Below are 57,671 nucleotides of genomic sequence, written 5' to 3' on the forward strand. Positions count from 1 at the left end.
TGAAAATGAAGAAATAGCAGTCTCTAAAGGCTCTTATCCAACTGCATTTCTTCCGAAACCATACTTGGAAAAATCGGACTTTTATTATGAAATTGACTCTTTCCTACATCTAAACGTGCCAGAAAGGTAGGAATTTACTTTTTATGGCTGGATTTGGCTGCACTTTTTGCAGCAAGATCCCTCAAAAGCCACTGAGGATGCATATGAACTGCACTAAAGCAGTTCATGTATCACGGGTGTCTTCCAGCACAATTGCGATCAGCTAGAAATGCGGAGAGCAGCATTTTCTTCTATTCTCATTATGTTTGTATTATGCCCGTTTCATTTTTTCTTCTACCTTTTCTTCTAATTATGAATGTGATACATCACATTTATGTATTTAAATCCTTTGAAACAAAAATAAAAATAAATATTCAAAAATAAACAAAGATATGTTACGATGAATCCATCAAGAACAAACACATACTCATGGGATGTAAAAAGGAGAGACTTTGAGCTACGCTCAAAGATCCCTATATTAGGAGGATACTAATGATTGCGAATTTGTGGGAAGCGGAAAAAGCGAATGCAGTATCGAAAGGCGTAGAGGAATTGGTGTACCGTTCCAATTTATTAGGGACAGATCGCGCAGTTGCCAACTGGGGCGGCGGTAACACATCGTACAAAACAATCGAGAAGGATTTCCGCGGTCGTGATGTAGAAGTGATGTGGGTAAAGGGCAGCGGTTCTGACCTTGCTACTATGAAAGCAAAGAATTTCACAGGTCTTCGCATGGAAGACATTCGTCCGTTGTTCGAGAGAGATGAAATGTCCGACGAAGAAATGGTTGCTTACCTTGTGAATTGTATGATCGACAGCAAACATCCGCGTGCTTCCATTGAGACGCTTTTACATGCATTTTTGCCTTTCAAAAACGTTGACCACACGCATCCTGATGCGATTATCGGTCTATGCTGTGCACACAATGGTCGTGAGTTGGCGAAAGAAATTTACGGCGACCGTTTCGTGTGGGTACCTTATGTGCGTCCTGGCTTTACACTTTCCAAAATGATCGCGGAAGGCGTAAGAAACAATCCAAAGGCTGAGCTCGTGTTGATGGAGAAGCATGGTTTGGTTACTTGGGGCGAAACGTCGGAAGAAAGCTACCTCAAAACTTTGGCTATCATTCAAGAAGCAGAAAGCTTCATTGAAGCTCGTGTGAACGAGAGCAGCCTTTATGGCGGAGCGAAGTACGAGTCCCTTTCTGAATCCGAGCAAAAAGATATTTTGGCACAAGTCCTGCCTATCGTTCGTGGAGCAGTGAGCAATGAGAAGAAAATGATCCTGACCACTGACAGCGCGGATGATGTTCTGAAGTTCGTTAACAGTAAAGATGCTGCTGTGCTATCCCAAGTTGGAGCGGCTTGCCCGGATCACTTGGTTCATACGAAAATGAAGCCTCTTTACATTGATTGGAATCCAAACTCCCGTGATGTGGCCTCGTTAATTGAAGCTTTAAACGCTGGAATCGCGGCTTACAAAGAAGAGTACAAGGCTTATTTTGACCGCAACAAAAATGAAGGCGACGTCATGAACGAAGCGGCACCTCGCGTTATCCTGATCCCAGGTATCGGGATGATCAACACAGGTAAAAGCTGGTCCAATGCACAAGTAAGCGGAGCTCTCTATCACCGTGCGATTGCCGTAATGAGAGGCGCAACAGCTCTCGGAACGTTCGTTTCTTTAAGCGAAAATGAATCTTTTAATGTCGAGTACTGGCCTCTTGAACTTTATAAATTAACTTTGGCTCCGGCTGAAGCGGAGTTTTCCCGTAAAATTGCTTTCATCACAGGCGGCGCAGGCGGAATCGGAAGCGTAACGGCTCGTCAATTTTTAAAAGAAGGCGCGCACGTCGTTCTAGCTGACCTGAATCTTGAAGGCGCACAAAAATTAGCAGACGAATTGAACGGGCAGTATGGCGAAAACAGAGCCATTGCCGTTAAAATGGATGTAACGAAAGAAGAGGAAGTGGAAGCCGCTTACCGCGACTCGATTCTCAGCTATGGCGGTATCGATATTATTGTGAATAACGCAGGTCTTGCGACTTCTAGTCCTTTTGACGAAACATCACTTAAAGAGTGGAACCTAAACATGAACGTGCTCAGCACGGGTTATTTCCTCGTAGCTAGAGAAGCTTTTAAAATTATGAAAAAACAAAGCATCGGCGGCAGCATGGTATTCGTCGGCTCCAAAAACTCGGTATTCGCAGGCAAAAATGCCTCCGCCTACTCGACAGCCAAAGCGGCTGAAATTCACTTAGCACGCTGTATTGCCGCTGAGGGCGGGGAATTCGGCATTCGTGTAAACTCGGTATTGCCAGATGCGATTCTTCAAGGCTCCGCGATTTGGAATTCCGGTTGGCGCAATGAACGGGCTGCAGCTTACGGTATTGAACCGGATCAGTTGGAAGAGCATTACCGCAAAAGAACGACGCTGCTTGTCAACATTTTCCCGAAAGACGTTGCGGAGGCTATCGTATACTTCGCTTCTTCCAAAGCAGATAAAACGACAGGTTGTATGATCACAGTTGACGGCGGCGTTCCGGCTGCCTTCACTCGCTAATTACTTCCACAACCAAAAGGAGATATAATCCGATGAGCGATAAAGCATACGCCTTGTTCGAAGAGCTGCAAGCAAATAGAGGCATTGATCTAGCAGCCGTTAAAGCTAAGCTAAAAGCCCTTAAAGTAGAAACCCCATCATGGGGCTACGGAGATTCAGGAACTCGCTTCAAAGTTTATAAGCAAAATGGCGTTCCGCGTAATCCCTTCGAGAAATTCGAAGACGCTGCGCAGGTCCATAAACTGACGGGTGTTTGCCCGTCGGTTGCTATCCATATTCCATGGGACAAGGTGGACGATTACGCAAAGCTTAAGCAGCATGCAGCTAATCTCGGTGTTTCTATTGGAGCTGTAAACCCTAACCTTTTTCAAGAGGATGATTACATCTTTGGTAGTGTGACGAATTCGAACGAAGCCATCCGCCGCAAAGCGACGGATCATTTGCTGGAGTGTGTGGACATCGCTAAGACAGTAGGTTCTGATGTGCTGAGCCTATGGTTCGCAGATGGTTCCAACTATCCAGGACAAGTCGACATTCGAGCTCGTAAAACATGGATGTATGAAGCGCTTAAAGAAATGTACGGAGCCATGACGCCAAGCATGCGTATGCTGATTGAATACAAGTTCTATGAGCCTGCGTTTTATCACACAGATCTAGCAGACTGGGGGATGGCATTCAATTTGGCGAACAAATTGGGGCCTCAAGCTGAAGTGCTAGTTGATACAGGGCATCACCCGCAAGGAACGAACATTGAACATATCGTGACTTACTTGTTAGATGAAAATAAACTGGGCGGCTTCCACTTCAACTCCCGCAAATACGGGGATGATGATCTGATCGTTGGTTCGGTCAATCCGTATGAGTTGTTCCTTATTTTCTACCAAATCATTGATGCAGCGAACGATAAAAATCCACAAATCCGTCAGGCTGCTGACAATATTGCCTACATGATCGATCAAAGCCACAATATCGAGCGTAAAATCCCTGCAATGCTGCGTTCCGTGCTTAACGTTCAAACACAGTATGCCAAAGCTTTGCTGATCAATCTCGATGAAGTTAGAGATGCTCAAGAGCGTCAAGACGTTCTAGGCGCAGAAGACGCTGTGCGTAAGGCATTCGAATTCGATGTTACTCCGCTTCTTCAAGCAGTACGGGAAGAGATCGGTGTACCGGTAGATCCGATGAAAGCTTACCTAGAAAGCGGCTACGACGAAAGCATTAATGCTCGTGGCAAAGGCGGTGCCAGCTGGTGAGTAAGCCCTCCTGCGTACTGGCCTTTGATTTGGGAGCAAGCAGCGGCAGAGCGATCGTCGGACGACTTGATTCCGAAGCGGGCATCGTTACGATCGAGGAAATTCACCGCTTCTCGAATGATCCGGTGAAGGTGGGCAACCACCTTCATTGGGACATTTTGAGATTGTTTCATGAATTGAAACAAGGTATTTTACAGATGAAGCATCTGGGTTATACGGATATCGAGAGCTTGGCCATAGATTCATGGGCGGTTGATTTCGGGCTGCTTGCAGCAAATGGTGAGCTTCTCGGTAATCCCTACCACTATCGGGACCATCAAACGGACGGCATCATGGATAAGGTCATTGATCTTGTTGGCCGTGAAAAGCTGTATGCCAAAACAGGTCTTCAGTTCCTTCAATTTAATTCGATTTTTCAACTATATGCGTTAAAAGAAAGAAATCCAGAGCTTCTGCAGCGTGCAGATACATTCTTGATGATTCCTGACTTGCTCCGATACTTCTTAACGGGAGAAAAACATAGCGAGTACACCAATTCCACAACGACACAGCTTTTGAATGCGACAACGCAAACATGGGATACGGAGCTTTTAGAGCAGCTTGGTCTTCCAGGTGAGCTATTACTGAAACCGGTTTCGTCAGGGACTAGAGTCGGTGCCTTAACCAAAGAGATTTGTGATGAACTTGATGTTCCTTCGATTCCTGTCATTGCCGTAGGCGAGCATGATACAGCCTCTGCTGTTGTCGCGGTTCCCGCTTTAGAAGAAGATTTTGCTTTCTTAAGCTGCGGTACTTGGTCACTGCTCGGGACGGAGACGTTGGCGCCCGTGCTTACGGAACAGGCATTAGCTTGGAATTTCACCAATGAAGGCGGCGTTTATAGTACGAACCGATTGCTGAAGAACATCATGGGCTTATGGTTAATTCAGGAATGCAAGCGTACATGGGACAAGGAAGGCAAGAATATCAGCTTTGCTGAGCTAGTCAAGCTTGCCGAGCAGGTGAAGCCATTCCAATGCTTCATCGATCCGGATGATGACATGTTCTTGAATCCTGAGCATATGCCAAAGCAAATTCAGCAATACTGCCGGGAGACGGAACAGGTTGTACCGCAAACGGAAGGCGAAATTGTTCGTTGTATGTTGGAAAGCCTGGCTTTGAAGTATCGGTTTGTTTTAGAAAGAACAGAACTGCTATCGGGGAAGAAGTATCAAGGTCTTCACATCGTTGGTGGCGGCATTCAGAACGAGCTGCTTTGTCAATTCACGTCAAATGCTATACAGCGCGAGGTTTGGGCCGGTCCTGTTGAGGGTAGTGCCTTAGGTAACCTTGTAGTACAATGGATATCACTAGGGTATATCGCGAATTTGCGCGAAGCCAGGAAGCTGATTCGGAATTCGTTCCCGGTCAAAACGTACCTCCCTCAGGATGGAGCGGGTTGGCAGGTAGCGTATGCAACATTTTGTCAGGTGGCATCCCGATCGACGGTGAAATGAGGGAAGTACGATGCTGGTAGCGGAAAGATGGCAGAGAATCGTTCAGTTGGTGAATGAAAGAGGAAGTATTAGAGTGACTGAGCTAAGTGAGCTGTGTCAAGTGACGGAAGAAACGATACGACGTGATCTGGATCGGCTAGAAAGCGAAGGAAAGCTGATGCGCAGCCATGGCGGCGCTGTAAGTGTGAAGGAAGCGCAGTCGGAAGTCCCTTTTATGGAAAGGGAAACGGCGCAGTCGGATTTCAAGAACAGCATCGCGAGGGAAGCGGTATCGCATATTCGGGAGCATGATCGGATCATTTTAGATGCAAGTACAACGGCTTGGTATATGGCCAAAATAATTCCTGATATGCCGCTAACGATCATCACGAACTCGATGAAGGTTGCGCTTGAGGTGAGCAGTAAGGAGAAAATTCAGGTCATATCTACAGGTGGACTCCTTTCGCAAAAATCGTTGTCCTATGTAGGACCACTAGCGGAAAGATCCTTGGATATGTATCACGTTCATAAGCTGTTCCTGTCATGCAAAGGGGTTCATATCCAGCGTGGAATTAGCGAATCCAACGAGTTGCAAGCGCTCATTAAACGCAAAATGATAAGTATTGCTGATGAAACATACTTGCTAGCTGACCATAGTAAATTCGGCATGCAATCTTTGACGCAAGTAGCCGGCTGGCCTGAGATCAAGCACTTGATCACGGACGGTCAAACAAACAAGGATGACGTTGATCAGATTCGCGATAAAGGTGTATACGTTCTCCAATTAGATAAAGGTTAAAAAAGATGTTCCTCCCATCACCAGTATGTTCTCTCTCGTACTGAGGATGGTTTTTTGTATAACCAAATACCTCTGAGAGGGAACGATTAAGGAAGGGAGTTAGCTGCAATCATGAAAGTATCCTTATTCATTACGTGCTTGAGCGACCTTGTTTACCCCAAGGTTGGTGAGTCTATGGTTCATTTACTTGCAAAATACGGAGTCAAGCTAGACTTCCCTGCGACTCAGACATGCTGCGGTCAACCTGCCTTCAATAGCGGCTATTGGGATGAGGCGCGAGGTTCCGCATTGACACTGCTTCAAGCGTTTGAAGACAGTGATTTTGTGATATCACCTTCGGGTTCATGCACAAGTATGATTCATCATTATTATCCGAAGCTGTTTGAAAATGATCCTATCAATCTAGCAAGGGCTAACCGATTAGTAGAAAAAACATATGAATTCACGCAGTTCCTCGTGCAAGTATTAGGTGTGACTGATTTGGGGGCTGTGTTCCCGTACAAAGTGACCTATCATCCGTCCTGCCACGGCAGTCGACTATTAGGCGTCAAAGAAGAACCGATGCAATTGATGCAAAATATCCGTGATTTGGAGCTTGTTCCCCTTCCTCATGCGGAGGATTGCTGTGGATTTGGCGGGACTTTTGCGGTGAAAATGTGCGATATTTCAGGTGCTATGGTATCTGAGAAATCGGATCATGTGCTGGAAACGGAAGCAGAAGTACTTGTTGGACTGGATATGGGATGTTTAATGAATATTGCAGGCAATTTATCCTACCGTGGAAAACCCGTGAAGGTCATGCATCTAGCGGAATTACTGGCCGAAGGAGTGAAGCTGGCGCATGAGCGATCATAAAGCTAGTGGGACCGTCAAGGAAAGATCCAAAGTCGCGCTGAACAATGACTTTCTTCGCAATGCGGTTAAGTTCACGACCGAACGGCTCAAAAACGGTAAACTGGGCGCCTCCGAAGAGCTTGGGAACTGGGAAGAGTGGCGTGAGCGAGGCAGGCAAATTAGGCTGCATACGATTGCACACTTGGACTACTATCTTGGCAAATTCGTTGAAAATGCGAGAGCGCAGGGCGTTCATGTTCACTTTGCAGCCGATGCAGCTGACGCTGTTCGTTTGACGATGCAAATCGCCGAGCACAAGAAGGCTAGAAGTGTTGTAAAGTCAAAGTCGATGGTTTCCGAAGAATTGCATATCAACCATGCGCTTGAACAAATCGGTGTCGAGGCGATTGAAACGGACCTTGGCGAATATATTATTCAGCTGGCAGGCGAGACGCCTTCGCATATTATTATTCCGGCGATCCACAAAAATCGCTATCAGATCGCCGATCTGCTTTCCGAGGATGCAGGTGAGAAGCTTGAGCCGGACACGGGTATATTGGCTGGCTATGTTAGAAGGAAGCTGCGCGAGAAGTTCCTTGAAGCCGACATTGGGATGACGGGCTGTAATTTTGCTATTGCAGAGACAGGGTCTATCGTTCTTTTTGAAAATGAGGGCAATGCGCGGATGGTTAGTACCATCCCTAAGACACAAATCACATTCATGGGTATGGAGCGAATCATTCCTACTTTGGACGATCTCGAAGTGATGGCGACTTTGCTGCCGCGTTCGGCTACTGGACAGAAACTTACGGTGTATATGTCTGTGATTTCTGGACCGCAACGGGAGCAGGACGGCGATGGACCGGAAGAAATGCACGTCATTATTTTGGATAATGGACGTTCCTTGCAGCTTGGAGATCCGCAATTCCAGGAATTGCTGAACTGCATTCGCTGTGGTGCATGCTTGAACGCCTGCCCGGTTTACCGTCACATCGGTGGTCATGCTTATGGCGGGGTGTACAGTGGCCCAATTGGTGCCGTGCTTACACCTGCACTTAACAAGAACGTCGACCAATGGGACGACATCGCGAGTGCTTCGAGCCTGTGCGGTGCCTGCTATGAGGCTTGTCCGGTGAAGATTCCGCTGCATGATATGCTCATTTATCTTCGTCAACGCAAAGTAGAGCGCGGGTCGACGGATTTTGTTGAGAAGACCGGCATGCAAGGCTTTAATTTCTTGATGTCCGACGCGAAGCGGGTTAAAGCGTTAATCAAAATCGGTCGCATTGGGCAGAAATTGTTAGTTCGCGATGGTCATATTAAAGCGAAGATAGGTCCGTTAAAAGGTTGGAATTCGTATCGTTATGCGCCAAGTATAGCGAAGAGGACATTCCGCGAATCGTGGAAAGACATTGAGCAGGGATTAGAAGGTACATTCCCTGAACTAGATTCTGTGATGAAAGCTCGCATGGAAAAGCTTGTGGCTGATCGCAAAGACGGCGGAGGAGGACATCATCATGGCTAAATCAGATGCAGCATTTCACCAAAAGCTTCACCAAGAAGCCCTTAAGGATCAAGAGGCCTTCTTTGCTAATATTTCGAATCGACTTGGCAGAGCTAAGCCATTGCAAACAGCTCCTTCGCATAGCACGAAGGGGGCTCCTGAATTCTGGGAGCAGGTGAATCTCCCGCTAGAACAGCGCATTCAGTTGTTCATGACGAATTGGCAGAAAGCTGGAGGCCATACGAAGCGTCTTGCTAGCATGGCTGAAGCAGAGGAGTTCATTGCTAACTTCATCGCAGAGACACAGGCCAAACACTTGATCATTCAGGATCAACCGGAGCTAGAGCCCCTTCGTGCTGCGCTTGCTGGCACGGAAACGGACATCACGGTGTGGAACGCAGAAGGTGCTGACCCTGCTGCCAAAGACGAGCTTGTCGCTAAAGCAGCAGGAGCGGACATTGGCATCGTAGCCGTAGAACACGCTGTCGCATATACAGGTTCATTAGTGGTAACTTCAGATGCGGCTAGAGGCAGAAGTGTCAGCTTGCTGCCAACCACGTTCATTGCGATTATCCCGGTGGATCGTATAAAAACAAAGCTGGGCGAAGTTTTGCGCCCATTCGATGAACTTTCGGCCGAAGATAGACCGGCAGGTATTCATTTCATCTCGGGTCCAAGCCGCTCAGCCGACATCGAGAATGATTTGACCATTGGTGTTCATGGACCCGGTATCGTATATGCACTTATTGTTGAGTAAACAAAGAGCTGTGAGGGAGTAAATTCCCTAGCGGCTCTTTTTTATTTATGTAAGTGAGGGAAGTGTTTGAAGTAGTGGGAGTGTTGGAATTGCTGGAAATAGAGAACAAAATGGTAGGGAAGTTGTACTCCGTACAACAATTTCCTTGATATCTTCTAAGAAAGTTCAGGATGTTGTATTTTGTGCAACAATATAGCCTTTTTTCCTCCAATAGAGCTAGTTTCTCGTGAAATTGTTGTATGATTTGCAATATTCGCGAGGATAACGTGGATTAGCTTGCTAAATGTTGTACTAAATACAACTCCACACGGATGGAGCTATCGAATACAACAAATATTAAAATAAGTATTGACTACCGCGTCAAGCGGCGGTGCTACAACGTGTGCCCTCGCGTCTGCTTGAGAATTATCTCGGCGTAACTTGCTTTGCATCAACAATGAAAAACATGCTCGTCCATGGACGGCGTAAGCCGAGACAACTTACTGCTTAAAATGTTGTCAACATTGTTCATGACGAAAAGGGATTTTGATTTGATTGAATATGTAAGCGCTTTTGCATTACGATAGTAACATGAAACAGACAAAGGGAGGTTATCCTAATGAGTGCAACTGCTGCACAAAAGCAAGCATCCTCCGGAGGATTCCGGGTGAAAGTTCAAAGTTTCGGTCGTTTTTTGAGCGGCATGGTGATGCCTAATATTGGCGCATTTATCGCTTGGGGATTAATTACGGCTTTATTTATTCCGACAGGTTGGATTCCAAATGAATATTTGGCTAAGCTCGTCGGTCCCATGATTACTTATCTACTCCCTATTTTAATTGGTTATACGGGAGGTACGATGATACACGGAACACGCGGCGGCGTCATCGGCGCTGTAACCACGATGGGGGTTGTCGTCGGAACGGATATTCCCATGTTTCTCGGGGCTATGATCGTAGGTCCGTTCGCCGCGTGGGTGCTCAAGAAGTTCGATAAATCGATTGAAGGAAAAGTGAAATCCGGCTTCGAAATGCTCGTCAACAATTTCTCTTCAGGCATTATCGGCGCTATACTTGCCGTTCTTGCTTACACAGTAGTTGGTCCTGCGGTTCAGGTCGTGAGTAAAGCTCTTGCTTCCGGAGTTCAAGCACTGGTGAATGCCGGTCTGCTCCCGCTTGCGAACGTTTTGATTGAACCAGGTAAAATATTGTTCTTGAACAATGCGATTAATCACGGAGTGCTAAGTCCGATTGCTTTGGATCAAGCCTCCAAAACAGGCAAGTCGATCTTGTTCATGCTGGAGTCCAATCCGGGTCCAGGACTTGGTATCCTGCTAGCGTATTGGATAGTAGGACGCGGTGCAGCGAAGCTTTCAGCCCCTGGTTCAGCTATTATTCACTTCTTTGGCGGTATTCATGAAATCTACTTCCCGTACATTCTCATGAATCCGCGTCTGATCCTGGCTGTTATCGCAGGTGGCGTAACAGGAACGTTCACGTTCTCCCTGTTCAATGCAGGTCTAGTTGCTCCGCCATCACCAGGAAGCATTTTCGCTTACATTGCCATGGCTCCTAAGGGTGGAATGCTGCCGATTTTCAGCGGGGTTATCACATCTACGATTGTCTCTTTTGCAGTCGGTGCATTGCTGTTGAAAACAACGAAACAAACCGAGAATGAAGAAGATTTGGAGCAGGCTACTGCGAAAATGAAAGAAATGAAACAAGCTCCCGCCGCTGCGGCAGCTGAAAAAGTTAGTGCCTCAACGTTGACGCCAGCTTCCGAGGTGCAAAAAATTGTGTTCTCCTGTGATGCAGGCATGGGTTCAAGTGCGATGGGAGCTTCCATTTTAAGAAAGAAAATGAAAGAAGCTGCTATCGATGTCATCGTGGTCAACACAGCAATTAGTGAGATTCCGCCTGATGCAGATATCGTAATCACCCATAAATCATTAACCGATCGAGCACGTAATAAGGCTCCGGAGGCTGAACACATTTCCATCGAAAATTTCATGAAAAGTCCAGAATACGATGAACTTGTCAAACGATTAAGTTAATATACCTTACTAACGCTGGCTAATTGCCGGCGTTATCTCCATTTTGTTCGTGAGGAGAAATATCATGAGCCTGTCAAACAGGAATCGTCAAATTCTAGAGCTGTTAATGAATCGAACGGATGATATTACAGCAGGAGAAATCGCTGCCGAAATCAATGTAAGCACAAGAACGGTTCATCGGGAGCTGTCCGAGTTGGAGACGATTTTGGCAGCTTATGGATTAACTTTGCAAAAAAAATCGGGGAAAGGGATTCAATTACAAGCAGAACCTGAAAAACTTGAGGCGTTCCGGCGCTTGTTATATGGGATGATGGACATTGAATTTTCTGCCGACGATCGCAAAATCATGATTCTTTGCACCTTGCTGCAAGAAGAGGAGCCTGTCAAGCTATTCAGTTTGGCTCATGATTTGGGCGTAACGGTTCCCACCATCACTCACGATCTCGATGAGCTGGATAGATGGATACAGAAGTTTGACCTAATCCTTGTACGTAAACGAGGGTATGGCGTTGGTTTGAGCGGTTCCGAGGCGAATAAACGCAGGATGATGGTAAAGCTCGCCAAAAACGGTCTCGATGAAGCTGATCTATTTGGGAAAAATGTGAACTCGCATTCGCCAGTTACCCAAAGACTGTTGGAGCTCATTGGGAAAGAAAACTTTACGAAGGTGGAAGCAGCACTTTGGCTTGCTGAAGATGAAGGTTTAAATGAACTATCGGAGCAGGATTACACCAATCTGCTCATTCATATTTCGATAACTATCGCTAGAATTCAGCAGGGTAGACAAATCGAGCTGAATCAAGAACCGTACTCGCTTCGCCAAAATAAGCTGCTTGCACATACAATTGAACACCTATCTAAGGTAATTCCAATTGAATTAACAACACCAGAAATTTTCTATATAGCCGAATTACTGGAGCCCAATACACTGCAACATCCGAATCAACTGCTTCCTATGGAAGAATTAAGTTATATGGAAATTGTATGGAAGCTCATCCGGAACATGGAGAGCAGTATCTCGGTCCGTTTCAGCGATGATCGTTCATTACGAGAGGGGCTGCTGAGCCATTTGGAGTCAGCTTTGAAGCGGCTTCAAGCAGGAGCGACCATTCGTAATCCGCTTTTATCGCAAATCAAGAAAGATTATGAGACACTATTTGATGCTATACGGAGAGCTGTAGATAAAACAATAACCGAAATTGCCGTGCCAGATGAAGAAATTGGCTTTCTAGTCATGCATTTCGGAGCTTCTATCGAGAGGCAAAAGCAATTCAGGCGTAATGTAAAAGCGATTCTCGTATGTACAAGTGGGATCGGGACTTCCAAAATGTTAGCCGTAAGACTTACGAAGGAACTTCCGCAAATTGATATTATCGGTCATGCATCTTGGTTTGAAGCAGCGCGCATCCCCCAAAAGGAATACGATTTGATAATTTCTACGGTAGACTTGCCTTTGGAGGAAGATCAGTACTTGAAGCTAAGCCCGTTGTTAACGAAGGAAGAAGCCGAGCGACTCAGGCTATTTATTCAAAATGTAACGCTGCAAAAAGAAGCTGGAGAACGTGGTGAAGCGCCTCAAGAGGCTGATTCAACGAACAGATTGCATCGTATTCAACACTATGTAAACGAAATCGTAAGCATCATCGACCCATTCACGGTGTATTACATCGAGCAAAGCTTTCACAGTTTGAGAGAAACTCTGGAGGTCATTTGTGGATATGTTAGACGCTCAGGGGTGATCGATGAAGTGGAGCCAATTGTCAACCTATTGCTTGAAAGAGAACGATTAAGCAGTCAAGTTATCCCAGACACGGGCCTGGCCCTTTTTCACATTCGAAGCGAGCAGGTTAGGGAGCCATCTTTCACATTGTTTCGATTAAAGGAAGACTTGCTGTTAGACCAAGGTATGGGGTCAGGCGTAAAGCAGCTGCTGCTCATGCTTGGTCCGAAGGAGCTTTCCAAAGAAAGCCTAGAAGTGCTCAGTGAAATAAGTTCTTTTCTATTGATTCCAGAAATGATTGAACTGTTGAAATCGGGGACCCAGTCTGAGATCAAGCAATTTTTATCCCAGGAACTTGCAGCCTTTTTAGAAAATAAAAAATAAATCGGAGATAGGGAGAGACAAACATGACTATTTTATCAACGAATAAAATTAAACTAAACGCTACGCCAAAGGATAAATTCGAGGCTATTCGTATGGCAGGTCAACTATTAGTAGAAGCGGGTCATGTGTCAGCTGCTTACATCGATAAAATGCTGGAACGAGAACAAACTTTATCCACTTATATGGGAAATGGTCTGGCTATCCCGCATGGTACGCAGGATTCCAAATCATTGATTTTATCGACAGGATTGTCGATCGTGCAAATTCCGGAGGGTGTGGATTTCGGTGAAGGAGAAAAAGCCAACTTAGTCATTGGTATTGCAGCCGCGGGCAATGATCATCTGGATATTTTAACGAATGTCGCGATGATTTGTTCCGAAGATGAGAACATGGAGATGATCATGAGTGCGGCGACACCAGAAGAAATGGTGAAAATTTTCGAAAGCGGTATGGAGTCATGAAGGCTGTCCATTTTGGTGCTGGGAATATCGGCAGGGGGTTTATTGGTTTAATTTTGTCCCAAGCTGGTTATGAGGTGATCTTCTCCGATGTGAATGATAGCTTGGTTGAGCTATTGCAGGAGAGGAAGTCCTATAAAGTACGTTTGGCTAACGAGGACCAAGAAACATTCACGGTTTCAAATGTTACAGCAATTAATGGCAAGAACTTAGAAGATGTAGCTAGAGCCGTTGCTGAAGCCGATCTGGTTACCACGGCAGTGGGCGTAAACATTCTGAAACATATTGCGGCTGGCATCGCCAAAGGGATTGAAATGCGGATCGAACGCGGCGCGGTGCCACTTCACATCATTGCCTGTGAGAATGCAATTGGTGGAAGTACGCAGCTGAAAGAACATGTATACGTTCATCTAAGTGAAGATCTGCGAGCTAAAGTAGATGGAAGTATCGCATTTCCTGATGCTGCTGTCGATCGGATTGTTCCCATCCAACATAATGAAGACCCGCTGCAAGTCACGGTTGAGCCCTTCTACGAATGGGTCGTTGACGAGTCGCAAATGCTCGAGGGCTTCCCCCGTATTGAGGGTATCCATTATGTGAAGCATTTGGAGCCGTATATTGAGCGAAAGCTGTTTACGGTCAATACAGGGCACTGCAGCGCTGCGTATCTTGGATATTTACATGGCTTTACGACGATTCAAGATGCGATAGCGAACTCGCAAATCGCCTCGCTAGTGCGTCATGTAATGCATGAGACAGGTGCTTTGCTTATCAAAAAGCACGGCTTCGATCTTGCTCAGCATGAGCAGTATATCGATAAAATAGTGAACAGATTCATCAACCCCCATTTGATCGACGAGGTTACTCGGGTAGGCAGATCGCCGATTCGTAAGTTATCCAGTAATGATCGTCTTGTTCGTCCCGCATTGCAGGCCTATGAGCTCGGGATGAAACCGACTTATTTAGCAATGGCAATGGCAGCTGCCTTCTTATTTAAGGATCAGGAAGATCCTGAAGCTACCCAGATTCAAGCTGATTTGCTAAAGCTCGGAGCAGCCCAAACGATTACGAAGTATACGTCCATTGGTGAAGATCACCTGATCCATGAAATGATAAAAACGCAATATGAACAATTACAACAATCAGATCTATCTTGAGAAAGGGGAGTTCCCAATTGGCTAAAATGATGACAAAACGATTAACTGGCATTGCTGCTTCCCCCGGCATTGCGATAGCGAAAGCTTTTCGGTTGAACAATGATCATTACGTACCTGCCCGTGAGAAGGTGGCAGACGCTCTTATAGAAGTAGAACGTTTCCGTAAAGCTGTTGAAGAAGCGAGACTAGAGTTAGAAGAGATTAAAGATTTGACTGAACAGCGCATGGGTGCAGCGAAAGCTGAAATTTTCGAAGCACATTTGATGCTTTTGGAAGATCCCGATTATATCGATGCTATTATCGAGGGCATTGAAGACGAAATCTTGAATGCTGAATTTAAGCTGCATGAAGTTGCGAGCAGCTTCATCGAAGTGCTTAGCTCTATGGATAACGAGCTGCTCCGGGAACGCGCTAGTGACGTGCGTGACGTCACCGGACGGATCATGAGCCGGCTTCGCGGTGTCTCCTATGCGGCGATTGCGGCCATCAACGAGCCGTGCATTTTGATAGCGGAAGATTTGACGCCATCCGATACCGCACAGTTAAATCTCGATTATGTGCTTGGTTTTGTAACAGAGATCGGCAGCCGTACTTCTCATTCCGCGATCATGGCTCGCTCGCTTGAGGTGCCAGCTATTGTTGGAGCAGGAGCAGCCGCAGCGGAAATCAAAACAGGCACAATGATTATTATGGATGCCGTAGAGGGCACCGTACTCATCGCTCCAAACGATGAAGAGATGGAGACCTATAAAGCTCGTAAAGCAGCATACGATCAGCGAAGAATCGAACTGCAGAAGCTGTTGGATCAGCCTACGATCTCAGCAGACGGGCGCCGCGTAGAATTGGCTGCCAACATTGGCAGTGTGGAAGATTTGCAAAAGGTTTTAGCTAACGGGGCGGAAGGTATTGGTTTGTTTAGGACGGAATTCCTTTATATGGGGCGCAGCTCTCTGCCTAGTGAAGAAGAACAATTCCAGGTCTATAAGCATGTGTTGGAGCGAATGGACAATAAGCCTGTCGTCATACGAACACTCGATATAGGGGGAGATAAAGAACTGCCATATATGAAGCTCCCTGTTGAAAGCAATCCATTCTTAGGCTTGCGCGCGGTGCGTTTATGTCTGAGCAAGCAGGATCTGTTTCGTACACAGCTAAGGGCGCTTCTGAGAGCAAGCAATTATGGACAATTGAAAATCATGTTCCCAATGATTGCCGTTGTAGATGAGCTGCTGGCTGCCAAACAATTGCTTCAAGAAGAGAAAGAGAAGCTAGTTCAAGAAGGCATTGCCGTGTCCTCTAATATAGAGGTCGGTATTATGATTGAAGTGCCTGCGGCAGCGCTAGCTGCGGATTTCTTGGCGAAAGAGGCCGATTTCTTCAGTATTGGAACGAATGATCTTATCCAATATACAATGGCAGCTGATCGGATGAATGAAACCGTTTCTTACTTATACCAACCTTGCCATCCAGCCATTTTACGCTTAATTCAAATGGTAATACAGGCAGCTGCAAAAGAAGGGAAATGGGTTGGCATGTGTGGAGAAATGGCCGGTGACGAAACGGCCATACCGATTCTTCTCGGCATGGGACTCCATGAGTTCAGCATGAGTGCCAGCTCGATTTTGCCAGCGAGAGCTTTAATTAAACAAACCTCACATAGGAAGTGGGCGGGCTACACGGAGCAGATTTTATCCATGAGCAGTCAGGCCCTAATTAAACAATTCGTAGAACAGAAAACAAGGAGTGACTTGAAATGATATCCCAAACCTTTACTGTCCTAAATCCATCCGGCTTTCACGCCCGTCCGACGAAAGTATTCGTTCAAAAGGTTGGCACTTTCCCATGCAAAGTGAATGTGATCAAAGGCGATAAGAAGGTCAACGGCAAAAGCTCGCTTAGCATGCTCACGCTTGGCATTCAACAGAATGACGAAGTCACTTTGGAAGTGGACGGCGAGCAAGAGGAGCAAGCGATCAAAGAGCTAGGGGAGCTGCTGACTCACATCTTCGAAGAATAAGCGAATGACAACCCAGTCCAATTCAATTGAAAAAGCCAGCAGGTTAGTGCCGATAATCATGGCACATACTTGCTGGCTTGTTTCATTAGTTACGAACGTACCATTCACCAGATACCCAATCGGTTGTTTTCCAACGCAGCACATCAGGGGTGGCGAGATGAGCAATTTCTTTGAGGAACTCAAGCTGCTCAAGCTCAGTCATAGGCTTGAAGCTTTTAGCAAAGGCCAGATTTTGTTCCAGCTGCGCCATGGATTCCATGCCGACAATCGCCGTAGATATTGGCAGCGAGAACGTATATTGGAGCGCTTTCTCGTACCAGGGAGCCAGCTTACCGAGCGCCATAACCTTCATGCCAATGACAGCGACACCTTTCTCGTTCGCTTTAGGTAAAAACTCATGAGCGAAGCTGTAAATGAGATGATCCGCTGCAGATAAAGCTACAAGAGCGCTGTCAAAAGGGAACCGTTCAATCGCTTCCAGCTGAACTCTAGGGTTCGTGTGACCGCTGATCGAGATATGCTTGATGATCCCTTGTTCCTTGGCCTCAAGAAGCGCTTCTAGCGCTCCGCCTTTGGCGAAGCACTTATCGAGCTCCTCCATTGTCATGATATTATGCAATCGCCATTCTTCAACGTGATCCGTTTGCAGACGCTTCAGACTTGCTTCCAGCAGCTTCAGGGAACCGTCTCTTGTTCGATCATGCGTTTTGGTAGCAATCCATACGTCATTCCTTCGTCCATCGCGTGCTAATGCTTTACCAAGTCGTTCCTCGGATTGCCCATCCGAGTAGCTTGGTGCTGTATCGAAATAGGTGATCCCTTCGTCAATCGCACGATTGACAATTTGAATCGCTTCCTCTTCCGTACATTGGTGTTCGTCGACAATGCGCTGAGCACCAAAGCTCAGGACAGGAAATGGCTGGCCGGTCGAACCAAACGAACGTTTCTCCACATGATTCACTCCTCGTATGTAAGATGGCGACTTTCATTCTTTCCTATCGTTTCCAAAAGGGATACCTGGTCATACCAAATTGTATTATGAAACATGTTTCCTTCCTACTGATATCGGTTCAAGCAGGAATTAGTTCTCCTCAAGTATAAAATAAGTAAGAGAAGGACGCTAGCATTCGTCAAATTGTTAGCATATTCACAAAAAAAACATGACTTTAGTCCTAGTTTTCGACAAAAAATGATGTATAATAATAAATAAACTTATTATATGTACATATATAACTTTCTTGTTGAATTATTGGAGGGTCAATGACATTTGAACGCTTAAAGCCTTATGACAGCCCAGGATTTCATCTTTGGCAGGTTACGAATCTATGGCAAAAAAATCTTCGTCATGCCCTGCATGATTTGGATCTTACGCATGTTCAATTTATTTTGCTAGCCACCACAGAGTGGTTAAATTCTCAGTCCCCTTTAGGGGATGTGACACAGGTTCAAATTGCCATGCATGCGCACATTGATCCCATGATGGCCTCACAAGTACTTCGTAGCTTAGAAAAGAAAGGGTTCCTCATTCGCAAGGAACATCCCACGGACACTAGAGCCAAGTCAATCTCTTTAACTCCAGCTGGAGAGAGTTTGATATCCAAGGCCTTAGACATTGTCGAGCAAGCCGATCACCGTTTTTTTTCTAAACTGGGGGAAGAACAGGAAACGCTGGCAAGCTTGTTGAGATCCTTAGGGAGCTTGACAACTCACGAAAATTAGATCATAGGGAGAGGTGCCTTGAATATGGAGAAGTCATCACTAATCGGAATCGTTTTAGCTTTTATATCCATTGGTGTGGGTATGGTATTGAAAGGGGCAAGCCTGGTAGCACTGTTGAATCCAGCAGCTGCCTTAATTATTTTCGGCGGTACAGCATCGGCCTTATTTATCGCTTTTTCAATGGATGAAATAAAGAAGATTCCGACCTTATTGAAAATTATTTTTACCGAACAGAAATTAATGCCTAAAAAAGAGCTGATTGAGACATTCATCGACTGGGTGTCCATTACACGCCGTGAAGGCTTACTTTCCTTGGAGAAGCAAGCGGAAGAGCTGTCAGACCCTTTTATGAAAAGCGGCATGCGCCTGATTATTGATGGGAATGACGCAGATTTTGTACGTGACGTATTGCTCGAAGATATTGCTGAAATGGAATCAAGACATAAGAAATTTGCAGGTATTTTTACGCAAGCTGGTACATATGCACCGACACTTGGCGTACTTGGCGCGGTTGTTGGACTCATCGCAGCTCTTGGTAATTTGAGTGAAGTAGAGAAACTGGGTCATCTGATTTCAGCGGCATTCGTTGCAACGATGTTCGGGATTTTCCTTGGTTACGTTATTTTTCACCCATTCGCAAATAAGCTAAAGCAAAAGTCTAAGAAAGAAGTTGAAATTAAGCTAATGATCGTAGAAGGGTTGCTCTCTATTCAATCCGGTGTATCTGCCAATTCCGTGAAGCAAAAAATGATGATCTTCGTTGCCAATAATGAACGTGCGTCGTATGACGAAGATTCGAAGGAGGCCGCTACACAGTGAGTAAAAAGAAGAAGCATGAGGATCATGAAGAACATATTGATGAAACCTGGCTCATTCCCTATGCGGATTTGCTTACCTTGCTTCTAGCCCTCTTTATCATTCTGTTTGCATCCAGTCAGTTGGATTCTAAGAAATACGACTCGATTATGCGGTCCTTGAATAATGCCTTTACCGGAGGGGAAGCGCCCTTCGCCATGTCAAATTTGATTCCGATTGATGATGCGGCGAATTCTACGAAAAATAATTACAAGAACCAGAATCCGCCAACGAAAGAAGAAAGTAAAACCGACAGCCAGCTGGCTGCTAAGCTGCAGAAGGAAGAGAAGGATCTCAAAGAATTAAAGCAAAGCATGGATGCTTACATTAAAGAAAACAACATGAGTGAGCAGCTAACCACGAAGCTGGATAATGAGAAGCTGACCATTACGATTAGTGACCGTGCACTGTTCGATTCAGGGTCGGCTATAATTAAACAGGAATCACAAAAGCTGGCTGTTTCGATGTCTAATCTGCTGGGTAGTTATCCAGGATATGAGGTTCAAGTCGCAGGTCATACGGATAATATCCCGATTCACCGGGCTGACTTTGAAACGAACTGGGATCTAAGCGCCAAGCGTGCGGTCAATTTTATGAAAATACTTCTGAATAACAGTAAAATTGAGCCTGCTTCCTACTCTTCAGTCGGATTCGGTGAATACCGGCCGATTTCAGAAAATGATACAACGGAAGGTAGAGCCAAGAACCGCCGAGTTGAAGTGAGCATCTTGCGCAACATTAAAGCGACGGATGAGATTGCGAAATAAGAGTAATTATCAATGAAGACTAATTAGGCTAAGAGTCGCTAGACTCTGGCCTTTTTTTGTTCAAAAACACATTTGATATCGAGAAGTACGGATTAATTTAACAGCGAAATGGGGATAGTAAAATGGAATTTGTATTGATGAGGAGAGGTTTACATGGAGCCAACAGAACATACATATGAGCATACGTATATCCCGTTAACTACATTATCCAGCGGTGAAGGCAAGGAGATAGCCATTGATATATATGGTTACTGCATTCAGATCGTGAATATTTGTTTCATTGGCAATCCAACAAGCAAGGATAAAGAATGGTTTTTAGTTGACGCTGGTATGCCGCAATCGGCAGATGAGATCATTCGTGTCGCTGAGGAGCGTTTTGGAGCACATAAGAAGCCTACGGCGATCATTTTGACGCATGGACATTTCGACCATGTCGGGGCCATTGAGAGTCTTTTGGAATACTGGGATGTTCCGGTATATGCGCATGAGTTGGAAATCCCTTATTTGACGGGAAAATCCAATTATCCAAAAGGGGATTCTACGGTAAATGGCGGGCTTGTTAGCGAGCTATCGCCACTATTTCCAAACCACGGTATTAACATAGGTAATCATGTACATCCTTTGCCCGCTAAGGGTATCGTTCCTGGACTGACAGGATGGCAATGGATTCATACGCCGGGACACACACCAGGACACATTTCTCTTTTTCGCGCCAAAGATGGTTCATTAATAGCAGGAGATGCCTTCGTTACCGTTAAGCAAGAGTCGCTTTACAAGGTGTTCACGCAAGAACAAGAAATAAGCGGACCGCCAAAGTATTTCACGACAGACTGGCAAGCAGCTGGCGATTCGGTTAGAAAGCTTCGAGATTTACATCCATCTTTAGCGCTAACGGGACATGGAAAACCGATGAACGGTGAAGAACTCAGTCGCGAATTAGGTCGTCTGGCGGAGGATTTCGAGAAGATAGCGATTCCGGAGGAAGGTCGGTTTGTGCATTAGGCTGCATGAATGTATGTCTTCAAAAGTATGGGGCTATCCCAAAAGCCGTGAAAATGGCTGAGGGAAGCCCCACATTATTTTTTATCTGTGTAAATGTAATATTAGGCTTGATATAGGGTATGGGGGTATGGTATATTCAAAATGTGAGGAGGTAATGTTAATGGAACAACATGATAAACAAGAATTACATGAGGACAGCTGCCATTCGGGCAGTGCTCGAAAAAGTCATCATTCTGATAAAACAAAAAACAATTTGATTTCTAGGCTCAATCGCATCGAAGGCCAAATTCGCGGTGTGAAAGGTCTTATTGAGAAGGATACGTATTGTGACGATGTGTTAAATCAAATCGCCGCGGTTCAATCAGCTTTAAACGGTGTTGGGAAACTGCTTCTCGAGCATCATCTAAACAGCTGTGTGATCGAACGCATTCAAGAAGGCGATAATGAGGTTATCAAAGAACTCATGATTACCATGAATAAATTAATGAAATAATAAAGGAGAGATTAGATATGCAAACAGTTACTCTTAAAGTTGAAGGTATGTCCTGCGGTCATTGTGTAAACTCCGTTGAAGGCGCAGTTAAGAAACTTGGAGCTTCCGGCAAAGTTGATTTGAGCGGTGGTTCCGTTACTGTAGATTTCGATGCGTCTAAAGTTTCTTTGGATGCTATTAAAGAAGCAATTGAAGATCAAGGCTATGACGTTGCGAAATAAGATAAATGAGCCGCTGCATGCGGCTCCAGTGTAACACCTATTTTTTTTCAAAAAAATATACCCCATAGGGGTATTTGTGGCAGGGGGAAATGAAATGGCGAAACAATTAGAGCAGCAACAGGCAAGTCTGCAAATTGCTGGCATGACTTGTGCGGCATGCGCGAACCGGATCGAAAAAGGCTTGAAAAAATTAGAAGGTGTTTCAGATGCCAATGTAAATTTTGCCCTCGAGAAGGCATCTGTGATTTATAATCCGACTCAAATCAGCGTATCTGCCATGGAAGAAAAAATACTGGATCTGGGTTACAGCACCGTAAAGGATGCAGTTGATTTTAATATCGTTGGCATGACCTGCGCAGCATGCGCTACACGTATTGAAAAAGGCTTAAATAAAATGCCAGGTGTTAGCAAAGCAACTGTTAACCTTGCATTAGAAACTGCCCATGTTGAGTTTAGCGCTGTCGAAGTGTCAGTAAGTGATATGGTTAATAAAGTTGATCAACTGGGATACAAAGCCATACGTAAAGAGGAGGCGGAAGCTAAAGGCGATTATAAACAAAAGGAGATACATCAAAAGAAAATACAGTTAGTGGTATCGGCAATCCTTTCGCTACCGCTTCTATGGGCCATGGTGAGCCACTTTACATTTACATCATGGATTTACTTGCCAGAATTCATGATGAATCCTTGGGTACAGCTTGTGCTGGCCACACCGGTACAGTTTATTATCGGTCGTCAATTTTATGTAGGAGCATACAAAGCCCTTCGTAATAAAAGCGCCAATATGGATGTACTTGTTTCTCTCGGAACATCAGCCGCGTACTTCTATAGTTTATACCTAACGCTTCAGTGGGCAACTTCTGCTGATGTCCACAACCATGCGCCAGATATGTATTACGAAACAAGCGCAATACTTATTACTTTGATTATCTTAGGGAAGTTATTTGAAGTGTTGGCAAAAGGGAGAACTTCTGAAGCCATCAAGAAATTGATGGGGCTCCAAGCGAAAACAGCATTAGTCATTCGAAATGGTGAAGAAATGGCTATACCGGTTGAGGAAGTTGTCATGGGAGACATTGTTCTTGTAAAACCGGGTGAGAAAATCCCAGTCGACGGTGTAGTTGTAGACGGTTTGTCCGCTGTTGATGAATCCATGCTTACTGGGGAAAGTATCCCAGTCGAGAAGAAAGCTAGTGACGCGGTTATTGGCGCTACAATTAATAAAAACGGAAGCTTAAAAATAAAAGCAACCCGTGTTGGGAAAGAGACAGCTCTCGCTCAAATTATCAAAGTTGTAGAAGAAGCCCAAGGCTCTAAAGCGCCTATTCAGCGTATCGCTGACGTGATTTCGGGTATCTTTGTCCCGATTGTTGTAGGAATTGCTATTGTAACCTTTCTGATTTGGTATATCTGGGTTGCTTCTGGTGAGTTTGCAACTGCGCTGGAAAAGGCTATTGCTGTCCTTGTCATTGCTTGCCCTTGTGCTTTAGGTCTTGCAACACCAACATCGATTATGGCCGGATCCGGCCGCGCGGCGGAATTTGGCATCCTATTTAAGGGCGGGGAACATTTAGAATCGATGCAAAAAGTGCAAACCATCGTGCTTGATAAAACGGGTACGGTAACGAAAGGCAAACCGGAACTTACAGACGTTAAAATTGAAAACATGGATGAAGAAGATACAATCCTTAGATTAATCGGCTCTGCCGAAAAACAATCTGAGCACCCGCTTGCTGAGGCGATTGTTGATGGGATTGTTGCTAAGGGTATCCTACTTACCGCTACTGAGCAGTTTGAAGCCATTCCCGGTTACGGCATTCGAGCCATCGTAGAAGGCAGGGAAGTGCTGGTTGGAACCCGTAAGCTCATGCAGCGTAAAACCATCGACTTCGGTAAAGCAGATACGGCTATGGAAAAGCTCGAATCCGAAGGTAAAACCGCTATGCTCGTAGCGGTGGATAACAAGTACGCAGGTATGGTAGCCGTAGCGGATACGATCAAGGACACATCGAAAGAAGCGGTCTCTCGTTTAAAACAAATGGGCATCGAAGTCATTATGATGACAGGTGACAACAATCGGACAGCGCATGCTATCGCGCAGCAAGTTGGTATTGATCATGTTCTTGCTGAGGTGCTTCCGGAAGGTAAAGCTGAGGAAGTGAAGAAGCTTCAAGGGCAAGGAAAAATAGTGGCGATGGTTGGCGATGGTATCAACGATGCTCCTGCTCTTGCGACTGCAGACGTCGGCATAGCGATTGGGACCGGCACTGACATTGCGATGGAAGCAGCAGACGTAACACTGATGCGCGGAGAACTTACAAGCATTACAGATGCCATTTATATGAGCCGTAAAACGATGACGAATATTAAACAAAACCTATTTTGGGCACTCGGTTACAATACGCTCGGGATTCCGATTGCGGCACTTGGCCTTTTAGCACCCTGGGTAGCCGGTGCTGCTATGGCACTAAGCTCGGTATCCGTTGTGTTAAACGCCTTACGCTTGCAACGCATGAAGTTATAATCGGCATACATGGGAGGGGGGAAAAGGCTTCGGCAAATTTTTTTTGCTGAAGCTCTTTTAATAAAGGCGTTTAAACCATAAGCAATTACTTAATCAAAATTAATTGATTAAGTAATTGCTTTTTAGCTTGTAATGTTATATATTGTTAATAAATCAAAAATAATTGATTAATAAAGCGGGTGAAATAAGTGAAAACAATCATTCCATTACAAACGATACATGCAAAATCCACACCAGACGATTCTTTTTTTGAAACGTATGAAGCAAAATTTAAAGCACTAGCAGATCACAAAAGACTACAGATCATGTATGAGTTAACACAGCGGGGAAAAACCTGCGTATGTGACCTTTGTGATATCTTTGATATGGCTCAGTCTAAACTGTCTTATCATTTGAAAATTCTTTTGGATGCGAAATTGATCACCAAAGAGATCATTGGTACTTGGAGTTACTACGAGATAAACAACTCTGAAGTAAACGGATTACTCTCAGCTGATCTTTGCTGCATATTTAGACCTACTCGTTCTTAATTTTTTTATTTTTAACATCAATTTTTTTTGATTAATAAATCAATTTAATTTGATTAATCAGTCTATAGCATGATATTGAGAGGGAGGTATATGCAATGAATGATAATAAGTTACCTGTGGCTATCATAGGTGGAGGGCCTGTTGGCCTTGCCGCGGCAGCACAGCTAGTTATGAGAGAGGAACCATTTGTTTTGTTTGAGGCGGGGGAAGAAGTGGGGGCTAATGTACGCAGCTGGGCTCATGTTCGAATGTTTTCCTCTTGGGAATACAATATGGATAAAGCTGCTAAGCAATTGCTTATTTCTCATGGTTGGCAAGTCCCGAATCCTTTAGGAATCCCTTCAGGACAAGAGATGATTGATAAATACTTCAATCCTTTTGCTGAATTGCCTGAAATCAAACCTTATCTATACTTAAATACTAAAGTTATTGCTGTTAGCCGTAAAGGTCTGAGCAAAGTGAAAACACATGGCCGTAAAGATCTTCCGTTTGTCCTGCATGTTGAGAAAAATGGGGAACGAATCCTTATTGAGGCTAAGGCTGTTATTGATGCATCCGGTACCTGGTCGAACCCGAATCCCATAATATCAGAAGGGATATGGACGACAGAAGAGCAGGCTTTAAATAAGCAAATTTACTATGGAATACCTGATGTTCTGGGTAAGCATAAGGAACGATATAGCGGCAAAAAAGTTATTGTTGTGGGGAGCGGTCACTCTGCAATCAATACCTTATTAGAATTAGGTAAACTGAAGGAACAAGTTCGAAGCACAGAAATCGTTTGGATTTTAAGGAAATCTAGGCTAGATGATGTTTATGGCGGTCAGGAGCAGGATCAACTTCCTGCAAGAGGAGAACTTGGTACGCGTATTCAAAAGCTAGTTGATTCAGGAAAAGTTAAGGTTCTGACGCCATTCCACATTCAAGAATTGAAACAGGAAAAAGATAAAATGGTTGTGATTGGCTCTTTAAACGGTTTATTGGTTCATCTAGATGCTGTCGATGAAATCGTGTCGAATACGGGTTCTCGTCCAGATCTGTCTTTTTTACGAGAAGTTAGAGTAATTGCCGACCCAACATTGGAAAGTGTTATGGAGTTAGCGCCATTGATCGATCCAAATGTTCATAGTTGCGGTACGGTAAGACCGCATGGCGAGAAGGAGCTGCGTCAACCTGAAAAGGATTTCTACATTGTTGGTTCCAAAAGTTATGGAAGAGCACCAACATTCCTAATGGCAACAGGATATGAACAAGTTAGATCCGTCGTAGCTGCTCTTGTCGGGGATCTGGCAGCAGCTGAACGAGTTGAGCTGGAACTGCCGGAAACGGGCGTTTGCGGTATCGGGACCCAAGAATGTTGCGGACCTTCACCAGTTGAGAAATCGGAGGCAGTGGTAAAATCATCTTGCTGCGGTTAACGGTTATACCAGTGTCGTCTTAGGTATAATAGGTTCGCTTTTGTTGTATTTCTCGAAATTAAAATCCCTCTAGGCTTCCAATTAGAAGTAGAGGGATTTTGGTGATAGCTATTATTTTCCTACGAGAACAAGCATTTTGTTCTCTTTCCTAGATTCACCTTTGTCCAGGTCATCCTGTGGTGTTTCCGTTGTTGAGTTATCTTGTTCCTTTTGAAACGAATCCATTTGATTATCTTCAAAAACCTCGAAGTGCACTTCATTCCTGACTTGAATAGGCTCCGATTGAAGATCAAATATTTCCTGATGATTTTCCATAGCACTCTCACCAATCTGGAATTTGCTAATCTCAGCAAATAACTGCTGAGAAAGAACAAGGATATCATCCGACTCTTCAGCAATTCGGCGGATGGATGCATCCTGCTGAATCGAGGTTGAGCTTACTTCCTCGACACCAGCAGCTGTTTCTTGCGCGATGGCTGCTACGAACTGAACGGAATTTACTAATCTGTCATTTTTGGATTGTACGTGCTCAATTTTTATATGGATTTGTTCAATTTGCCCGATAATACCCTTCATCGATTGTTCGATGCCTTCGAAAGAACCAAGTGTGTCTGTTACCCGATGGTTTTGTGCAACCGCAGATTCGCGAGCTTCGATCAGTGAGCTCTGTAATTCTTTGATTTGCTTCTGAAGCGCTTGAATGATGCCGCCGATTGTCTTGGAGGAATCATTCGTCTGCTGTGAAAGCTGACGCACTTCATCTGCAATCACAGAGAAGCCGCGGCCGTTTGCGCCGGCTCTTGCCGCTTCAATCGCAGCGTTCAAAGCAAGCACGTTCGTCTGTGTAGAAATTTCCGTGATCGAATGAATAATAGCGCCAATTTGCTTGGAGCTGTCAGACAAGGTCTTCATGGCAGCATCGACCTTCTGCAGGACAGCCTGGGACTGGTCAGACGATGACTTCAGCGCCCTTACGGATGCTGTCCCTTGTAATGTACCGGACGCTGCCTCTTCACTGGTACGCTTCATTTCATATGTATAAGCGGTTATTTCACGAATCTCCGCTTCCAATTCTGCAATGATCATCGAGCTTTGCTCCGTTTTCATGGCTTGCTCATCAGCACCGGTCGATATCTCTGTAATTGCCTTCAAGATATCTGTGTTGGCCGATGCCGTAAGCTTAGAAAAGCGGTGAAACTCATGGGAGTGCTCGGATAGTGACGATGCAATCTGCATCGCAGCATTCAGCATCTTGCGAACTTGAATGATCATATGGTCGAAACTGTTACTTAGCTTACCTAACTCATCTCTGGATGTAGAATTTATCGTATGGGACAAATCTCCTGCGGCAATAAGCGACACGGCATTTTGTAAAATTTGAATAGGCCTTGTGAAGGAGCTAATGATTAGAAAAGCGATAATAATGGTTACAATAACGACAATTGCGAATGCAATCAACATGACTCTACTGCTATCATTAAGTGCTTTCGTTGAGCTGGCAATTGCTTGTTCAGCTGACTCTGCATAAGTTACATAGAATTTATCAACAAGTTCAAAAATCTTATCCTTCAGTTCCTGAGACTCATTATATAGGTAGAGAAGGTTAATTTGCAGATCCGTCGGCTTCAAGTTAGGATCCTGGACCATTTTGCTGGCAGAATCGAAGTTATTTATGTAATCAACAGATAATTGAATTAATTGGCTTCGCCACTTCTTTTGATCAGCAGTTGAAGCCGTATCTCCAATCTTTTGAATGAAATCATTGTAGGGCTTTCGCTTTGCATTGTATTTTGCGATGTATTCCGGTTTCTTGGAAATCTCCAGCCCTGAGGCAATGATGTTCATTTCCTGTACCATATTTTTAAGCTCTAGAGCTAGCACCTTAAGCTCGACTTTATCGTTCTGGTCCGTCATATGGTTCTTGATTTGATTGACTTGATTCAGATTAAACAAAGCAACGGAAAGGAAAATGAGAAGCACTCCGCTGAAACTGGCAATTAATTTTAATCGCATGGTCATATTGATTTTGATCTTCTTCATAAGTCATTCCTCCTATATATTACTTGACAATATTCGACTGTTTTCGTATTGATACTTATTAATATAGGTTGCTTCTATTAACTAAAGCATCTAACTATGTTAAAGAAATGTAAATTTACCCAAATTTTTAACGAATGAAAGAAGAATTAAAAGTTTTACATTACGTTTACGTTTCGTGGGTTTGGATTTTACATTCGGTTGTTAAGATAGGGAAGTAAGTTAGTTCGACAGACAACAAAGTGGAATCGAGACTAACATAACAAGTAACATACAAATCAAAGGAGGACATGCTAACTATGTTTAAGTTCATGTCGAAAAAAGGAATTACATTCACACTTTCCGCGGTATTAATGATGGGGTCATTGGTTGGTTGCGGCGCAAAAACAGATACTAAAAATGCTGCTTCTCCAACACCTGCTGCTAGTGCAGCTGCTTCAGCTGCTCCAACAAAAACAGAACTAAGCGGTACGGTTACTGCTTCAGGTTCAAGCGCGCTTCTTCCATTAGTTAAACAAGCAGCTACTGAGTTTATGGAAAAAAATCCAAAGGTAACGATCAACGTTACTGCAGGCGGATCAGGCACAGGAATTAAAAACGTAGCGGACGGTACTTCAGACATCGGTAACTCCGACGTTGAGCCAGCTGCTGAATATAAAGATAAAGGTCTTGTTGACCACCAAGTAGCGATTGCTCCATTCGCATTGATCGTAAACAAAGATGTAAAAGTTGATAATGTTACAAAACAACAAGCAGCAGACATTTACATGGGTAAAGTTACGAACTGGAAAGAAGTTGGCGGCAATGATGCGAAAATCGTTCTTGTTCACCGTCCAGACAGCTCAGGTTCCCGTACATTAGTTAAACAAATCATTCTTGATGGCAAAGAGTTCACGAAAGATGGTATTACACAAGAAAACAGCGGTGCAATGAAAACAGCTGTTGCTGGTCAGTCCAGCTCCATTGGTTATGTTGATACGCCTTACGTTGATGATACTGTAAAAGCATTGAAAATTGATAATGTAGCGTTCTCCGAGGACAACATCAAAAACGGTACTTACAAATTGTTTGGTGTTGAGCATATGTACACGAAAGGTGAAGCGAAAGATCCTGCTAAAGCATTCATCGCTTACATCTCAAGCAAAGAATTCCAAGGTAAACAAGTTCGTGACTTGAAATTCTTACCTGCTGATTTGCTTAAAAAATAATAAATAGAACAAACTAAGAGCGCTGGCATCCTATGCCGCGCTCTTTTTTAATTTGAAACGTGAAACTTTTACATTCCCTTAACAATTCTTTGACGATCCAATTACAATCATGCTCTATCATTAAAGTAATGTGATTTAAGAGAAAGGGGAATTATCCATTGAATTCCGTAGCAGACAAACTAACGAACGCGAAATCAGACGAAAGCCGTCCAATCGTCACGAAATGGACCCAAGGACAACATAGACAAGATAACATCATGAGGTGGGTGTTTGTTGGAAGTGCTGCCCTAGTGTCTGCCATCATTTTTTCTATCATTGTTTTCGTGGGGATGCAGGGGATTAAGACTTTCCAAGGAGTCAGTCCTTTAGAATTTTTCTTTTCAACGGATTGGACGCCAGGTCAAAATAAATTCGGAGCTCTTCCATTTTTATACAGCACGCTGCTCATGACATTGGTTTCGGTTGTGTTTTCAGTGCCGCTTGCTTTGTCAGGGGCATTATTCATGGCTAAAATTGCGCCGAAATGGATGCGTGAAATCATGCGTCCTGCGACGGATCTATTCGTAGGTATCCCTTCGGTTGTTTATGGCCTAATCGGCTTGACGGTTATCGTTCCTGCACTCGGTAAAATTACAGGCGGGGTAGGTTACGGTATTTTACCAGCTTCCATCATTCTCGCTATCATGATCTTACCAACCATTCTCTCGATCTCAGAAGATGCTATCCGCGCATTGCCGAGTCGTCTGGAGGAAGCATCACTGGCATTAGGAGCAACACGTTGGCAAACTATGTGGCGGGTCCTTCTGCCTGCAGCTAGACCTGGTATTCTAACAGCAATCATCCTTGGCATGGGGCGTGCAATCGGGGAAACGATGGCTGTATTCATGGTTATTGGTAACTCTCCGCAAATGCCGAAATCACTCCTTGACTCAACCACGGTATTAACGACCGCGATTGTGAAGGATATGGGGAATACGAATTACGGCAGCACTTGGAATAATGCGCTCTATTTAATGGCGCTTCTTTTACTCGTGATCTCCTTGTCCTTAATTCTTATAATCCGTATCGTAGCCAAAAGGAGTGAACTTAAATGAAAAGCAAAACAACGGATCGTTTGGCCACGTTGTACTTCTGGGCATCGGGCATTGTTATTATATTGATTCTAGCTTGGTTTTTATTTCGAATATTAGGTGATGGTGTTCCACATCTATCATGGAATTTCATCTTTGGGAAGTCTGAGGAGATCAAAGCTGGCGGCGGTGTAGGTCCGCAATTGTTCAACTCCTTCTATGTCCTATTCTTATCTCTGGTGATATCCATTCCAATCGGTTTATTTTCGGGGATATACTTGGCAATTTACGCACAAAAAAATTGGTTTACTGATCTCGTGCGTATCTCGGTTGAAGCCCTAGCTTCTGTTCCTTCTATCGTATTTGGTTTGTTCGGGTTCTTACTATTTGCCAATTTGTTAGGTCTGAAGTTTTCCATTATTGGTGGGGCCGCGACAGTCGCCCTGCTTAATTTACCCGTTATGGTAAGGGTCACAGAGGTGGCTATCCGAACAGTTCCTGAATCTTATTGGGAGGCAAGTCTTGCCCTTGGCTCAACCAGATGGCAGGCCATTCGCAAAGTGCTCATCCCTGCGTCGCTGCCAAGCTTAATTACGGGGATTACTTTGATTGCAGGACGCGCGTTAGGCGAATCTGCCATTCTCATTTACACGGCCGGCTTATCGGTTTCTCGCTTCTTTCCGGATTTCAATCCACTGAAGATGGGGGAGACGCTATCCGTTCATCTGTGGTACGTTGGCGCTGAAGCGTTAGTTCCAGATGCCAAGGAGATTGCTAAAGGAAGCGCCGCGCTGCTCCTGATCGTTGTACTCATCTTTAACCTGCTTGTCAGTATTCCAAGCCGAATTTTACAAAAAAGACTTTCCGGGGGGAAATAAATCGTGGCGACCAAGCATAAGATTAAAGCGGACAAATTAAATTTATTTTACGGAGATAATCATGCTCTCCACGATATTGAATTAGCCATTGAAACGGGTACAATCGCCGCTTTGATCGGTCCTTCAGGCTGTGGGAAATCCACCTTCCTGCGCACCTTGAACCGTATGAATGATCTCATTGATAGTGTACGTATTACTGGAAAAGTTGCCGTTGATGGTCACAATATCTATGATTCCGATTCCGATGTTGTTTCACTGCGTAAGCGCGTAGGGATGGTATTTCAACGTCCAAATCCATTTCCCATGAGCATCTATGACAACATTGCCTATGGCCCTCGCATTCATGGAACTAAGAAGAAAGCGGTCCTAGACGAAATCGTAGAGCGCAGTCTTGTACAAGCAGCTTTGTGGGATGAAGTAAAGGATCGATTGCATAAATCTGCTCTAGGGCTGTCCGGTGGACAACAGCAGCGTTTATGTATCGCCCGGTTACTAGCTGTTGAACCCGACGTACTTCTTATGGATGAGCCTACATCAGCGTTAGATCCAATCTCAACGCTCAAAGTTGAAGAGTTGACACAAACACTGAAAGAGAAATATACCATCATTATCGTTACGCACAACATGCAGCAGGCGGCAAGGATTTCGGATATGACCTCCTTCTTCCTCAATGGATACTTAGTGGAAACGGACAAGACGGATAAAATTTTCACCAATCCGAATGATCAACGTACGGAAGATTACATTACGGGAAGATTCGGTTAACTACAACTGAGGGGAGAGACGTAAAATGGACGCAAGACCTGGGTTTCATCAATCATTGTCAGTTTTGCAAAGTGAATTGCAGGATATGGGGGAAAGAGTTAAGGATTTGATTCTTAATTCCGTAGAGTCGTTGGCCAAGTTCGATGAGAATATGGCACGGCAAGTCATTAAGAATGATGATCACATTGATGATTATTTAACGACAATCGATGAGCTTTGCCTTCGATTAATTGCTTTACAACAACCAATGGCAAGTGATCTGCGAATCATTGGAACGGCTATGAAAATCGCTACAGACTTGGAACGAATTGCTGATCATGCCGTAGATATTGCCAAGATTACGATCCGTCTGGCTGGAGAAGAGCTTGTTAAGCCGCTGGAAGTCATTCCTGAAATGGCCGATATTGCCATTGAGATGCTGCATGAGAGCCTCCTTTCTTATACGGAGCGCGATGTTCATAGGGCTGCGTCGCTTGCCGAGAAAGATGACCGTGTGGATAAGCTATACAGCTCGGTCATGCAGGAATTGATGGGGATGATGGGTTCGGATTACAATCGCAACCGTCAGTTGACCCATTTATTGTTTGTTGCCCATTTCTTAGAGCGCGTAGCTGATCACACAACGAATATCGGTGAAGGTGTTATTTATATGGTCACAGGGAAACGCAAAGACTTGAATGTGTAAGTAGATCCAAAAGGGACGCTCCTAAGTCATCATGACTTGTGAGCGTCCCTTTTTCATGTGCGTGCCGCTTTAATCGGAAAACGAATGAGGAAGGTTGTTCCGTTCTCACTTGACTGAACTTCAATCGATGCGTGATGCCTGGCAGCGATGCTGTAGCAAATAGCTAAACCGAGCCCTGTACCTTCATCTTTGGTCGTGAAGAAAGGTCTTCCTAGCTTCTCCAGATGTTCCTCATTAATTCCAATACCTTCATCAGCGATCAGAAGGACAACATGTTCTATCTCGGTATAGGTTTCAATTCTCAGCTTACCACCGAGGCTCATGGCTTCCAGTCCATTCATACACATATTCAAAATGAGTTGACGCATTTCTTTATCGTCGAGTTGAATGACAGGACAATCCTTGAATTGGAAATGAACATGCTTGCCGGACATGACGGCTTCTGCTTGGATGAGGGGGAGGAGCATTTCAATAATACGGTTGATGCTTTCAGGCTTTTGGTGGGACTGTTTATTTTTGGCTAGGGATAAATATTCGGTAATAATTTCGTTCGCTCGGTCCAACTCTTCCAGCATGATAGGGATGTATTCTTTTTGCATATGACGATCGTTCTCGCGAAATAATTGGAGGAAGCCGCGAATAGTCGTCATCGGGTTGCGAATCTCATGGGCAATACCGGCGGCCATTTCCCCAACTAGATTGAGTTGAGCTAGACGAGCCATTTCCGATTCAAATCGCAAGCTTTCCGTGATATCGACGGCAACTTCGAGCAAGCATCTTTCATTTTCTATATCAATGATTTCCGTTGAAAGCAGGGCCGTTCGAATTTCCTTAGACTTGGTTTCGTACTTGACCTTGCAATTATGGATGACATCATTAAAGTCTCTTGAATCACCGACTTCAATTCGTAAGAGATCTAGTGTTGTTCCAATGATTTCATCGCCGTAGCCTGTATATTGTTTCCAGCTTTCATTGATTTCGAGATAGGTGAGGTCTGGTAGGCGGCGAATAGCCATCAAAGAAGGAGAGAGCATGAACATTTTCTTGAAATGTTCCTGTGATTTTATCAGCTTTTCATGGGCATCCACTAATTCGGAGGTTCGCTCTTCCACCCATTGTTCCAAAAGAAAATTTTGCTGCTTTAGTTTCTCTTCCGCTTCAGCTAACTTGCGATTCGTCTCTTCGAGATCTATCGTTCGCTTATGCAGCAGTTCGCTTTGATATTTAATTTTTTGATGATTGAGGTGCATGTTAACGAAGCCATCGACTTTCATTCGCAGCATTTTAGGGTGAATAGGTTTGAATAAATAATCAATAGAGCCCACATGATAGCCCTTCAACACATGCTCGATAGAGGTGCTTAGAGCCGTTAGGAAGATGATGGGAATATCCTGACAAGCTTTCCGCTGCTTGATCAGTTCGGCCGTCTCGAAGCCGCTAAGTCCAGGCATTTGCACATCCATCAAGATGACAGCGATGTGATCAGCGGGTTCTTTTAATAAATATCTTAGAACTTCCTCGCCCGATTGCAGAGAAATAACGTCATAGTTGGAAGAGGCCAGAATGCTATTCAGAGCCAGCAAGTTCTCGTAGCGGTCATCTACCGCCAAGATTTTTACTTGTTGTTCCATTTCAAATCCTTTCCGTGCTTGTACAAGCTTGTACGCACCTAACAATCCATCCCTCTCTTTTTCGGGAAAAAGATTGAATTCCCTCTTTTTTTTTTGAAGTCTTTACATACATTTTACATATGGATAATAAAGCCAGTCATTTGATTTGATAGACTAGAGTAATAAGTATATTCAGGTAAGGGATGATGGACATGAATGCTCAGTCAGAAAAGCTGGAACAATTTTATAATATGATAGATAAAGAGTACATTTATTCCGTTTATCAACCTATCATCTCACTACAGGATGGTCAAGTAATGGGGTATGAAGCGTTAACGCGAGGTCCCAAAGATAGTCCATTTCATTCACCTTTGGCCATGTTTCAATTCGCAGAGCAGCAAGGTGAGCTCTATATGCTTGAGCAGCTTGCTCGTGAACAAGCGATCAAAGGATCCATTTTGGAGCATTCGCAGCAATTGCTTTTTATTAATATTTCATCCCAAGTGCTTTACGATCCGGGTTTTGTTCCTGGTAAAACGCTTGAGATTTTACAGAGATACGGACTCCGCCCAAGCAATGTCGTTTTTGAAATTACGGAAAGAAGTTCGATTGAAGATTTCTCCTTAGCGCAAAAGATTCTGGAGCATTACCGTAAACAAGGTTATCGAATTGCCATAGATGATGCTGGTGCAGGATACTCCTCTCTTCAAGCGATTGCGGAACTTCAACCGGATTTTATTAAAATTGATCGTTCCCTCATAGAAAATATACATAAAAACAAAGTAAAAGAGTATATCCTTGAAACGTTCGTAACTTTTGCCCATAAAATGAACATTTCCCTTATTGCTGAAGGCATTGAACATGCGGATGAACTGACCAAATTAACACGGCTCGGCGTGCATTATGCCCAAGGCTTTTTGCTTGGAAAGCCCAATGAATCTCCCGCGAAGGTGCAGGATATCCATAAAATGTTGATTTGGCAGCATCGCAAAGTACAAGGAGGCAGTATGACTTGGAGCATTGGCGACCTCAAAACGCCTGTGAAAGTGTTTGACAAGAAAAAGCTGATTTCGGAAGTGGCGGATTACTTCAAAAAAAATCAAGAGGCCGTGGGTGCTGTCATCGTGGATGAAGAAGTGCCGGTTGGCCTCATGATGAGAGACCGCTTATTTCAGCAACTAACCGGCCAATACGCCTTCTCCTTGTTCTGGAATCGAACCATTGACAACATCATGGATGAATCGCCGCTAATTGTGGACGAGTTCATGCCTGTTGAGGAAGTATCGCAGATGGCTACTTCACGCGCAATCAACCACTTATACGACCTAGTCATCGTCACAAACAATGGCAAGTTGGGAGGAGTAGCCTCCATCAGAACGATTCTTGAGAGTATAACGAATGTACGAATGGAGTCTGCGCGTGTGGCTAATCCACTAACTGGACTGCCAGGGAATTTGCAAATCAATCGCGAATTGAACAAGAGGATAAGTGAGAACAAACCGTTTCATGTGGTTTATGCGGATCTGGATTACTTCAAATGGTTCAATGATCGGTTTGGATTTCAAAAAGGGGATCAACTGATTCAATATACAGCGGATGTTATGCAGCAATCCATTGCGGTTTGTGGGACACCGCATGATTTTGTCGGGCACGTGGGAGGCGATGATTTTATCGCGATCTCTGCCACTTTATCTCCAAGACAACTGTGTCAGGAAATCATTCGCCGCTTTGAACAAGGTGTGCAGATGTTCTATGAGGATGAGGAGTGGGAGTATGTATGGGACCGGAGCGGCAATAAGGTAAAGAGCGAGGGAGTTACGCTTTCGCTCTCTTTAGTCGTCTGTGTCTGCGAATCTCCCATTTCACTCGAACACATTTCCCAAACAGCCGCCTTACTCAAAAAGAAAGCCAAAGCACATCAAGGAAGTATTTATTATTTCGAAAAAATTGGCTGATGAACTTTGAATTAGAAAGTATGTAACAATTGTTTAAAAGAACGGATAATAATGACCTTCTGTTTGCCGATTCGGCGCTCGGATATTTTCTTGATATTTCCCGGATGTATCCAGATTGCATCCATACCGCTTGACGCGGCCCCCACCACATCATTACGCCACGAATTTCCAACCATAACACTTTGGTTTGAAGCCGTGCTCATCGTCTTTAGGGCTCTCTCAAAGATAGCTGGGTGCGGCTTTCGCGGTCCATCCTTCTCGGAACTAAACAACCGATCTTGATCGAACCACCTGGTGAGTTTCATTTTCTCCAAATTGCTCTGAAGTCTTTTCCGATTACCGTTACTGATGATAGCCAGTTTATAGTTATGTGATAACGCCTCTAGTGTTTCTTCAACGCCGGGAAAGAGGGCAACGAAGTTGTCTTCCTGTTCTTCTACCTGTTCGAAAAAAGACCGTGTAAAAGCAGGACTGACGTTCACGGGCATAGGTTGAAGAGCTTTGCGTAAACAAATGTGACGCAGCTCATCAGGGGATATGGGACTCCTTATCGGTGCCTTTCGGTGACGGCTCCACTCCATCTTATAGCTTTGCAGGGCTTCTTGGCTGGTAAAAAGCATTTCGCCCGGATCCCATCTCGCCGTAAAGTCGTTCATGACTTCAAGGAATGCCGAATCAAAGCATTGTCTGCGATCCAGAATCGTATTATTCATATCGAAAAAAATAACCTTTTTGCGTATTGGTGAGAAAAAAGGGCTCATATGGAGAACCTCCTTCTGAAGACCGGCCCATTGAATAATGGATTCCATACATGTTTATGTGCGGAACCGTTTTTTTATTTTAATTTCGTATGCTATGATGAAGGAAGTATGTCAAAAATCGGGGTGCGAACTTATGGATAAGCTTATTATTATTGATGGTAACTCTATTGCTTTTCGAGCCTTTTATGCTTTACCGCTGCTAAGCAACTCAAGCGGACTGCACACGAATGCAGTCTATGGCTTCACGACCATGTTGTTGAAATTAATTGAGGAACAAAAACCTACCCATTTTCTTGTCGCATTTGATGCAGGCAAAATAACGTTTAGACACAAAGAATATACGGAATATAAGGGTGGACGTGCCAAAACGCCGTCTGAGCTCTCTGAGCAGTTTCCGCTGATCAAAGAGCTGCTTAAAGCTTTCAAGATTCCACAGTTTGAGCTGACAGGCTATGAGGCTGACGATATTATTGGAACCTTGACCAAGGCAGCTGATGAAAGAGGCGAGAAGGTGCTTCTCGTTTCTGGAGATAAGGATATGCTGCAGCTGGCTTCCGAGCATGTGACCGTTGCGATCACACGTAAAGGAATTAGCGAAGTTGATCTTTATAATCCTGCAGAAATCAAAGAGAAATACGGCCTCACGCCTGCGCAAATTATCGACCTCAAAGGGTTGATGGGCGATACGTCGGATAATATCCCAGGCATTCCGGGTGTTGGGGAAAAAACGGCACTCAAGATGCTGCATGAATTTGGAACCGTAGAAGAAGTGCTTGCTAATGCATCAAGCCTCAAAGGCAAAATGAAGGAAAAAGTCGAGGAGCATGCACAAAGTGCTATCATGAGTAAAGAGCTAGCGACCATTTTCCGCGAAGTGCCGATGGAAACGGAGTGGGATGTTTTCCGTTACGATGGCTTTGATGGACAAGCTTTATCCAGTATGTTCCGCAAGCTGGAATTCAAATCCCTTCTAGAGAAGATGGATTTCGGCCCAAGCAGTGTCGATGAGGAACGAGTTGTCGAGAGTTTGGATGCGGTTGTTGTAACAGAAGACAACATGGATGAGTTGATTGGCAAAATAGGCGATAACGCTGCGATCCATGTTGAGGCGATTGGGGAAAATCCCCATCAAGCCGTGATGGTAGGCGTTGTCTGGTTTACGTATGATGGGGAAACGAATACATCTTACTTCGTACCCATAGCGCTGCTGAAGAGCGAAGCGGGTGAGCCGCTGCGCACTTGGCTAAGCGATGATTCCAAGAAGAAGCAACTCTTTGACCAGCATCGTGCCCAGCTGGTGCTGGCTTGGCAAGGTATCCACCTCAGAGGTGTGGATTTCGACGCTCTGCTGGCCGCTTACTTACTCGATCCGACAGAGTCGAATCTCAGCTTGAGCGGCTTGACGGGCAAGTACAGCCTGCCGGGCGTTAAGACCGACGAGGAAGTGTTCGGCAAGGGAGCGAAGTTTCGCTTGCCTGAGCTGGCTGCGCTTAGCGACCACTTGGGTCGCAAAGCGATGGCTATTGCGCGCATCGTGCCGGTGCTGCGCGAAGAACTGGAGAAGAGCGAGATGCATAGCCTCTTCTACGAGCTGGAGCTGCCTCTCGCGGGCGTGCTCGCGGAGATGGAGCTGCGCGGCATCGCACTCGATGCCGAGGGGCTTAAAGCGTTCGGCGTGGAGCTTGCAAGCAAGCTGGATGCGATCATGACCCGCATCTACACACTCGCCGGCGTAGAGTTTAACATCAACTCGCCGAAGCAGCTTGGCGAGATCTTATTTGAGAAGCTGGGGCTGCCAGCTTGGAAGAAGACCAAGACCGGCTACTCGACCGATGCCGAGGTGCTTGAGCGCCTTGCACCCTACCATGAAGTCGTAGGGGAGATTTTGAACTACCGTTCGCTAGCGAAGCTGCAATCGACGTACGTCGAGGGGCTGCTCAAAGAGGTACGGCCAGAGACCGGTAAGGTGCACACCTATTACCGGCAGACGATTGCCGCCACGGGCCGGCTCAGCAGCCAGTTCCCGAACCTCCAGAATATTCCTATTCGTCTGGAGGAAGGTCGTAAGATCCGCAAGGTATTCGTTCCATCCGAGCCTGGATGGTACATTCTTGCTGCGGATTACTCGCAGATCGAGCTGCGCGTGCTTGCGCACATCTCGCAGGATGACAATCTGAAGGAAGCGTTCCTTCAGAATATGGACATCCACACGAAGACGGCCATGGATGTCTTCGGGGTGGAAGAGAGCGCCGTTGACGCGAACATGCGCCGCCAGGCCAAAGCCGTCAACTTCGGGATCGTTTACGGCATCAGCGACTACGGCTTGTCCCAGAACTTAGACATTACCCGCAGGGATGCAGCTCAGTTCATTGAACAGTACTTTGCTGTCTTCCAAGGCGTTCGCAAATATATGGATGAGATCGTGAAGGATGCTCGCAGGGACGGGTATGTTACTACCTTGCTGCAGCGCCGACGTTATCTTCCCGAGATCACGGCATCGAACTTTAATCTGCGTTCCTTCGCTGAGCGAACAGCGATGAATACGCCGATACAGGGGACAGCCGCAGATATCATTAAACTAGCCATGGTCCAAATGGCCGACCGTTTGAAACAAGACGGACTCAAGAGCCGCATGCTGCTTCAGGTACACGATGAGCTCGTCTTTGAAGTCCCTGAAGAGGAACTTGAGACCATGCGCAGCTTAGTACCGGAAGTCATGGCTGCAGCGCTTAAGTTGGATGTCCCTCTGAGCGCGGATGTTGACTTCGGACTTACTTGGTACGATGCTAAGTAAGTCATGATCTTTTTGTAAGTGGTTTTCATCACGAGTTTCTGCAATACCGGCGAATATTAGCTTGTTTAGGAAATTAGATGACTTGGACTAGCCATTCGCATTGGAAGCTATTCAACTAAAATTTGCTATACTTTTTGCAACAACTCATATTACACAAAAGAGGTGAACATCCATGCCTGAACTACCCGAAGTCGAAACGGTCAGACGTACGCTGAACACTTTAATCACCGGAAAAACGATTGAGCATGTTCAGGTCAGACTGCCTCGTATCATCCAAAAGCCGGACGATATTCATATGTTTGAGGTTCTGCTGCAAGGTCAGACGGTTGAAACCATAGAACGCAGAGGGAAATTTCTGCGCTTCATACTCACCGATTACGTCATGGTTTCGCATCTGCGGATGGAAGGACGATACGGTCTGTATGACGGTGAAGATCCGTTGGAGCTTCACACCCATGTGTTGTTCCGCTTCACCGATGGCAGCGAGCTCCGCTATAAGGATGTTAGACAATTTGGAACGATGCATCTGTTCCCCAAAGGCGAAGAGCTCACGCAGCCACCGCTGCATAAGCTTGGACTTGAACCGTTAGATGAAGGCTTCACCTTCGAGGCTTTTCGTGACCGGATCGCTCATCGTTCGACGAAGATAAAACCGCTGCTGCTGAATCAAGAATATATCGTGGGCATCGGGAATATTTATGTAGACGAGTCCCTTTTCTTGGCTGGTATTCATCCAGAACGCGAAGCCTCATCACTGAGCAAGAAGGAACTCGAACTTCTTCACTCAGCTATCATTCGTACACTTCGTGAATCGGTTGAAGTTGGAGGATCCTCCATCAAATCGTATGTGAATGGACAAGGCGAAATTGGCTTGTTCCAGCATCAACTGAACATTTATGGCAGACAGTCCGAGCCCTGCAAAACATGCGGGAGCGAGATCTACAAAACCGTTGTTGGCGGCAGAGGAACGCATATTTGCCCAACTTGTCAACCGTTAAAGCGCAAGGTAATCCGAAAGAAGTCAGAGAAATAGGCACGTGAAGCCTCCCCTTCCCATATGATATGGAGTACTTAGCCTAGATAACGGCTTACAAGCTAGTTTCTGGGTAAAACTCTTAGGAGGGGTATTATGCTTCCTGTAGTTTCTCTACTTATTCTTGCTTTCGCAGTTTCTTTGGACGGCTTCGGCGTTGGTGTGATGTATGGATTACGTAAAATACGAATTCCGCTCCTATCCATTGGGATTATATCGCTTTGGTCTGGTATCATTATCTACAGCTCGATGCAGATCGGTGTCCTGATGTCTTCCTTCATGTCTCCCTTGGTTGCTAAGCGTATTGGTGCTCTCATCTTGATTGGGATTGGCATCTGGGCACTGGCACAAACAAGACAACAGAAGCCTCAAGAGCATCAGGAACGTGGAGGAGTCACATCCTTAGATCAAGCATCGATAAGCGGTGTTCTTCCTTCATCAGAGGGTAAGCATCCTGGTTCTGGAGAGATTCTCACGTTTGATACTTTGCAGCGAACGAAGGAAATACTGAATATCGAGCTGAAACGTTTCGGACTGGTTATTCAAATTTTGCGAACACCATCCATTGCAGACGTTGACAAATCGGGTAATATTTCGGCTTCAGAGGCTACCTTGCTTGGTTTGGCGCTATCATTGGATGCGTTCGGTGCAGGCATTGGCGCAGCATTAATCGGTTTCGTTCCACTGTTAACGGCTTCCGTCATTTCGATATCAAGTGGTTCATTTATTGCATTAGGTTTGCGGTTTGGTTTACGGTATGCGGAGATGAATTGGATGAAGAAACTGTCTGTACTTCCGGGATGTGTACTCATTATTATGGGTCTTTTGAAAATGTTGTAGGACGCACGTTAGGAGAGATTTGCCCATGAATATCGGGTTAACAGGAGGAATCGCTTGCGGCAAAAGCACGGTTAGCGCCATGCTGGTTAGCCGCGGCGCCCTATTAGTAGATGCGGATACTATAGCCCGCGATGTCGTCGAGCCCGGCAGCCCTGTTCTTGAACAGGTTGCTGCACATTTTGGACAAGCTGTCCTTCTGGCAGACGGCTCGCTTCATCGCAAGAAGCTTGGCGAGATCATCTTTGGGAATACCGAGGCACGCAAGCAGCTAGAAAGTATTCTGCATCCGCCAATTCGTGCACAAATACGTGAACAGATGGAAGCCTATGAACGGCAATTTCCAGACAAGCTTGTTGTGGTCGATGTCCCTTTATTAATCGAATCTAATTTATCCTTCATGTTTCAAGAGGTTATGGTTGTATATGTGCCACGTCCAGTTCAGTTGGAGCGGCTTATGCAGCGGGATGGACTGACGGAAAGTGCGGCGAACAATCGCATTGATGCTCAGATGTCCATTGAGGAGAAACGTAAATTCGCGGATGTTGTCATTGACAACAGCGGGACATGGGAAGAAACTAACGCTGAAGTGGAGCGGTTTTGGCTAGGGAAGGGGCTTTCATGACCTTTTTACGTAGAAAACGAGTTTTTGCCCTGCTTCTTGTTTGTTTTATTCTAGTTCTTTTTATGAATAGCGATTTTATCGGAAGAAAGCTGTACCCGATCTACTTTGAGCAGGAAATTAGGCAGAGCGCGGCGAAACACAATATAGATCCATTTTTAATTGCTGCGATTATTAGGGTGGAAACGAATTACAAATATCATTTGGAGTCAAGCAAAGGGGCATTAGGCCTTATGCAGCTTATGCCTGACACGGCAGAGTGGATTGTAGAATCCACGAATCTGGGACCTCATGTGCAGGGCGATTTATTAAAAGTGGACGTAAATATTAATCTTGGTTCTTGGTATTTGAGCTGGCTAAAGAAGCATTATAATGGTAATTTAATTTATGCCATTGCAGCTTATAATGCAGGTCAAGGGAATGTGAATAAATGGAAGCAAAATGACGTTTGGGATGGTTCGCAAGAGCATATTAATCAAATTCCATTCGGAGAAACACGTCATTATGTACAGCGGGTGCTCTATTATTACGAGAAATACACGAAGCTTTATTCTCAGCAATGGGGAAAGAAGGATTAAGATTCCTTCTCTCATAAACAAAGAAGCATTGGACTAGCTCCTTTTGGGGGCTTAGAGTCCAATACTTCCTGCTTTTGAGCTTCAGTAGCTAGGATTCAAGATTACTTGAATTGACCAGCCAAGGATTGCTCAGCGATTTGTACTAAGCGACGAGTGATGTTACCACCAATGGCACCAGCATCACGAGTAGCCATATTACCCATATAACCATCTTGTGGGATGGCGATACCAAGTTCTTGCGCTACTTCATATTTTAGCTGATCCAAGGCTGCGTTAGCTTGAGGAACAACTAAAGTATTGCTGTTACGGTTTTGTCCTGCGCCCATGTCTGTTCACCTCCTTGTCGTTTGGTAATAGTATTGTGTGCATATCTCCTAAGTTCATGACATGTAACATATGGTAATAGATCAAAGAAGAGAAGAGAGAAAGGAGAGATAGCGAATGAAGTGTCCGTTCTGTGACTATTCCGGTACGAAAGTTCTTGATTCACGTTCAGCCAATGAAAACAAATCGATTCGTCGTCGTCGAGAATGTGAGAAGTGCGCGAGAAGATTCACCACTTTTGAGATGGTGGAAGAAACGCCGTTAATCGTGATTAAGAAAGATGGAAGTAGGGAAGAATTTAGTCGAGAGAAGATATTAAGAGGCTTGATTCGAGCTTGTGAGAAGCGGCCGGTATCGATGGAAAGGCTTGAGATGATGGTATCTGAAGTGGAAATGCAGCTTCGCACCACGGCTCATGCTGAAGTGGATAGTTTAAGCATTGGAGAAATCGTCATGGAACAGCTGTACCCCGTCGATGAAGTGGCGTACATTCGCTTTGCCTCCGTATACCGACAGTTTAAGGACATTAATATGTTCCTGAAGGAGTTAACGCAAATATTGGGAAAGCATGACACCGGACTGCTCCGGGATAAATAATCTCTAAATATGACAAAAACTAAGAAAAAGACAGCGGGATTCCCGTTGTCTTTTCTTAGTTTTTCCCATGAAATCAACAATCATGCGATTAATATTTATTTGAAAAAAATAAATCTTTAGACATCAACCGACTGTATTTTTGTATGCTTTCGTGCATAATTCCTTTATTGAGTTCGTTTGTCCAGTTCACTTCTGAGAAAATGAATAAACCGAATAGCTTCATCTTGGGTTAAAACGTTGTTATTAAACTTAAAGGAGAACATGTTCAAAAGATCATTTTCTGAAAGGTGCAAGTTATCAATCAATTGCTGTACATCCATGCTCATTTTACCATCCACCATAATTTTTTCCATCATCTTTGTTCCCTCCTAGTCTTTCTACATGAATCGGACGGAGGCGGTAGCTGGCTGACATTTTGGACATTCATCGATGCCATTTTAGTCCCTTTAGCTTTGCGTCGCCACTTTTCAGTGGTTTTGCCTTTATCGTACCGATTTATGTTTGTAAGAAAACTATATCATATTTACGGATTGAGTATCCATTAATTACATTATTCGAAGGATGGTTGAAGCATATGTCCGTCAAGTCCAATCAAATTCCAAGTATTTCTTATGAATTAGACATCGTAAAAGTTGCTAGCTCTCTCGGAATTGATACAGATCGTTTATTGGCTTATGTGTATGCAAACTCGGACTCGAAGAAACAATATGAGGTAAAGGAAACCTTTCCCGATTATAAGAGTGGTTGATCATATAAAAAAGAAAATTCATGATTCTATTGGAAAAAATCCAATGGAAGTGACTTTTAGGTCGTCAAATCCCTACTTCACTGGATTAATCCAATGAAAGTAGCAGACAGTCTACAAAATACATAAAGTGGGATTTCATTTTTTCTGAATATGATTTTTAGGGCACCCCCATTTAGCTTTCGTGACGGTAGATGGGCTATAGGATTACTAATGTTGTATTCTCTACAACAATTCTCACGCCCAAAGGCTATTTTGCAACTTGAAGTTGCAGTTTGTGCAACATTTTGAGCCCATTTGTTGTGAAATGGCCTTTATTGGACCAAATTGCTGTACATAATGCAACAACGATGCGAGGACAGCGAGATTTAGGCAGCTATTGTTGCACTTTCTACAACATCTTTCAACCGCGAATAATGGATTGATTCATCCGAAACCTCAAAGAGAGCAAATTCTACCTTATTAAATTAGCACGATCAGCCAATTAGAGTGATAAAGTATAGTACACCGAGCATGTGGATCTGACATATGACGAATGGTCCTCGATTTAAGAAACATCCATTAAATCGAACGCGCAGCGTATAATCGCTAGAACTTCTCTTTATGTACGCAAAAGGGTCTGTCCCAAGACATAAATGACTTCAATGTAGATCTAACTTGCGAAAAATCCCTTAGGGTCAATTTACTTTCTGGGACATTCGCTCGAAGCGGTATTCAGAACGAAATTCATACTTCCAATCTCCCTCCTAATGATGTAAAACATCGTTGCAGCAATCGCAATGCAATCTCAACTTGAATCTAACGATGAAATACATCATTGCTGTAAGAGTGGCTGTGCAAAAAGTCGCCGAAGATGACTGTGAGATAGGCCCGCGATTCTTCAATTTCTTGCTGATGAGAAATACGTGCAACTTGAGCTCTACTTTGTCGACGGCCAATTGAAGCCATTGCCAATCGGTATACCATTGTTTGAGGTAATGCCGCCCAGAAGCATAAGGCAAAGGGTTCGAAAATGTTCCTGCTTCGAGGCTTACCCAAAGCAAGGTCTGGAGGTCGGGTGGCATTCGCTTGCCCACACTCACTGCGGCGGTGGACGCCAAAAACAAAGGAGCTAAGCACATACAAGCCGCTTAGCTCCTTTTTCATTCAAATATTCACTATTTTAAACAATTAGATCTGTCCCATACATATCATGTTACTTTTGGGACAGCTTCTTTCATCCTATTAAACCATGATTTTGCAGATATCGTTCGTGAATTCAACCGGATCTTGAAGAGGCAAACCTTCGATCAAGAGAGCTTGATTATACAGCAGGGCCGTATAAAGATTCAGCTTCTCTTTGTCTTTGTCAAAAGCATCTTTTAAGGATGCGAATACTTCGTGATTGACGTTGATTTCCAGTACCTTCTCAGCCTTCACGTTAGGATTATTCGGCATCGCATTTAAGATTTTTTCCATCTCGATCGTTACATCGCCGTCTGTCGATAAGCACACAGGGTGTTTTTTAAGACGCTTAGATGCTTTTACATTTGTAACCTTGCCGGACAACAGATCTTTCATATAATCGAAAAGCTCTTTGTTGTCATTCTTGTCAGCATCGGTTTCCGTTTGGTTATCATCCACTTCAATCCCAAGATCGCCGCTTGAAACGGATTTAAATTCTTTTTCTTTGTAGGTCATGATCATTTTGATCGCGAATTCATCGATATCATCGGTGAAATACAAAATCTCATAGCCTTTATCTGTCACAAGCTCGGTTTGTGGAAGCTTATCGATTCTTTCCATCGATTCTCCAGAAGCGTAGTAAATGTACTTCTGATCTTCCGGCATTCTTGCCACGTATTCGTCCAATGTAACCAGTTTTTTCTCCTTGGAGGAATGGAACATTAATAGATCCTGCAAGACGTCCTTATGGCTTCCGTAATCGCTATAGACACCAAATTTGAGTTGTCGGCCGAATGATTTGTAGAATTGCTCATATTTTTCTCTTTCGTCTTTCAACAGGCTTTGCAGCTGGCCTTTGATCTTGCTCGAAATGTTTTTGGCAATCAGCTTCAATTGACGGTCATGCTGGAGCATTTCTCTGGAAATATTGAGCGATAGGCTCTCTGAATCAACCATTCCTTTAACGAAGCTGAAATAGTCAGGAAGCAGGTCCGCACATTTGTTCATGATCAATACGCCATTGGCGTAGAGCTCCAAGCCCTTTTCGTACTCTTTGGAATAATAGTCAAAAGGAATATTTTCCGGGATAAAGAGGATAGCTTGATAGACGACAGCTCCATCGGCGCTAACGTGAATATGTTTGAGCGGCTTGTCGAAGCCGTAATGTTTCTCGTGATAAAACTTCTCGTAATCTTCCGGAGTCAATTCACTTTTGTTTTTTCTCCAGATAGGAACCATGCTGTTGACATGCTGCTCTTCTTGGTAATCCTCGAATTCGCTTTCGCTGCCTTCTTTCAGCCTTTTTCCGGTAATGTCCATTTTAATAGGGTAACGAATGAAATCGGAATATTTTTTGATGATCGCTTTTAAACGATACTCGTCTAAAAATTCATCAAAGTTCTCATCTTCCGTATTATCCTTAATTTTCAGGATGATCTCTGTGCCCACTTCGTCTTTCTCTGCTGTTTCGATCGTGTAGCCATCAGCACCGGTGGACTCCCACTTGTAGGCAACATCGCTGCCTAAAGCTCTACTAATAACCGTAACGACATCTGCAACCATAAACGCTGAATAGAAGCCAACACCGAACTGGCCAATGATATTGTGACCGTCTTTTGCTTCATTTTCTTTTTTGAAAGCCAAAGATCCGCTCTTCGCAATGATCCCCAGGTTATTCTCCAAATCTTCCTTCGTCATACCAATACCCGTATCACGCAGTGTGAGTGTACGATTCGTTTTGTCGGCAATCACTTTAATGAAATAACTATCTTTGTCAAAAACCAACGTGTCATCGGTCAAAGCTTTGTAGTAAATTTTGTCGATAGCATCGCTGGCATTGGAGATAAGCTCTCTTAGAAATATCTCTCTTTGCGTATAAATCGAATTGATCATCATTTCCAATAAGCGCTTGGATTCGGCTTGAAACTGTTTCTTTTCCAATGGGAGATCTCCTTTCAAATATGTAGAAATTAGTCAGAGATAATTATTAGCACTCTCAGTCTTCGAGTGCCATCCCTATCTTTATAACATTCCTCTTTTTCAATGTCAATTGGTATGGCAAAACAGAGCTCTATTTCGTAATAATCCGCATGAGAATATCCGCGCTTGGAAACCCATATTCTTCATATTCTTGTTCTTGCATAATCAGACTGTTGATGATGTTAAAATACCACGATAACAGTTCCCTAGGATCGCCTGCAGAGAATTCTCCAGCTTGCTGCCCTTTGATAAATATAGGGACTAGCTGATCTATAAGAACTTTCGGGGAATGCTGTTCAAGGGCTTGTTTGACCTCTTCGGGCACATCATCCGTTTTTCGTGCTTGTTGAATAAGCATGAAAGCATGCTTGTTTTCTTCATCCAGCATTCCTTGAGTCAACGCTTTAATTTGTTCCGCGGGAGTGCCAGGTATTTGAGCAATGTAAGCAATTTCCTTGCCTGCTTCTTCCATGAGTTCTTGAACGAGTGCAGTGAATAGCGAATCTTTGGAGCTATAGTAACGGTAGAAGAGGCCTTGACTGATGCCAGCCTCTGCCGCGATCATGCTCATTTTGGTTCCTGCGATTCCGTGGCGGGCAAATACGGTAAGAGCTGCTTTCTTAATTTGTTCTCTGCGATCATCACGAATTTGAGTCAATTGTTGTTCATTTAATGGGGACAATGGCCGTCAATCTCCGATCTGCATAATATCATTTCATTAAACTTATTATATAGGCTTCTCAAGTTGAAGTGAAATAGCATCCCTATTGCTTGCCGAGTCTACAAGCGGACATATCCTCATCCTAAGTTCATCTAGAAATTGTTCTGTTCGAGCAAAGGCTGCGAGATGGCCCGCATTCTGGATAAGAACGAATTCTTTATGAGGTGCTTTAATATCAGCGAAATAGGCTTGGGCTAATGCGGTTGGTGTTATGGCATCAGTATCACCTTGGAAGATGAAGAATGGTAAATCAAATGCTAACCCGAGGTTGCGGACGTCAAAGGCCATGAGTTCATCAAAAAGAAAGTCCAAGGAGAAGTTCATGCCTTTGAAAATGTCTATAATATCACGTATGGTGTGGCCCGGCGACGACAGAATAGCAGGCAGTATGATGTCCATAATCATATTAGGAACCGTTGTAATAGATTTAATGATCCATTTGTTCATTTCATCGAAGTCTTTGCGGCTCCACTGCGAGGGATCGGGCCCAATTCTCTCGATTGCCATCATGCCCTTATTGTTCCCAGCAGCGCGAAGTCCTTCCAGTGTCATCTGATATGACAGATGGTTCGGATCTGGGCCGACGTTCTGATCAGTCCCGACATAGGCATGGAAGAGGTCTGGTCGGCTCTTAACCATCATGACACCAATACAGCTGCCCACAGAGCTGCCAACAAGAATAATTTTTTCTTGATTGAGATGCTTACATAGGAATTCGGCAACCTCGAGTCCATCCTGTGCGAGTCTGGCAAAAGTAATTTCTCCGCTCCCATTCACGCCATTCCTGCGGAATGTCTTACCTGCACCGCGATGGTCCCATTGGACGATGGTAAAGTGCTTCTCCCATGAACGCAGCAATGGAGTGAAGACGGTATAAGTTGATGCGGGACCGCCGTGTATGAAGAACAGCACGGGCTTGCTGCGATCTTCCCCGCGAATGGTGATCCATTGATCAATGCCGCCAATCTGAATGAAGCGTTCCTGGGCGATGCCATTTGGTGTATGAAAGATAAGCTTCTTAGCATTTCTACGCTGATTTAGCTTTCGTAGGAGTAGATCCCAAACTAAATGTTTTTTATTCATTCGTGCACCTCGCTCTGATATTTTTAAATGAATAATTCATTCATCGATAAATCTTAACTGTAGCTTAATTCATTTTCAATCCGCAGTCAATAGGTTATTGACTATGCAAATAATAAAAAACGCTTGGGAACCCAAGCGTTAAGCAGCTGTTTATGTAAGTAAATCTTGTTTTAACTTTTACCCTTAGATGTTTCATTAAAAGCTTTTACGATCTTCGTAGGAGCTACAAGGCACCAGGCCAGCGTAAGCATATTACGACATTCCTCAGGATGGACACGATCCATTCGAATAATCATGAACGCTAAGTTGACAGCGCGATGCTTCTAATTTCATCCGCAGTAACCATAATTGTCTCCTCGAATTCTTCTCAAATGAGATTGATATCACTGCTCTCAATGATTGATTTTGGATAACCTTGCTTGGCAATTTTGATCATTGCGCGTCCGATCTTTTCTGAAGTCGTAATCGAATTCGGGAACCACTTTTCTAACAAAGGATAGAGAGGTTTCGATATGGTGTAAATGCTCTGGTACAGTTTAGTCTTGGACTTGACGCCATGCAATGGAAGAATGCCTCCTGGACGGAACATGTAAGCTGACTTGAAAGGCAGTTTAAGCAAATCATTCTCCGTTTTTCCCTTCACCCGTGCCCACATACTGCGACCCTTTTCCGTACTATCGGTTCCCATTCCTGTTACATAGAAGAACGACATGTTAGGGTTCAATCTCACTAATGTCTCAGCAACATGCATGGTAATATCATAGGTTATTGCCCGATATCGGTCTTCGGTCATACCCGCGGAAGAGACACCAAGGCAGAAAAAACAAGCATCAAAGCCCGACAGTTTATGCTCAATGACAGATAGATCCAGAAGATTAGCATGTACCTGTTCGTGTAATTTGGGATGATTCTGACCAGTGATGCTTCTACCTACCGATAGCACGCTATGAACTTGAGGATCGAGAAGGCATTCTCGCAGGACGCTTTGTCCCACCATGCCCGTAGCTCCAAAAAGAAGGACGTTCAATCTATCACACCTTTCAATTCAATTGTCTCAAATTTGCGTTAATGGTTATTTGCTTTCCCATCTCTTGGCCCATTTATCCATTTCTTTGAGAGCGGTCTGAAAATCAATTCCTTTTTCCGTCAATGAATATTCGACCATGATGGGTACAGTAGGGGTTACTTGGCGTAGAACAATCCCGTTCTGCTCTAAATGCCGCAGCACATCCGTTAAGGATTGTGTCTTGACGATTACTAAATCTCGATGAAGCTGCTTAAATCGTTTCGGGCCTTTTGATAGCTCAGCTATAACTAGGAATGCCCATTTGGCACCAAGTATGGTCAATACAGAACAGATGTTAGAGAAGTCATGCACTTCTTCTTGTAAAGGTTCCATGTGGCTTCACCTTCTTACTTATAGTTAGTTAGTCAAAATACTTGGATAATGTCCAAATACTTTGCCTTCTTACATTATTTTCGTAACCTTATTATACTTCAATAAAACGATCACGGAATAGCAGAAAGGAATGAATCGAATGAATCGACTGTCTATCTACATCCTTGCCCTAGGGGTATTTCTAACGGCGACCTCCGAGCTGGTTGTTGCCGGAATCCTTCATATCATCGCTGAAGATTTAAACATTTCTATCGCACTTGCGGGGCAGCTAATTACAGCCTATTCTCTTGCGTTTGCGATTGGAACCCCCATTGTGGTGTCACTTACTTCCCGGATGGGCCGCAGGAAAGTACTGCTCGGCTCACTGGCTGTATTTATCTTGGGCTGTCTAGCTTCTTTTGGGAGTTCAGAGATTTCGATCTTAATGGTTTCTCGTATAATTCTTGGGATAAGCGCAGGCGTCTATCTTGTTGTAGTGTTTGGTGCGGTTGCCAAATTAGTGCCTGCTGAGAAACTAGGAAGTGCGATCGGCACGATCGTTCTTGGGTTTAGCAGCGCTATGATCTTAGGGGTCCCGATTGGAATTGCTATTACCAACTGGTGGAGTTGGCAAGCGATTTTCATTATATTAGGCTTATTCAGCCTGTTAATTACTTTCATAATCTTCCGCCTTCTACCAGAAATTGAGGGGGACGCACCGGTTCCATTCGTGCAGCAATTTAAAGTGTTGGGAAGTCTCGTCATCGTAAGCGGTTTGTTCCTCACCTTTTTTAGAGAATCGGGTAACTCGATTTTATTTACGTATCTGACGCCGTTTATTCAAGACGTCCTTCATGTGAAGGCCTCCAACATAAGTATCATTATGCTTGTTTTCGGTATTTTCGGAGCCATCGGATCTCGTTTAGGCGGTTATGGCATTGATAGATGGGGAGCGGCTCGCATCATTACGCTGAGTATTATCGTTCATGTAGCAGTTTTAGCTCTACTGCCTTTTTTTTCCGAATCATTAGTTATCAGTTTAGTGTTAATCGCCCTTATGGTGTTCTCCATGTTCGTGACCGGTCCAGCTATCCAAACGTATTTTATTCAACAAGCGCCGCAGTCATCCAATCTCGTTCTCAGTTTGAATACATCCATCATTCATTTGGGAATAGCGATGGGAGCTGGCGCGGGGGGAGTGATGTCGAACGCGACTTCGACTGTCTTCTATCATCCATGGATGGCAAGTATCATTGTAGCGCTCGGGTTGGCGGCTGCCTTCGTCAGTTTTAGGGTAGGTAAGAGGTTTCAAAGTTATAGTCCTGAATAATTCTTGCCCTCCGTAACTATCCTTACAATTTACACAATTAACCATGATATCATTCCGAATGTCATTGCAGAGCAAACTGGTTATTTCATTCGCTTATCCGATCGAAAGAACCGTCAAGCAAGGGGTGCGAATAGTGGACGAAATGTCCAAAGATGTCTTAGAAAACGCTTCTAACGCTCAAGCAGTTTCGGATCATGCAACGCAAGCCACTCATATATCCATGGATGGTAATATGGATACCATTTTCAATGTTGTGGAGAAAAGCGCATCGGCACTACTCATAATGTCTCCGCAGCGGCATAGGAGCAGTTGGCATCGATGGAAGAAATCGCAGCTTCCTTAGAGTTATTATCTAAGATGGCTATTGAGCTTCAAGAGATAAATGAAAAATTTAAGACGTAAAATGGAGCAAGGACAACCTTTAACGGGTTGTCCTTGCTTGTATTTTAAATCCGAATAATTCTTTTGGCTGCGGCCTCTTTTAGCCATAACGGAAATTCATTCAAAAGATGATTATATAGCGTTTCATCCGAAATCGAAGCAATGTCTTCAATGTGAATAAAATTAGCGTTATCTACGATTCGTCCTTCCATCGTGTCCAACTGCTTCAGCACATCAAAATCAGAATCGCCAATGCCTACGAATTGCCAGAATATCGGTTGTACAGCAGATTCGGTGATGACTTTCTTGATGGGTTTTACGACACCGCCGTCATTGATGAACACCATAAATACGGGTATGGATGAATCTTCCTCAATGGTATATTTATGAATCACGTCCTGCATGACGGGCGGCTCATTATTACGGCCGAATTTATGTATCGTCTTGTTATTCATAATATGCTTTTGTACATATTGGTCGAAATCTTCCTCCGTAGCGGAAGGCAACCTGCTGAATTCATTGTCGTAGATCCAGACGTCTAGTGTCGCATTATCATCAAACTTACAAGCGACAGCCAGTATGCGCTCAACCACTTCCTGAACCGTTCCGTTCTTGTACAATGTCTGCATCGATCCTGAGATATCGAGAACTAAGCCTACTCTGGCGGTAAAGTTGGTCAACTTCTTCTTTTCCAATGTGATCTGAACGATTTTCTTACGTAAATCGATAGATGATAAGATCGTTTTCTCGTTGAATTTCCATTCCCCATTGTGCCTATATAACTCGCCGACAACAATGGCTGTCTCCTTGGAAAGATCTGAACCATATTCAAATCGGAATATTTCTTCACCATTATCGGCATTAACGAGTCGTAAATAAGAATTCGATATATCCTTCATCCTATGTCCATGCTTCTCGCCCTCGTGAATCGTTAGGGTAAAAGCCATTTTCGCAACACTATTCGGGAGCTTGGATAAAAAGATACTGATTGCTTCCTTGTCTATGCCATCTAATGGTTTATGATTCACTGCTCCGCTCTGGGCAGACGAATTGCCGTAAAATATAAAATCCTCATCCCGTTCGCATCGGTTACTATCCGATAACATAAAACAGGCAGCGTCAATGTTCATTGCGGCAACTGACGATGACCACCCGAATTGCAGGCTAAGGTTAGACAGACTTGTTCCTCTTGTGATATCAACTTTTTGTCCTTTCAACAGTAACATGTGTTCATCTCCTCAAATCATGGCCATTAGATAAGCTGTCATTCAATACTTGGAATATATTTTCGACAGTTTACAACCGTTTACCTCTTGATATCTTGCGCTACCTCGGATTTGGCAACAACTACAGTCAAGCAAACGTGCTCAGTTCTTTAATTTTTGGACAATTTATTGAAATGCGGTGCTATTTTCGGTTCTGGTTCGCACCTATAATTATTTATAGATAGCATTTGTAAGCGCTTCACAATTGAATTGACAATATCGGATCGTTCCGGAGATGGGGGAATTTCATGCAAGCCAGCAAGTTGACCATAACGGGACAAACTGTCGTAACGCCCAAAGATGCAAGGAGCGGTTTCTGGCGGACGATTGCCAAGTATCGCTGGCTTTACATACTGACAGCGCCGGGGCTGCTCTATTATCTAGTGTTTCATTATGCGCCGATGGTCGGCTTGGTTATTGCTTTCAAGGACTACAATCTGATGAAAGGATTCTGGGGGAGCGACTGGATAGGGCTGGACAACTTTCGGAAAATATTTAACTCGCCTGAATTTCCTCTGCTGCTCAAAAATACGGTATTGCTAAGTACTTACCGGATTTTATTCAATATGTTTCCTGACGTTATCCTCGCACTGCTGCTGAACGAGGTGCGGGTCAATTGGTTCAAACGGATCGTCCAGACAATCACGTATGGTCCGCACTTCTTGTCGTGGATTATCGTCTACGGCCTTGTGTTCTCGTTCTTCGCGCCTGGATCAGGTCTGGTGACGACACTGTTTCGTGACATGGGCTGGGGCAGTATCGACGTCATGACGAATTCCAATTCGTTCCGGCCGATGCTGTTAATAACGGACGTCTGGAAAAACACGGGCTTCGGGGCGATCATTTATTTGGCAGCCCTGTCATCGATCAATCCAGAGCTGTACGAGGCAGCTGTTATGGACGGAGCAGGCAGAGGGCGTCAAATGTGGCATGTTACACTACCCGGCATACGTGATGTGTTCATGCTGATGATCATTTTGCGAATCGGACATATTTTGGATGCGGGCTTCGATCAGGTGTACATTTTTCTCAATGCCAGGGTGTACGATGTTGGCGACATTCTCGATACCTGGATATTCCGGCGAGGCATTGAGCAGCTGGATTTCAGCGTCCCAACCGCAATGGGCGTATTTAAGTCGGTGATTGGGCTTATCCTGGTGCTTGGCGCAAACAAGCTCGCCAAACGGTTCGGAGGATCGGGTATATGGTGACAGGAGGATGCTGACATGTCGATTGTATTAAAGAAGAGAACACCCGACAGGATATTCGATGTCGTTCTGTACGCAGGGCTAGGCTTGTTCTGTCTAGCAACTCTTTTTCCGCTTTATTATGTTTTCATCGTATCTGTTACACCTTATACGGAGGTGCTGCGCAGTGGTGGATTCGTGCTATTCCCCAGTGTCTTCACACTCGATGCGTTCCGGACTGTGCTGGGCAGCAATGTTGTGCCAAACGCGCTGCAGGTGACCATATTTATTACCGTAGCAGGCACCATGCTCAATTTGATCGCCACGACGGCGCTTGCATACCCATTATCCAAAAAGTTTTTGCCAGGCAGGAACGCCATGCTGCTTGCTATCATTTTTACGATGCTGTTCTCAGGAGGTCTTATTCCCGTCTATATGATCGTCAAAGCGCTCGGAATGATGAATACCTTATGGGCACTTGTTATTCCCGGTATGATTTCGTCATTCAATTTGCTGATCATGAAGACGTATTTTGAAGGACTGCCGCACGAGGTTGAGGAGGCAGCGAAGGTGGATGGCGCCGGCGATTTGGCAACACTGCTGCGCATTGTACTGCCGCTTTCGCTGCCGATTCTCGCGACGCTCACGCTTTTTTTCGCAGTCGGGCATTGGAATACCTATTTCGCCGGCATCATGTATTTGCACGAGCGCGAGCTGTACCCTCTTCAAGTCGTGCTTCGCAACATGATCATAGCGCCAAGCGTCAGCCAGGAGCTGTCGGTGCCGCAATCGGAGTTGCAATCACTTCCTCCAGAAACAGTCAAAATGGCCGTCGTGGTCATAGCGATTGTACCGGTTCTAGTCCTGTATCCATTCCTGCAAAAATATTTCATGAAGGGCATGCTGATTGGTTCGATCAAAGGATGACGTGTCATCCTTTACCGGCTTGCCTACTTAAGCAGCAAACGAACCAAATACATAAAAAACATTAGGAGGTCTAAATGCGCATGAAAAAGACAACGACAATAACAGCGATTTTGCTGGCAACAGCCCTTATCGCAGCAGCGTGCAGCAATAAATCGGACGGTGGAACGAATGGCTCTCCTTCCGTTTCAGCGAAAGCGGGAGAGTCGCCTGCGGCCTCGGTGAAGAAAGAAAAGCTGGCGCTCACTTGGTTTGTCAACGCGGCTAACAGTTCGCAATTGCCCGCAGCGGACAAAGATTTCGTTAAAAAAGCAATCGCAGAAAAATTCAACGTCGATCTGAAACTTTTGTATATGGCGTCGGGACCTGATTATCTCAGTAAAATCAATACGATGATCGCTTCCGGCGACATCCCGGATCTGTTTTATATGGACGGACTGGAGTCGGTCAAGTACATCAAGGACGGCATAGCACGAGATATGACGAATCTCGTCACCCCTGAAGCGATGCCAAACTACTTCAAATATTGGATTTCGCCGACGGATCTGAAGCAGTATCAAGTGCAAGACGTTTTCAAACGCGCCCCGGTTCCGTATACGAAGAAGGTGTCTCGCTCGTATTACGTCCGGAAGGATTGGCTTGATAAGTTGGGCTTGAAGATGCCGGAAACGTACGACGAGATGGTTACCGTCATGAAAGCGTTCACTGAAAAAGATCCAGACGGCAATGGCAAGAACGATACCTTTGGCTTTTCGACAAGCGGTAACGGTACATCACTGCCTTTCGATTTCCCGGAATTCATTAAAAACGGGCTTGTAGGCGATTTCGTGCTCGAAAACGATCAGTTTATCGATGTCCGTACCGATATCCGGATGCAAAAAGTGCTGGACGACGTCCGAAAACTGTTAGCCATGAATGTGGTTGATCCCGACTGGCTGCTAAATAAAAGCGGACAACACATAGAGAAAGCGACGCAGGGTAAAGTCGGCATCGTGCTATCCGCAGGGGGCAACGACGCCTATGACAATAATGCAAACGGCTTACAGGTGAAGACGAAGGCGGTAACCGGTGTGGCGAATGTCGATTGGCAGCCGTTCCACATCGGAGCCAAGACCGGAACATGGGTCGAGCTGCTTCCGGGCAACCCATTCCTGATCAGTTCCAAAACGTCGGAGGAGAAGGCGAAGCGATCGATCGAGATTTTGGATTGGCTGGCTAGCGAAGAGGGGTACTTGTTAA

53 protein-coding genes and 1 riboswitch (1 of these 54 running past the window's edge) are annotated in these 57,671 nt (G+C 44.6%); of the genes, 40 read left to right on the top strand and 13 right to left on the bottom strand.

Going from position 1 to position 57,671, the window contains the following annotated elements; translation table 11 throughout:
* Positions 1-531: 531 nt before the first annotated feature.
* The 13 genes from ASG85_RS21935 to ASG85_RS21995 all read left to right on the top strand — a co-directional run bounded on the left by ASG85_RS21935 (position 532) and on the right by ASG85_RS21995 (position 16,991).
* Positions 532-2,601, top strand: a complete 2,070-nt coding sequence (locus ASG85_RS21935) for a bifunctional rhamnulose-1-phosphate aldolase/short-chain dehydrogenase (RefSeq protein ID WP_057307395.1) — start codon at positions 532-534, stop codon at positions 2,599-2,601.
* Positions 2,602-2,633: 32 nt separating this feature from the next.
* Positions 2,634-3,854 carry an L-rhamnose isomerase gene (rhaI, locus tag ASG85_RS21940; RefSeq protein WP_057307396.1) on the top strand — a complete coding sequence of 407 codons (1,221 nt, stop codon included), beginning with the start codon at positions 2,634-2,636 and terminating at the stop codon, positions 3,852-3,854.
* Entirely contained in the window at positions 3,851-5,350 is a 1,500-nt protein-coding gene (gene rhaB, locus ASG85_RS21945; protein ID WP_057307397.1) for a rhamnulokinase, read from the top strand. Before rhaI ends, rhaB begins: the two co-directional genes overlap by 4 nt.
* Before the next feature lie 10 nt (positions 5,351-5,360).
* The gene (locus tag ASG85_RS21950) at positions 5,361-6,128 is read left to right on the top strand and encodes a DeoR/GlpR family DNA-binding transcription regulator (RefSeq protein WP_060647759.1); all 768 of its coding nucleotides are present in this window, start codon (positions 5,361-5,363) and stop codon (positions 6,126-6,128) included.
* A 111-nt stretch (positions 6,129-6,239) separates the two neighbouring features.
* Positions 6,240-6,983, top strand: coding sequence for a (Fe-S)-binding protein (locus tag ASG85_RS21955; protein WP_057307399.1), 744 nt, complete (start codon positions 6,240-6,242; stop codon positions 6,981-6,983).
* Positions 6,970-8,487, top strand: coding sequence for a LutB/LldF family L-lactate oxidation iron-sulfur protein (locus ASG85_RS21960; RefSeq protein ID WP_060647760.1), 1,518 nt, complete (start codon positions 6,970-6,972; stop codon positions 8,485-8,487). The genes ASG85_RS21955 and ASG85_RS21960 overlap by 14 nt, the downstream gene beginning before the upstream one ends.
* Positions 8,480-9,223, top strand: coding sequence for a LutC/YkgG family protein (locus tag ASG85_RS21965; RefSeq protein ID WP_060647761.1), 744 nt, complete (start codon positions 8,480-8,482; stop codon positions 9,221-9,223). Before ASG85_RS21960 ends, ASG85_RS21965 begins: the two co-directional genes overlap by 8 nt.
* Before the next feature lie 598 nt (positions 9,224-9,821).
* Positions 9,822-11,255 (top strand): PTS mannitol transporter subunit IICB, encoded by a 1,434-nt coding sequence (locus ASG85_RS21970; protein ID WP_060647762.1) that lies wholly within the window; start codon positions 9,822-9,824, stop codon positions 11,253-11,255.
* Between the two features lie 64 nt (positions 11,256-11,319).
* The gene (locus tag ASG85_RS21975) at positions 11,320-13,359 is read left to right on the top strand and encodes a BglG family transcription antiterminator (protein ID WP_060647763.1); all 2,040 of its coding nucleotides are present in this window, start codon (positions 11,320-11,322) and stop codon (positions 13,357-13,359) included.
* 23 nt (positions 13,360-13,382) lie between these two features.
* Positions 13,383-13,820, top strand: a complete 438-nt coding sequence (locus ASG85_RS21980) for a PTS sugar transporter subunit IIA (protein ID WP_060647764.1) — start codon at positions 13,383-13,385, stop codon at positions 13,818-13,820.
* On the top strand, positions 13,817-14,974 hold the full coding sequence (locus ASG85_RS21985) for a mannitol-1-phosphate 5-dehydrogenase (protein WP_060647765.1): 1,158 nt from the start codon (positions 13,817-13,819) through the stop codon (positions 14,972-14,974). The genes ASG85_RS21980 and ASG85_RS21985 overlap by 4 nt, the downstream gene beginning before the upstream one ends.
* Positions 14,975-15,003: 29 nt before the next feature.
* The gene (gene ptsP, locus ASG85_RS21990) at positions 15,004-16,731 is read left to right on the top strand and encodes a phosphoenolpyruvate--protein phosphotransferase (protein ID WP_060647780.1); all 1,728 of its coding nucleotides are present in this window, start codon (positions 15,004-15,006) and stop codon (positions 16,729-16,731) included.
* Positions 16,728-16,991: an HPr family phosphocarrier protein gene (locus ASG85_RS21995; RefSeq protein WP_060647766.1), complete on the top strand. Its 264-nt coding sequence runs from the start codon at positions 16,728-16,730 to the stop codon at positions 16,989-16,991. Before ptsP ends, ASG85_RS21995 begins: the two co-directional genes overlap by 4 nt.
* An 85-nt stretch (positions 16,992-17,076) precedes the next feature.
* Here ASG85_RS21995 and ASG85_RS22000 read toward each other — a convergent pair whose 3' ends face one another.
* On the bottom strand, positions 17,077-17,943 hold the full coding sequence (locus tag ASG85_RS22000; protein ID WP_060647767.1) for an aldo/keto reductase: 867 nt from the start codon (positions 17,941-17,943) through the stop codon (positions 17,077-17,079).
* Between the two features lie 308 nt (positions 17,944-18,251).
* Between ASG85_RS22000 and ASG85_RS22005 the strand changes: the two genes are divergently transcribed.
* From ASG85_RS22005 to ASG85_RS22045, 9 genes are all read left to right on the top strand, one after another.
* Positions 18,252-18,710, top strand: coding sequence for a MarR family winged helix-turn-helix transcriptional regulator (locus ASG85_RS22005; RefSeq protein ID WP_060647768.1), 459 nt, complete (start codon positions 18,252-18,254; stop codon positions 18,708-18,710).
* A gap of 24 nt (positions 18,711-18,734) precedes the next feature.
* Positions 18,735-19,529, top strand: a complete 795-nt coding sequence (gene motA, locus ASG85_RS22010) for a flagellar motor stator protein MotA (protein WP_057307409.1) — start codon at positions 18,735-18,737, stop codon at positions 19,527-19,529.
* Positions 19,526-20,332, top strand: coding sequence for a flagellar motor protein MotB (gene motB, locus ASG85_RS22015; RefSeq protein WP_057307410.1), 807 nt, complete (start codon positions 19,526-19,528; stop codon positions 20,330-20,332). The genes motA and motB overlap by 4 nt, the downstream gene beginning before the upstream one ends.
* 153 nt (positions 20,333-20,485) lie before the next feature.
* Positions 20,486-21,334 (top strand): MBL fold metallo-hydrolase, encoded by an 849-nt coding sequence (locus ASG85_RS22020; protein WP_057307411.1) that lies wholly within the window; start codon positions 20,486-20,488, stop codon positions 21,332-21,334.
* Between the two features lie 160 nt (positions 21,335-21,494).
* Positions 21,495-21,827, top strand: a complete 333-nt coding sequence (locus ASG85_RS22025) for a metal-sensitive transcriptional regulator (protein ID WP_235549480.1) — start codon at positions 21,495-21,497, stop codon at positions 21,825-21,827.
* A 17-nt stretch (positions 21,828-21,844) separates the two neighbouring features.
* Positions 21,845-22,048, top strand: coding sequence for a copper chaperone CopZ (gene copZ, locus ASG85_RS22030; protein ID WP_057307413.1), 204 nt, complete (start codon positions 21,845-21,847; stop codon positions 22,046-22,048).
* 94 nt (positions 22,049-22,142) lie between these two features.
* Positions 22,143-24,572 (top strand): heavy metal translocating P-type ATPase, encoded by a 2,430-nt coding sequence (locus tag ASG85_RS22035; protein ID WP_057307414.1) that lies wholly within the window; start codon positions 22,143-22,145, stop codon positions 24,570-24,572.
* A gap of 215 nt (positions 24,573-24,787) precedes the next feature.
* Positions 24,788-25,102, top strand: coding sequence for an ArsR/SmtB family transcription factor (locus ASG85_RS22040; protein WP_060647781.1), 315 nt, complete (start codon positions 24,788-24,790; stop codon positions 25,100-25,102).
* A 95-nt stretch (positions 25,103-25,197) separates the two neighbouring features.
* Positions 25,198-26,520 carry an NAD(P)-binding domain-containing protein gene (locus tag ASG85_RS22045; RefSeq protein WP_063860346.1) on the top strand — a complete coding sequence of 441 codons (1,323 nt, stop codon included), beginning with the start codon at positions 25,198-25,200 and terminating at the stop codon, positions 26,518-26,520.
* Positions 26,521-26,631: 111 nt separating this feature from the next.
* Here ASG85_RS22045 and ASG85_RS22050 read toward each other — a convergent pair whose 3' ends face one another.
* Positions 26,632-28,560 carry a methyl-accepting chemotaxis protein gene (locus ASG85_RS22050; RefSeq protein ID WP_057307415.1) on the bottom strand — a complete coding sequence of 643 codons (1,929 nt, stop codon included), beginning with the start codon at positions 28,558-28,560 and terminating at the stop codon, positions 26,632-26,634.
* Between the two features lie 296 nt (positions 28,561-28,856).
* On the opposite strand from ASG85_RS22050, the gene ASG85_RS22055 reads away from it, so the two are divergent.
* From ASG85_RS22055 to phoU, 5 genes are all read left to right on the top strand, one after another.
* On the top strand, positions 28,857-29,765 hold the full coding sequence (locus ASG85_RS22055; protein WP_057307416.1) for a phosphate ABC transporter substrate-binding protein: 909 nt from the start codon (positions 28,857-28,859) through the stop codon (positions 29,763-29,765).
* A gap of 158 nt (positions 29,766-29,923) precedes the next feature.
* Entirely contained in the window at positions 29,924-30,859 is a 936-nt protein-coding gene (gene pstC / locus ASG85_RS22060) for a phosphate ABC transporter permease subunit PstC (RefSeq protein WP_057307417.1), read from the top strand.
* The gene (gene pstA, locus ASG85_RS22065) at positions 30,856-31,713 is read left to right on the top strand and encodes a phosphate ABC transporter permease PstA (protein ID WP_057307418.1); all 858 of its coding nucleotides are present in this window, start codon (positions 30,856-30,858) and stop codon (positions 31,711-31,713) included. Before pstC ends, pstA begins: the two co-directional genes overlap by 4 nt.
* A gap of 3 nt (positions 31,714-31,716) precedes the next feature.
* Positions 31,717-32,478 carry a phosphate ABC transporter ATP-binding protein PstB gene (gene pstB, locus ASG85_RS22070; protein ID WP_057307419.1) on the top strand — a complete coding sequence of 254 codons (762 nt, stop codon included), beginning with the start codon at positions 31,717-31,719 and terminating at the stop codon, positions 32,476-32,478.
* 25 nt (positions 32,479-32,503) lie between these two features.
* A complete protein-coding gene (gene phoU, locus ASG85_RS22075; protein WP_057307420.1) occupies positions 32,504-33,163 on the top strand; it encodes a phosphate signaling complex protein PhoU in 660 nt (219 codons plus the stop codon).
* A 53-nt stretch (positions 33,164-33,216) separates the two neighbouring features.
* Here the strand turns inward: phoU and ASG85_RS22080 are convergent, their stop codons facing one another.
* Positions 33,217-34,794, bottom strand: coding sequence for a response regulator (locus tag ASG85_RS22080; RefSeq protein ID WP_057307477.1), 1,578 nt, complete (start codon positions 34,792-34,794; stop codon positions 33,217-33,219).
* A 191-nt stretch (positions 34,795-34,985) separates the two neighbouring features.
* Between ASG85_RS22080 and ASG85_RS22085 the strand changes: the two genes are divergently transcribed.
* Positions 34,986-36,728, top strand: a complete 1,743-nt coding sequence (locus tag ASG85_RS22085) for a GGDEF domain-containing protein (RefSeq protein ID WP_060647769.1) — start codon at positions 34,986-34,988, stop codon at positions 36,726-36,728.
* Between the two features lie 11 nt (positions 36,729-36,739).
* Here ASG85_RS22085 and ASG85_RS22090 read toward each other — a convergent pair whose 3' ends face one another.
* A complete protein-coding gene (locus ASG85_RS22090; RefSeq protein ID WP_060647770.1) occupies positions 36,740-37,489 on the bottom strand; it encodes an HAD family hydrolase in 750 nt (249 codons plus the stop codon).
* Between the two features lie 133 nt (positions 37,490-37,622).
* Between ASG85_RS22090 and polA the strand changes: the two genes are divergently transcribed.
* The 5 genes from polA to ASG85_RS22115 all read left to right on the top strand — a co-directional run bounded on the left by polA (position 37,623) and on the right by ASG85_RS22115 (position 43,353).
* Entirely contained in the window at positions 37,623-40,283 is a 2,661-nt protein-coding gene (gene polA, locus ASG85_RS22095; protein ID WP_060647782.1) for a DNA polymerase I, read from the top strand.
* 172 nt (positions 40,284-40,455) lie between these two features.
* Positions 40,456-41,316 (top strand): DNA-formamidopyrimidine glycosylase, encoded by an 861-nt coding sequence (gene mutM / locus ASG85_RS22100; RefSeq protein ID WP_060647771.1) that lies wholly within the window; start codon positions 40,456-40,458, stop codon positions 41,314-41,316.
* A 96-nt stretch (positions 41,317-41,412) separates the two neighbouring features.
* On the top strand, positions 41,413-42,156 hold the full coding sequence (locus ASG85_RS22105) for an MntP/YtaF family protein (protein ID WP_057307424.1): 744 nt from the start codon (positions 41,413-41,415) through the stop codon (positions 42,154-42,156).
* A gap of 25 nt (positions 42,157-42,181) precedes the next feature.
* Complete coding sequence (gene coaE / locus ASG85_RS22110; protein WP_060647772.1) at positions 42,182-42,778, top strand: dephospho-CoA kinase; 597 nt, start codon at positions 42,182-42,184, stop codon at positions 42,776-42,778.
* The gene (locus ASG85_RS22115; protein WP_060647773.1) at positions 42,775-43,353 is read left to right on the top strand and encodes a lytic transglycosylase domain-containing protein; all 579 of its coding nucleotides are present in this window, start codon (positions 42,775-42,777) and stop codon (positions 43,351-43,353) included. Before coaE ends, ASG85_RS22115 begins: the two co-directional genes overlap by 4 nt.
* A gap of 101 nt (positions 43,354-43,454) precedes the next feature.
* Here the strand turns inward: ASG85_RS22115 and ASG85_RS22120 are convergent, their stop codons facing one another.
* The gene (locus tag ASG85_RS22120; protein WP_029199330.1) at positions 43,455-43,679 is read right to left on the bottom strand and encodes an alpha/beta-type small acid-soluble spore protein; all 225 of its coding nucleotides are present in this window, start codon (positions 43,677-43,679) and stop codon (positions 43,455-43,457) included.
* Positions 43,680-43,794: 115 nt separating this feature from the next.
* Here ASG85_RS22120 and nrdR point away from each other — a divergent pair, with 115 nt between their 5' ends.
* Positions 43,795-44,274: a transcriptional regulator NrdR gene (gene nrdR / locus ASG85_RS22125; protein ID WP_029199331.1), complete on the top strand. Its 480-nt coding sequence runs from the start codon at positions 43,795-43,797 to the stop codon at positions 44,272-44,274.
* Positions 44,275-44,438: 164 nt separating this feature from the next.
* Here nrdR and ASG85_RS22130 read toward each other — a convergent pair whose 3' ends face one another.
* Positions 44,439-44,630 carry a hypothetical protein gene (locus ASG85_RS22130; protein WP_057307427.1) on the bottom strand — a complete coding sequence of 64 codons (192 nt, stop codon included), beginning with the start codon at positions 44,628-44,630 and terminating at the stop codon, positions 44,439-44,441.
* A gap of 39 nt (positions 44,631-44,669) precedes the next feature.
* Positions 44,670-44,765, bottom strand: a riboswitch (cyclic di-GMP riboswitch).
* 83 nt (positions 44,766-44,848) lie between these two features.
* Between ASG85_RS22130 and ASG85_RS38050 the strand changes: the two genes are divergently transcribed.
* The gene (locus ASG85_RS38050) at positions 44,849-45,022 is read left to right on the top strand and encodes a hypothetical protein (RefSeq protein WP_156390265.1); all 174 of its coding nucleotides are present in this window, start codon (positions 44,849-44,851) and stop codon (positions 45,020-45,022) included.
* Between the two features lie 795 nt (positions 45,023-45,817).
* On the opposite strand, the gene ASG85_RS22135 is transcribed toward ASG85_RS38050, so the two are convergent.
* The 6 genes from ASG85_RS22135 to ASG85_RS22160 all read right to left on the bottom strand — a co-directional run bounded on the left by ASG85_RS22135 (position 45,818) and on the right by ASG85_RS22160 (position 51,366).
* Positions 45,818-46,165, bottom strand: a complete 348-nt coding sequence (locus ASG85_RS22135; RefSeq protein WP_156396722.1) for a hypothetical protein — start codon at positions 46,163-46,165, stop codon at positions 45,818-45,820.
* 78 nt (positions 46,166-46,243) lie between these two features.
* Positions 46,244-48,124 carry a molecular chaperone HtpG gene (gene htpG, locus ASG85_RS22140; RefSeq protein ID WP_057307429.1) on the bottom strand — a complete coding sequence of 627 codons (1,881 nt, stop codon included), beginning with the start codon at positions 48,122-48,124 and terminating at the stop codon, positions 46,244-46,246.
* Positions 48,125-48,254: 130 nt separating this feature from the next.
* The gene (locus ASG85_RS22145) at positions 48,255-48,845 is read right to left on the bottom strand and encodes a TetR/AcrR family transcriptional regulator (RefSeq protein ID WP_057307430.1); all 591 of its coding nucleotides are present in this window, start codon (positions 48,843-48,845) and stop codon (positions 48,255-48,257) included.
* Positions 48,846-48,890: 45 nt separating this feature from the next.
* Positions 48,891-49,967, bottom strand: coding sequence for an alpha/beta fold hydrolase (locus tag ASG85_RS22150; protein ID WP_057307431.1), 1,077 nt, complete (start codon positions 49,965-49,967; stop codon positions 48,891-48,893).
* Positions 49,968-50,334: 367 nt separating this feature from the next.
* Positions 50,335-50,994 (bottom strand): NAD-dependent epimerase/dehydratase family protein, encoded by a 660-nt coding sequence (locus ASG85_RS22155; RefSeq protein WP_057307432.1) that lies wholly within the window; start codon positions 50,992-50,994, stop codon positions 50,335-50,337.
* A gap of 45 nt (positions 50,995-51,039) precedes the next feature.
* On the bottom strand, positions 51,040-51,366 hold the full coding sequence (locus ASG85_RS22160; RefSeq protein ID WP_057307433.1) for a winged helix-turn-helix transcriptional regulator: 327 nt from the start codon (positions 51,364-51,366) through the stop codon (positions 51,040-51,042).
* Positions 51,367-51,505: 139 nt separating this feature from the next.
* Here ASG85_RS22160 and ASG85_RS22165 point away from each other — a divergent pair, with 139 nt between their 5' ends.
* Both ASG85_RS22165 and ASG85_RS22170 read left to right on the top strand, forming a co-directional pair.
* Positions 51,506-52,675 (top strand): MFS transporter, encoded by a 1,170-nt coding sequence (locus ASG85_RS22165; protein ID WP_060647775.1) that lies wholly within the window; start codon positions 51,506-51,508, stop codon positions 52,673-52,675.
* A 58-nt stretch (positions 52,676-52,733) separates the two neighbouring features.
* Positions 52,734-53,018: a hypothetical protein gene (locus ASG85_RS22170; RefSeq protein ID WP_057307435.1), complete on the top strand. Its 285-nt coding sequence runs from the start codon at positions 52,734-52,736 to the stop codon at positions 53,016-53,018.
* A 103-nt stretch (positions 53,019-53,121) separates the two neighbouring features.
* On the opposite strand, the gene ASG85_RS39615 is transcribed toward ASG85_RS22170, so the two are convergent.
* Positions 53,122-54,282: a VWA domain-containing protein gene (locus ASG85_RS39615; RefSeq protein ID WP_082562619.1), complete on the bottom strand. Its 1,161-nt coding sequence runs from the start codon at positions 54,280-54,282 to the stop codon at positions 53,122-53,124.
* 287 nt (positions 54,283-54,569) lie between these two features.
* Here ASG85_RS39615 and ASG85_RS22180 point away from each other — a divergent pair, with 287 nt between their 5' ends.
* The 3 genes from ASG85_RS22180 to ASG85_RS22190 form a co-directional block, all read left to right on the top strand.
* On the top strand, positions 54,570-55,532 hold the full coding sequence (locus tag ASG85_RS22180; RefSeq protein WP_057307436.1) for an ABC transporter permease: 963 nt from the start codon (positions 54,570-54,572) through the stop codon (positions 55,530-55,532).
* A 15-nt stretch (positions 55,533-55,547) separates the two neighbouring features.
* Entirely contained in the window at positions 55,548-56,435 is an 888-nt protein-coding gene (locus ASG85_RS22185; protein WP_057307437.1) for a carbohydrate ABC transporter permease, read from the top strand.
* Positions 56,436-56,515: 80 nt separating this feature from the next.
* On the top strand, positions 56,516-57,671 hold the 5' portion of the coding sequence (locus ASG85_RS22190) for an extracellular solute-binding protein (RefSeq protein WP_162251358.1). The gene runs 467 nt beyond the window's last position; only the first 1,156 of its 1,623 coding nucleotides appear in the window; it begins with the start codon at positions 56,516-56,518; its stop codon lies off the right edge, out of view.

Origin of the sequence: Paenibacillus sp. Soil724D2 (assembly GCF_001427935.1) — a bacterium.
Lineage (GTDB): Bacteria > Bacillota > Bacilli > Paenibacillales > NBRC-103111 > Paenibacillus_E.

Excerpts from the sequence above, each read along its gene's own strand:
- ASG85_RS21935 (WP_057307395.1), top strand. The coding sequence starts at position 532 with ATGATTGCGAATTTGTGGGAAGCGGAAAAAGCGAATGCAGTATCGAAA.
- rhaI (WP_057307396.1), top strand. The coding sequence starts at position 2,634 with ATGAGCGATAAAGCATACGCCTTGTTCGAAGAGCTGCAAGCAAATAGA.
- ASG85_RS21950 (WP_060647759.1), top strand. The coding sequence starts at position 5,361 with ATGCTGGTAGCGGAAAGATGGCAGAGAATCGTTCAGTTGGTGAATGAA.
- ASG85_RS21955 (WP_057307399.1), top strand. The coding sequence starts at position 6,240 with ATGAAAGTATCCTTATTCATTACGTGCTTGAGCGACCTTGTTTACCCC.
- ASG85_RS21960 (WP_060647760.1), top strand. The coding sequence starts at position 6,970 with ATGAGCGATCATAAAGCTAGTGGGACCGTCAAGGAAAGATCCAAAGTC.
- ASG85_RS21965 (WP_060647761.1), top strand. The coding sequence starts at position 8,480 with ATGGCTAAATCAGATGCAGCATTTCACCAAAAGCTTCACCAAGAAGCC.
- ASG85_RS21970 (WP_060647762.1), top strand. The coding sequence starts at position 9,822 with ATGAGTGCAACTGCTGCACAAAAGCAAGCATCCTCCGGAGGATTCCGG.
- ASG85_RS21975 (WP_060647763.1), top strand. The coding sequence starts at position 11,320 with ATGAGCCTGTCAAACAGGAATCGTCAAATTCTAGAGCTGTTAATGAAT.
- ASG85_RS21980 (WP_060647764.1), top strand. The coding sequence starts at position 13,383 with ATGACTATTTTATCAACGAATAAAATTAAACTAAACGCTACGCCAAAG.
- ASG85_RS21985 (WP_060647765.1), top strand. The coding sequence starts at position 13,817 with ATGAAGGCTGTCCATTTTGGTGCTGGGAATATCGGCAGGGGGTTTATT.
- ptsP (WP_060647780.1), top strand. The coding sequence starts at position 15,004 with ATGACAAAACGATTAACTGGCATTGCTGCTTCCCCCGGCATTGCGATA.
- ASG85_RS21995 (WP_060647766.1), top strand. The coding sequence starts at position 16,728 with ATGATATCCCAAACCTTTACTGTCCTAAATCCATCCGGCTTTCACGCC.
- ASG85_RS22005 (WP_060647768.1), top strand. The coding sequence starts at position 18,252 with ATGACATTTGAACGCTTAAAGCCTTATGACAGCCCAGGATTTCATCTT.
- motA (WP_057307409.1), top strand. The coding sequence starts at position 18,735 with ATGGAGAAGTCATCACTAATCGGAATCGTTTTAGCTTTTATATCCATT.
- ASG85_RS22020 (WP_057307411.1), top strand. The coding sequence starts at position 20,486 with ATGGAGCCAACAGAACATACATATGAGCATACGTATATCCCGTTAACT.
- ASG85_RS22025 (WP_235549480.1), top strand. The coding sequence starts at position 21,495 with ATGGAACAACATGATAAACAAGAATTACATGAGGACAGCTGCCATTCG.
- copZ (WP_057307413.1), top strand. The coding sequence starts at position 21,845 with ATGCAAACAGTTACTCTTAAAGTTGAAGGTATGTCCTGCGGTCATTGT.
- ASG85_RS22035 (WP_057307414.1), top strand. The coding sequence starts at position 22,143 with ATGGCGAAACAATTAGAGCAGCAACAGGCAAGTCTGCAAATTGCTGGC.
- ASG85_RS22045 (WP_063860346.1), top strand. The coding sequence starts at position 25,198 with ATGAATGATAATAAGTTACCTGTGGCTATCATAGGTGGAGGGCCTGTT.
- ASG85_RS22050 (WP_057307415.1), bottom strand. The coding sequence starts at position 28,560 with ATGAAGAAGATCAAAATCAATATGACCATGCGATTAAAATTAATTGCC.
- ASG85_RS22055 (WP_057307416.1), top strand. The coding sequence starts at position 28,857 with ATGTTTAAGTTCATGTCGAAAAAAGGAATTACATTCACACTTTCCGCG.
- pstA (WP_057307418.1), top strand. The coding sequence starts at position 30,856 with ATGAAAAGCAAAACAACGGATCGTTTGGCCACGTTGTACTTCTGGGCA.
- phoU (WP_057307420.1), top strand. The coding sequence starts at position 32,504 with ATGGACGCAAGACCTGGGTTTCATCAATCATTGTCAGTTTTGCAAAGT.
- ASG85_RS22080 (WP_057307477.1), bottom strand. The coding sequence starts at position 34,794 with ATGGAACAACAAGTAAAAATCTTGGCGGTAGATGACCGCTACGAGAAC.
- ASG85_RS22085 (WP_060647769.1), top strand. The coding sequence starts at position 34,986 with ATGAATGCTCAGTCAGAAAAGCTGGAACAATTTTATAATATGATAGAT.
- ASG85_RS22090 (WP_060647770.1), bottom strand. The coding sequence starts at position 37,489 with ATGAGCCCTTTTTTCTCACCAATACGCAAAAAGGTTATTTTTTTCGAT.
- polA (WP_060647782.1), top strand. The coding sequence starts at position 37,623 with ATGGATAAGCTTATTATTATTGATGGTAACTCTATTGCTTTTCGAGCC.
- mutM (WP_060647771.1), top strand. The coding sequence starts at position 40,456 with ATGCCTGAACTACCCGAAGTCGAAACGGTCAGACGTACGCTGAACACT.
- ASG85_RS22105 (WP_057307424.1), top strand. The coding sequence starts at position 41,413 with ATGCTTCCTGTAGTTTCTCTACTTATTCTTGCTTTCGCAGTTTCTTTG.
- coaE (WP_060647772.1), top strand. The coding sequence starts at position 42,182 with ATGAATATCGGGTTAACAGGAGGAATCGCTTGCGGCAAAAGCACGGTT.
- ASG85_RS22115 (WP_060647773.1), top strand. The coding sequence starts at position 42,775 with ATGACCTTTTTACGTAGAAAACGAGTTTTTGCCCTGCTTCTTGTTTGT.
- ASG85_RS22120 (WP_029199330.1), bottom strand. The coding sequence starts at position 43,679 with ATGGGCGCAGGACAAAACCGTAACAGCAATACTTTAGTTGTTCCTCAA.
- nrdR (WP_029199331.1), top strand. The coding sequence starts at position 43,795 with ATGAAGTGTCCGTTCTGTGACTATTCCGGTACGAAAGTTCTTGATTCA.
- ASG85_RS22130 (WP_057307427.1), bottom strand. The coding sequence starts at position 44,630 with ATGATGGAAAAAATTATGGTGGATGGTAAAATGAGCATGGATGTACAG.
- ASG85_RS38050 (WP_156390265.1), top strand. The coding sequence starts at position 44,849 with ATGTCCGTCAAGTCCAATCAAATTCCAAGTATTTCTTATGAATTAGAC.
- ASG85_RS22135 (WP_156396722.1), bottom strand. The coding sequence starts at position 46,165 with ATGAAAAAGGAGCTAAGCGGCTTGTATGTGCTTAGCTCCTTTGTTTTT.
- ASG85_RS22150 (WP_057307431.1), bottom strand. The coding sequence starts at position 49,967 with ATGAATAAAAAACATTTAGTTTGGGATCTACTCCTACGAAAGCTAAAT.
- ASG85_RS22160 (WP_057307433.1), bottom strand. The coding sequence starts at position 51,366 with ATGGAACCTTTACAAGAAGAAGTGCATGACTTCTCTAACATCTGTTCT.
- ASG85_RS22165 (WP_060647775.1), top strand. The coding sequence starts at position 51,506 with ATGAATCGACTGTCTATCTACATCCTTGCCCTAGGGGTATTTCTAACG.
- ASG85_RS22170 (WP_057307435.1), top strand. The coding sequence starts at position 52,734 with ATGTCATTGCAGAGCAAACTGGTTATTTCATTCGCTTATCCGATCGAA.
- ASG85_RS39615 (WP_082562619.1), bottom strand. The coding sequence starts at position 54,282 with ATGTTACTGTTGAAAGGACAAAAAGTTGATATCACAAGAGGAACAAGT.
- ASG85_RS22180 (WP_057307436.1), top strand. The coding sequence starts at position 54,570 with ATGCAAGCCAGCAAGTTGACCATAACGGGACAAACTGTCGTAACGCCC.
- ASG85_RS22185 (WP_057307437.1), top strand. The coding sequence starts at position 55,548 with ATGTCGATTGTATTAAAGAAGAGAACACCCGACAGGATATTCGATGTC.